At 59.7% G+C, this 55,276-nt stretch carries 57 protein-coding genes and 3 pseudogenes (1 of these 60 cut by a window edge); 27 read left to right on the top strand and 33 right to left on the bottom strand.

Annotation, left to right across the window (positions count from 1 at the left end; translation table 11 throughout):
• A protein-coding gene (locus FHX10_RS07395; protein ID WP_097544213.1) for a LysR family transcriptional regulator crosses the window boundary here: on the bottom strand, positions 1–267 show its start. It extends 633 nt beyond the left edge of the window; 267 of the gene's 900 nt are visible here — the first part of the coding sequence; it begins with the start codon at positions 265–267; the stop codon falls past the left edge of the window.
• Positions 268–387: 120 nt separating this feature from the next.
• Here FHX10_RS07395 and FHX10_RS07390 point away from each other — a divergent pair, with 120 nt between their 5' ends.
• The 7 genes from FHX10_RS07390 (at position 388) to FHX10_RS07360 (ending at position 7,708) form a co-directional block, all read left to right on the top strand.
• Entirely contained in the window at positions 388–1,320 is a 933-nt protein-coding gene (locus FHX10_RS07390) for a ring-cleaving dioxygenase (protein WP_097544212.1), read from the top strand.
• 95 nt (positions 1,321–1,415) lie between these two features.
• Positions 1,416–2,105, top strand: coding sequence for a hydrolase (locus FHX10_RS07385; RefSeq protein WP_097544211.1), 690 nt, complete (start codon positions 1,416–1,418; stop codon positions 2,103–2,105).
• Between the two features lie 71 nt (positions 2,106–2,176).
• A complete protein-coding gene (locus tag FHX10_RS07380) occupies positions 2,177–2,458 on the top strand; it encodes a XapX domain-containing protein (RefSeq protein WP_097544210.1) in 282 nt (93 codons plus the stop codon).
• A complete protein-coding gene (locus FHX10_RS07375) occupies positions 2,458–4,440 on the top strand; it encodes an amidohydrolase (RefSeq protein WP_127430007.1) in 1,983 nt (660 codons plus the stop codon). Before FHX10_RS07380 ends, FHX10_RS07375 begins: the two co-directional genes overlap by 1 nt.
• Before the next feature lie 181 nt (positions 4,441–4,621).
• Positions 4,622–5,065 carry a DoxX family protein gene (locus FHX10_RS07370; protein ID WP_097631640.1) on the top strand — a complete coding sequence of 148 codons (444 nt, stop codon included), beginning with the start codon at positions 4,622–4,624 and terminating at the stop codon, positions 5,063–5,065.
• Positions 5,062–6,660: an MFS transporter gene (locus FHX10_RS07365; RefSeq protein WP_097631633.1), complete on the top strand. Its 1,599-nt coding sequence runs from the start codon at positions 5,062–5,064 to the stop codon at positions 6,658–6,660. Before FHX10_RS07370 ends, FHX10_RS07365 begins: the two co-directional genes overlap by 4 nt.
• Positions 6,661–6,871: 211 nt before the next feature.
• Positions 6,872–7,708 (top strand): alpha/beta fold hydrolase, encoded by an 837-nt coding sequence (locus tag FHX10_RS07360; protein WP_373289066.1) that lies wholly within the window; start codon positions 6,872–6,874, stop codon positions 7,706–7,708.
• Between the two features lie 130 nt (positions 7,709–7,838).
• On the opposite strand, the gene FHX10_RS07355 is transcribed toward FHX10_RS07360, so the two are convergent.
• Positions 7,839–8,744, bottom strand: a complete 906-nt coding sequence (locus tag FHX10_RS07355; protein ID WP_244604755.1) for a helix-turn-helix transcriptional regulator — start codon at positions 8,742–8,744, stop codon at positions 7,839–7,841.
• Positions 8,745–9,036: 292 nt separating this feature from the next.
• Here FHX10_RS07355 and FHX10_RS07350 point away from each other — a divergent pair, with 292 nt between their 5' ends.
• Positions 9,037–9,870, top strand: a complete 834-nt coding sequence (locus FHX10_RS07350) for a helix-turn-helix domain-containing protein (RefSeq protein WP_183905549.1) — start codon at positions 9,037–9,039, stop codon at positions 9,868–9,870.
• An 84-nt stretch (positions 9,871–9,954) separates the two neighbouring features.
• On the opposite strand, the gene FHX10_RS07345 is transcribed toward FHX10_RS07350, so the two are convergent.
• The 4 genes from FHX10_RS07345 to FHX10_RS07330 form a co-directional block, all read right to left on the bottom strand.
• Positions 9,955–10,374: a type II toxin-antitoxin system VapC family toxin gene (locus FHX10_RS07345; RefSeq protein ID WP_183905497.1), complete on the bottom strand. Its 420-nt coding sequence runs from the start codon at positions 10,372–10,374 to the stop codon at positions 9,955–9,957.
• Positions 10,371–10,625 carry a FitA-like ribbon-helix-helix domain-containing protein gene (locus FHX10_RS07340; RefSeq protein ID WP_097544240.1) on the bottom strand — a complete coding sequence of 85 codons (255 nt, stop codon included), beginning with the start codon at positions 10,623–10,625 and terminating at the stop codon, positions 10,371–10,373. Before FHX10_RS07340 ends, FHX10_RS07345 begins: the two co-directional genes overlap by 4 nt.
• A gap of 150 nt (positions 10,626–10,775) precedes the next feature.
• Entirely contained in the window at positions 10,776–11,399 is a 624-nt protein-coding gene (locus tag FHX10_RS07335) for a response regulator transcription factor (protein WP_028757555.1), read from the bottom strand.
• Positions 11,389–13,296 carry a PAS domain S-box protein gene (locus FHX10_RS07330; RefSeq protein WP_184389201.1) on the bottom strand — a complete coding sequence of 636 codons (1,908 nt, stop codon included), beginning with the start codon at positions 13,294–13,296 and terminating at the stop codon, positions 11,389–11,391. The genes FHX10_RS07335 and FHX10_RS07330 overlap by 11 nt, the downstream gene beginning before the upstream one ends.
• 431 nt (positions 13,297–13,727) lie before the next feature.
• Between FHX10_RS07330 and FHX10_RS07325 the strand changes: the two genes are divergently transcribed.
• The 11 genes and pseudogenes from FHX10_RS07325 to FHX10_RS35650 form a co-directional block, all read left to right on the top strand.
• The gene (locus tag FHX10_RS07325) at positions 13,728–14,702 is read left to right on the top strand and encodes an alpha/beta fold hydrolase (RefSeq protein ID WP_184389199.1); all 975 of its coding nucleotides are present in this window, start codon (positions 13,728–13,730) and stop codon (positions 14,700–14,702) included.
• A gap of 99 nt (positions 14,703–14,801) precedes the next feature.
• On the top strand, positions 14,802–15,428 hold the full coding sequence (locus FHX10_RS07320) for a pyridoxamine 5'-phosphate oxidase family protein (RefSeq protein ID WP_184389196.1): 627 nt from the start codon (positions 14,802–14,804) through the stop codon (positions 15,426–15,428).
• On the top strand, positions 15,385–15,660 hold the full coding sequence (locus tag FHX10_RS35655) for a DUF1348 family protein (RefSeq protein ID WP_244653192.1): 276 nt from the start codon (positions 15,385–15,387) through the stop codon (positions 15,658–15,660). The genes FHX10_RS07320 and FHX10_RS35655 overlap by 44 nt, the downstream gene beginning before the upstream one ends.
• Positions 15,632–16,483 carry an alpha/beta fold hydrolase gene (locus tag FHX10_RS07310; protein ID WP_184389193.1) on the top strand — a complete coding sequence of 284 codons (852 nt, stop codon included), beginning with the start codon at positions 15,632–15,634 and terminating at the stop codon, positions 16,481–16,483. Before FHX10_RS35655 ends, FHX10_RS07310 begins: the two co-directional genes overlap by 29 nt.
• Before the next feature lie 85 nt (positions 16,484–16,568).
• Entirely contained in the window at positions 16,569–17,387 is an 819-nt protein-coding gene (locus tag FHX10_RS07305; RefSeq protein ID WP_097544239.1) for an N-acetyltransferase, read from the top strand.
• A 237-nt stretch (positions 17,388–17,624) separates the two neighbouring features.
• Positions 17,625–18,416, top strand: a complete 792-nt coding sequence (locus FHX10_RS07300) for an SDR family NAD(P)-dependent oxidoreductase (RefSeq protein ID WP_097596310.1) — start codon at positions 17,625–17,627, stop codon at positions 18,414–18,416.
• Between the two features lie 365 nt (positions 18,417–18,781).
• Positions 18,782–19,354, top strand: a complete 573-nt coding sequence (locus FHX10_RS34945; protein ID WP_097544201.1) for a hypothetical protein — start codon at positions 18,782–18,784, stop codon at positions 19,352–19,354.
• A gap of 50 nt (positions 19,355–19,404) precedes the next feature.
• Entirely contained in the window at positions 19,405–19,749 is a 345-nt protein-coding gene (locus tag FHX10_RS07290) for a hypothetical protein (protein ID WP_028827743.1), read from the top strand.
• A gap of 10 nt (positions 19,750–19,759) precedes the next feature.
• Complete coding sequence (locus tag FHX10_RS07285; protein WP_028757460.1) at positions 19,760–20,203, top strand: hypothetical protein; 444 nt, start codon at positions 19,760–19,762, stop codon at positions 20,201–20,203.
• A complete protein-coding gene (locus FHX10_RS07280; RefSeq protein WP_164735894.1) occupies positions 20,203–20,349 on the top strand; it encodes a hypothetical protein in 147 nt (48 codons plus the stop codon). Before FHX10_RS07285 ends, FHX10_RS07280 begins: the two co-directional genes overlap by 1 nt.
• 123 nt (positions 20,350–20,472) lie before the next feature.
• A pseudogene (locus FHX10_RS35650) lies at positions 20,473–20,767 on the top strand (hypothetical protein); the annotation flags it as partial.
• Between the two features lie 26 nt (positions 20,768–20,793).
• On the opposite strand, the gene FHX10_RS07275 reads toward FHX10_RS35650, so the two are convergent.
• Entirely contained in the window at positions 20,794–22,551 is a 1,758-nt protein-coding gene (locus tag FHX10_RS07275) for an aconitase X (protein WP_028757459.1), read from the bottom strand.
• 239 nt (positions 22,552–22,790) lie between these two features.
• Positions 22,791–23,399 (bottom strand): class I SAM-dependent DNA methyltransferase, encoded by a 609-nt coding sequence (locus FHX10_RS07270; RefSeq protein WP_097544200.1) that lies wholly within the window; start codon positions 23,397–23,399, stop codon positions 22,791–22,793.
• 366 nt (positions 23,400–23,765) lie between these two features.
• Here FHX10_RS07270 and FHX10_RS07265 point away from each other — a divergent pair, with 366 nt between their 5' ends.
• Positions 23,766–25,010, top strand: coding sequence for an MFS transporter (locus FHX10_RS07265; RefSeq protein WP_244604754.1), 1,245 nt, complete (start codon positions 23,766–23,768; stop codon positions 25,008–25,010).
• A gap of 32 nt (positions 25,011–25,042) precedes the next feature.
• On the opposite strand, the gene FHX10_RS07260 is transcribed toward FHX10_RS07265, so the two are convergent.
• The 6 genes from FHX10_RS07260 to FHX10_RS07235 all read right to left on the bottom strand — a co-directional run bounded on the left by FHX10_RS07260 (position 25,043) and on the right by FHX10_RS07235 (position 31,416).
• Positions 25,043–25,927 carry a ribokinase gene (locus tag FHX10_RS07260; RefSeq protein WP_028757176.1) on the bottom strand — a complete coding sequence of 295 codons (885 nt, stop codon included), beginning with the start codon at positions 25,925–25,927 and terminating at the stop codon, positions 25,043–25,045.
• Entirely contained in the window at positions 25,924–26,796 is an 873-nt protein-coding gene (locus FHX10_RS07255; RefSeq protein WP_028757177.1) for a MurR/RpiR family transcriptional regulator, read from the bottom strand. Before FHX10_RS07255 ends, FHX10_RS07260 begins: the two co-directional genes overlap by 4 nt.
• Complete coding sequence (locus FHX10_RS07250) at positions 26,793–27,767, bottom strand: ABC transporter permease (protein ID WP_028757178.1); 975 nt, start codon at positions 27,765–27,767, stop codon at positions 26,793–26,795. The genes FHX10_RS07255 and FHX10_RS07250 overlap by 4 nt, the downstream gene beginning before the upstream one ends.
• Positions 27,768–27,784: 17 nt before the next feature.
• Positions 27,785–29,296 carry a sugar ABC transporter ATP-binding protein gene (locus FHX10_RS07245; RefSeq protein ID WP_097544238.1) on the bottom strand — a complete coding sequence of 504 codons (1,512 nt, stop codon included), beginning with the start codon at positions 29,294–29,296 and terminating at the stop codon, positions 27,785–27,787.
• A gap of 62 nt (positions 29,297–29,358) precedes the next feature.
• Positions 29,359–30,399 carry a substrate-binding domain-containing protein gene (locus FHX10_RS07240; RefSeq protein WP_028757180.1) on the bottom strand — a complete coding sequence of 347 codons (1,041 nt, stop codon included), beginning with the start codon at positions 30,397–30,399 and terminating at the stop codon, positions 29,359–29,361.
• A gap of 27 nt (positions 30,400–30,426) precedes the next feature.
• Entirely contained in the window at positions 30,427–31,416 is a 990-nt protein-coding gene (locus FHX10_RS07235; RefSeq protein ID WP_049813449.1) for a sugar phosphate isomerase/epimerase family protein, read from the bottom strand.
• Here FHX10_RS07235 and FHX10_RS07230 point away from each other — a divergent pair.
• Positions 31,325–31,678 (top strand): hypothetical protein, encoded by a 354-nt coding sequence (locus FHX10_RS07230; RefSeq protein ID WP_164735874.1) that lies wholly within the window; start codon positions 31,325–31,327, stop codon positions 31,676–31,678. The two genes, FHX10_RS07235 and FHX10_RS07230, sit on opposite strands and share 92 nt — an antisense overlap.
• Here FHX10_RS07230 and FHX10_RS07225 read toward each other — a convergent pair.
• Positions 31,605–31,769: a hypothetical protein gene (locus FHX10_RS07225; protein ID WP_184389191.1), complete on the bottom strand. Its 165-nt coding sequence runs from the start codon at positions 31,767–31,769 to the stop codon at positions 31,605–31,607. The genes FHX10_RS07230 and FHX10_RS07225 overlap by 74 nt on opposite strands.
• A gap of 22 nt (positions 31,770–31,791) precedes the next feature.
• Positions 31,792–32,691, bottom strand: coding sequence for a LysR family transcriptional regulator (locus FHX10_RS07220; protein ID WP_097623372.1), 900 nt, complete (start codon positions 32,689–32,691; stop codon positions 31,792–31,794).
• 98 nt (positions 32,692–32,789) lie between these two features.
• On the opposite strand from FHX10_RS07220, the gene FHX10_RS07215 reads away from it, so the two are divergent.
• Positions 32,790–34,205: an aldehyde dehydrogenase family protein gene (locus FHX10_RS07215; RefSeq protein ID WP_097623371.1), complete on the top strand. Its 1,416-nt coding sequence runs from the start codon at positions 32,790–32,792 to the stop codon at positions 34,203–34,205.
• Between the two features lie 979 nt (positions 34,206–35,184).
• Here the strand turns inward: FHX10_RS07215 and FHX10_RS35545 are convergent.
• Together FHX10_RS35545 and FHX10_RS35540 are read right to left on the bottom strand one after the other, a co-directional pair.
• Positions 35,185–35,730: an NAD(P)/FAD-dependent oxidoreductase gene (locus tag FHX10_RS35545; protein WP_312862837.1), complete on the bottom strand. Its 546-nt coding sequence runs from the start codon at positions 35,728–35,730 to the stop codon at positions 35,185–35,187.
• Complete coding sequence (locus tag FHX10_RS35540; RefSeq protein WP_312862836.1) at positions 35,687–36,118, bottom strand: NAD(P)/FAD-dependent oxidoreductase; 432 nt, start codon at positions 36,116–36,118, stop codon at positions 35,687–35,689. The genes FHX10_RS35545 and FHX10_RS35540 overlap by 44 nt, the downstream gene beginning before the upstream one ends.
• 74 nt (positions 36,119–36,192) lie before the next feature.
• Here FHX10_RS35540 and FHX10_RS07205 point away from each other — a divergent pair, with 74 nt between their 5' ends.
• Positions 36,193–36,330 (top strand): hypothetical protein, encoded by a 138-nt coding sequence (locus FHX10_RS07205; RefSeq protein ID WP_164735893.1) that lies wholly within the window; start codon positions 36,193–36,195, stop codon positions 36,328–36,330.
• 65 nt (positions 36,331–36,395) lie between these two features.
• Here the strand turns inward: FHX10_RS07205 and FHX10_RS07200 are convergent, their stop codons facing one another.
• Positions 36,396–36,980, bottom strand: a complete 585-nt coding sequence (locus FHX10_RS07200; protein WP_097623369.1) for an alpha-ketoglutarate-dependent dioxygenase AlkB — start codon at positions 36,978–36,980, stop codon at positions 36,396–36,398.
• Between the two features lie 284 nt (positions 36,981–37,264).
• Between FHX10_RS07200 and FHX10_RS07195 the strand changes: the two genes are divergently transcribed.
• Positions 37,265–37,564 carry a hypothetical protein gene (locus FHX10_RS07195; RefSeq protein ID WP_097623368.1) on the top strand — a complete coding sequence of 100 codons (300 nt, stop codon included), beginning with the start codon at positions 37,265–37,267 and terminating at the stop codon, positions 37,562–37,564.
• A 312-nt stretch (positions 37,565–37,876) separates the two neighbouring features.
• Here FHX10_RS07195 and FHX10_RS07190 read toward each other — a convergent pair whose 3' ends face one another.
• From FHX10_RS07190 to FHX10_RS07180, 3 genes and pseudogenes are all read right to left on the bottom strand, one after another.
• Entirely contained in the window at positions 37,877–38,761 is an 885-nt protein-coding gene (locus tag FHX10_RS07190; protein ID WP_127430003.1) for a DUF72 domain-containing protein, read from the bottom strand.
• A gap of 444 nt (positions 38,762–39,205) precedes the next feature.
• Positions 39,206–39,319 (bottom strand): annotated as a pseudogene (locus FHX10_RS07185) (TerC family protein); the annotation flags it as partial.
• Between the two features lie 426 nt (positions 39,320–39,745).
• The gene (locus FHX10_RS07180; protein WP_097623367.1) at positions 39,746–40,495 is read right to left on the bottom strand and encodes a sulfite exporter TauE/SafE family protein; all 750 of its coding nucleotides are present in this window, start codon (positions 40,493–40,495) and stop codon (positions 39,746–39,748) included.
• A gap of 247 nt (positions 40,496–40,742) precedes the next feature.
• Between FHX10_RS07180 and FHX10_RS07175 the strand changes: the two genes are divergently transcribed.
• Together FHX10_RS07175 and FHX10_RS35425 are read left to right on the top strand one after the other, a co-directional pair.
• Positions 40,743–42,302: a phospholipase D family protein gene (locus tag FHX10_RS07175; protein ID WP_097623366.1), complete on the top strand. Its 1,560-nt coding sequence runs from the start codon at positions 40,743–40,745 to the stop codon at positions 42,300–42,302.
• Positions 42,303–42,391: 89 nt separating this feature from the next.
• The gene (locus tag FHX10_RS35425; RefSeq protein ID WP_254955937.1) at positions 42,392–42,514 is read left to right on the top strand and encodes a hypothetical protein; all 123 of its coding nucleotides are present in this window, start codon (positions 42,392–42,394) and stop codon (positions 42,512–42,514) included.
• Here the strand turns inward: FHX10_RS35425 and FHX10_RS07170 are convergent.
• The 10 genes from FHX10_RS07170 to FHX10_RS07125 form a co-directional block, all read right to left on the bottom strand.
• Positions 42,507–43,574 (bottom strand): AI-2E family transporter, encoded by a 1,068-nt coding sequence (locus FHX10_RS07170; RefSeq protein WP_097623365.1) that lies wholly within the window; start codon positions 43,572–43,574, stop codon positions 42,507–42,509. The two genes, FHX10_RS35425 and FHX10_RS07170, sit on opposite strands and share 8 nt — an antisense overlap.
• 477 nt (positions 43,575–44,051) lie before the next feature.
• Positions 44,052–44,936 carry an intradiol ring-cleavage dioxygenase gene (locus FHX10_RS07165; RefSeq protein ID WP_097623364.1) on the bottom strand — a complete coding sequence of 295 codons (885 nt, stop codon included), beginning with the start codon at positions 44,934–44,936 and terminating at the stop codon, positions 44,052–44,054.
• 7 nt (positions 44,937–44,943) lie between these two features.
• A complete protein-coding gene (locus tag FHX10_RS07160) occupies positions 44,944–46,698 on the bottom strand; it encodes an FAD-dependent oxidoreductase (protein ID WP_127430002.1) in 1,755 nt (584 codons plus the stop codon).
• Positions 46,691–47,776: a branched-chain amino acid ABC transporter permease gene (locus tag FHX10_RS07155; RefSeq protein WP_097623362.1), complete on the bottom strand. Its 1,086-nt coding sequence runs from the start codon at positions 47,774–47,776 to the stop codon at positions 46,691–46,693. Before FHX10_RS07155 ends, FHX10_RS07160 begins: the two co-directional genes overlap by 8 nt.
• Before the next feature lie 9 nt (positions 47,777–47,785).
• Positions 47,786–48,649, bottom strand: coding sequence for a branched-chain amino acid ABC transporter permease (locus tag FHX10_RS07150; protein ID WP_097623361.1), 864 nt, complete (start codon positions 48,647–48,649; stop codon positions 47,786–47,788).
• Complete coding sequence (locus tag FHX10_RS07145; protein ID WP_097623360.1) at positions 48,636–49,355, bottom strand: ABC transporter ATP-binding protein; 720 nt, start codon at positions 49,353–49,355, stop codon at positions 48,636–48,638. The genes FHX10_RS07150 and FHX10_RS07145 overlap by 14 nt, the downstream gene beginning before the upstream one ends.
• Entirely contained in the window at positions 49,355–50,074 is a 720-nt protein-coding gene (locus tag FHX10_RS07140) for an ABC transporter ATP-binding protein (RefSeq protein WP_097623395.1), read from the bottom strand. The genes FHX10_RS07145 and FHX10_RS07140 overlap by 1 nt, the downstream gene beginning before the upstream one ends.
• 61 nt (positions 50,075–50,135) lie before the next feature.
• Entirely contained in the window at positions 50,136–51,416 is a 1,281-nt protein-coding gene (locus FHX10_RS07135; protein ID WP_028757987.1) for an ABC transporter substrate-binding protein, read from the bottom strand.
• Positions 51,417–51,470: 54 nt separating this feature from the next.
• Positions 51,471–52,529 (bottom strand): maleylacetate reductase, encoded by a 1,059-nt coding sequence (locus FHX10_RS07130; protein ID WP_127430001.1) that lies wholly within the window; start codon positions 52,527–52,529, stop codon positions 51,471–51,473.
• Positions 52,526–53,410, bottom strand: a complete 885-nt coding sequence (locus FHX10_RS07125; RefSeq protein ID WP_127430000.1) for a dioxygenase — start codon at positions 53,408–53,410, stop codon at positions 52,526–52,528. Before FHX10_RS07125 ends, FHX10_RS07130 begins: the two co-directional genes overlap by 4 nt.
• Before the next feature lie 94 nt (positions 53,411–53,504).
• On the opposite strand from FHX10_RS07125, the gene FHX10_RS07120 reads away from it, so the two are divergent.
• Positions 53,505–54,455 (top strand): LysR family transcriptional regulator, encoded by a 951-nt coding sequence (locus FHX10_RS07120; RefSeq protein WP_127429999.1) that lies wholly within the window; start codon positions 53,505–53,507, stop codon positions 54,453–54,455.
• Between the two features lie 55 nt (positions 54,456–54,510).
• Here FHX10_RS07120 and FHX10_RS35420 read toward each other — a convergent pair.
• Positions 54,511–54,770: pseudogene (locus FHX10_RS35420) on the bottom strand (DNA-binding response regulator); the annotation flags it as partial.
• Between the last annotated feature and the right edge of the window lie 506 nt (positions 54,771–55,276).

Here is a 55,276-nt window from a genome sequence, read left to right as displayed (position 1 = left end):
CGCCTTGTGGGAATTCATCACGTCCTTGCGCGCGTTGTCGAGCGCCTGCACCGCCGGCTGTATCTGGGCGGCGAAGATCGCGCCATCGGTCGTCAGCGACACTTGGCGCGTGGTGCGCACGAAGAGTTGCACGCCCAGATCTTCTTCCAGGGCCGCAATCGCCCGGGTGACGGCTGCGGGCGTCATATCGAGCTCGCGCGCGACCTGCGCGAAGCTCCGCTTCTCGGCAGCCAGCAGGAAGGTTCGGAGCAGCTTGTAGTCGTTCATCGATTATTTCACCAATGGCAATTCACTGACAATTATTATTGCAATTTCCACGCCTGATCAACCGACGTAGATTTTCAATCACACCAGACAAACCAACACAGCCGCGGAAGGGCGAGGATCATGATCAAGGATATCAAGGGACTGCATCACATCACGTCGATGGCATCGGATGCCCGTCAGAACAACGCGTTCTTCACGGGCACGCTTGGCCTGCGCCGCGTCAAGAAGACCGTAAATTTCGACGATCCCAACGTCTACCACCTCTATTACGGTGATGAGGCCGGTACCCCCGGCTCCGTCATGACCTACTTCCCGTTTCCCGACGTGATGCGCGGCCGTCCCGGCGTCGGCGAAGTCAGTGACACACAGTTCGCGGTGCCCAAGGGCTCGTTGTCCTTCTGGCAGGATCGCTTATCGGCAAAGGGAACCGGCAGCCTGCAGACCGACACTGCCTTTGGCGCTCCCCGCCTCCTGTTCAAAGGGCCGGACGGCGAAGGGTTTGCCCTTGTCGAAACCGAAACCGATGGCCGAAAGGCCTGGACTGGCGCCGGCATCGACGAAAGCGTCGGCATCCGCGGCTTCACCGGTGCCAGATTCCGCCTGCATGACGCCGCTGCCACGTCCGAACTGCTCGGTTTCATGGGCTACCAGCGCACTGAAACGGATGGTGACGTCACCCGCTTCATCATCCCCGGCGGCAATGGTGCCGACACGATCGACCTCGAAGTCCTTCCGAAAACGCCTTTCGCAAGGCAGGGCGCAGGTTCCGTGCATCACATCGCTTTCGCCGTCGAGAACCGCGCAAAGCAGCTCGAAGTCCGCAAGGCCCTGATGGATACAGGATACCAGGTGACGCCTGTCATCGACCGCGATTACTTCTGGGCGATCTACTTCCGGACACCCGGCGGCGTCCTGTTCGAAATCGCCACCAACGAACCCGGTTTCGACCGCGACGAAGACACGGCACACCTCGGCGAGGCTTTGAAACTGCCGGCTCGCTACGAGCCTTATCGTGACCAGATCGAGGCCGGGCTGACACCGCTCGCCGCCTGACGTCGCTTTCCAACAATAAGGCGGCATAACTTTCAAGACGTGCCGCCTTTCCTGCCCCATTACCTAGCTTCAACCCAGTCAAAGGAAGACACGAGATGTCCAGCAAGCTTCAGGTCCTAACCCCGCAGAACAGTCAGATCATCTTCATCGACCAGCAGCCGCAGATGGCCTTCGGCGTCCAATCGATCGACCGCCAGGTCTTGAAGAACAACGTCGTCGGTCTGGCCAAGGCTGCCAGGATCTTCAACATCCCGACCACCATCACCACCGTCGAGACCGACAGCTTCTCGGGCAACACTTTCCCGGAACTGCTCGCCGTCGTCCCGGACAATGATATCCTTGAGCGCACCTCGATGAATTCCTGGGACGACCAGAACGTCCGCGACGCGCTTGCCAAGAATGCCGCCGATGGCCGCAAGAAGATCGTCGTCGCCGGCCTCTGGACGGAGGTTTGCAACACGACCTTTGCGCTCTCCTGCATGAACGACACAGACTATGAGATCTACATGGTCGCCGATGCGTCCGGCGGCACGTCGCTCGACGCGCACAAATATGCAATGGACCGCATGGTGCAGGCGGGTGTCGTTCCGGTCACCTGGCAGCAGGTCCTGCTTGAATGGCAGCGCGACTGGGCACGCAAGGAAACCTATGACGCGGTCACGTCGCTGGTGAAGGAGCATTCCGGCGCCTACGGCATGGGTATCGACTATGCGGTCACTCACGTTCACGGCGGCGCCGAGCGGGTCCGCCATGGCAAGCGGATCGGCCCGAACCCTGCGAAGTAAAACCGTCATCACCCCGGCAGGCGGTCGCCAGCCGGGGTGAACTGCTTCTCTCCAAGCGAAGGTGATCCGCGATGAAAATCTATCTGCTGTCCCTCGGTGCCGGCCTGTTGGTGGGCGTAATATACAGCCTGCTCAATGTCCGTTCGCCCGCCCCGCCCGTTGTCGCCCTCATCGGCCTGCTCGGCATCCTCGTCGGTGAGCAGCTGGTGCCCTTGGCAAAAAGCATCTGGGCACGCGAGCCCGCCGCCGTCTCCTGGCTTCACCAGGTCAAGCCGCACATGTTCGGGCACCTTCCGAAGGGCGGCACAAACCTGACCCTGCCTCGTGAAGATCCGACGTCGGGGAAAAGCTGATGACCACGCGCCGCACATTCCTGGGCGCAGCGTCGAGCTTTGCCTTTTCAAATCTTTTTTCACCGGCGAACGCCGCCGATCCCATCAAGACGGGAGCTGCTTCCATGCACGCCGATATCGTTCTTCACAACGGACTGATCACGACGCTTGATCGCGCAAATCCGAACGCCACCGCCGTCGCCGTCAAGGACGGCGTGTTTCTGGAGGTGGGAACCGACAGCGAGGTGATGACGCTCGCCGGACCGGATACGAAGATCATCGACCTGAAAGGCAAGCGCATGCTGCCCGGTCTGATCGACAACCACACCCACGTCGTGCGCGGCGGCCTCAACTTCAACATGGAACTCCGCTGGGATGGTGTCCGGTCGCTTGCCGATGCGATGGACATGCTGAAGCGACAGGTGGCGATCACGCCGGCTCCGCAATGGGTTCGCGTGGTCGGTGGTTTTACCGAACACCAGTTTGCGGAGAAGCGCCTGCCGACGATCGACGAGATCAACGCCATCGCGCCCGATACCCCGGTCTTCCTGCTCCATCTCTATGACCGCGCGCTGCTGAACGGCGCAGCGCTCCGCGCCGTCGGCTATGGCAGAGATACACCGAACCCTCCTGGCGGCGAGATCACCCGCGATGCCAACGGCAATCCGACCGGCCTTCTGCTCGCCAAGCCGAATGCTGGCATTCTCTATTCGACCTTGTCGAAGGGGCCGAAGCTTCCGTTCGAATACCAGGTCAACTCCACCCGCCATTTCATGCGCGAACTCAACCGGCTGGGCATTACCGGCGTGATCGACGCCGGCGGCGGTTTCCAGAACTATCCGGACGATTATGCGGTGATCCAGAAGCTTTCGGGTGAGGATCAACTGACGGTGCGTCTGGCCTACAACCTGTTCACGCAGAAGCCGAAGGAAGAGAAGCAGGATTTCCTCAACTGGACGCAGTCGGTCAAATACAAGCAGGGCAATGACTACTTCCGCCACAACGGCGCTGGCGAAATGCTGGTCTTCTCCGCGGCTGACTTCGAGGACTTCCGCCAGCCACGGCCCGAAATGGCGCCGGAAATGGAGGGCGAACTGGAGGACGTCGTTCGGGTGTTGGCCGAAAACCGCTGGCCTTGGCGGCTTCACGCCACCTACGACGAGACCATCTCCCGTTCGCTCGACGTTTTCGAGAAGGTCAACAAGGACATTCCGCTCGAAGGTCTCAACTGGTTCTTCGACCATGCCGAGACGATCTCGGATCGTTCGATCGACCGCATCGCGGCGCTCGGCGGCGGCATCGCCACCCAGCACCGCATGGCCTATCAGGGCGAATATTTCGTGGAGCGCTACGGCCATGGCGTCGCAGAGGCCACGCCACCGATCAGGCGCATGCTCGAGAAGGGTGTCAACGTCTCGGCAGGGACCGATGCGACCCGTGTCGCCTCCTATAATCCATGGGTTTCCCTTGCCTGGATGGTGACCGGAAAGACGGTTGGCGGGATGCAACTTTACCCGCGCGCCAACTGCCTCGATCGCGAGACGGCACTGCGCATGTGGACGGAGAAGGTCACCTGGTTCTCCAACGAGGAAGGCAAGAAGGGGCGGATCGAAAACGGCCAGTTCGCCGACGTCGTCGTCCCGGACAAGGACTTCTTCTCCTGCGCGGAAGACGAGATCTCGTACCTCACCTCACAGTTGACCATGGTCGGCGGCAAGATCGTCTACGCTGCGGGCGAATTCTCGGGGCTGGACGAGAACGATGTCCCGCCCGCCATGCCGGACTGGTCACCCGTTCGCACATTCGGCGGCTATGCGGCATGGGGCGAACCGCAAGGCGCCGGCATGAATTCCTTGCGCCGGACTGCGATCTCGACATGCGGTTGCGCCACTTCCTGCAACGTCCACGGTCACGACCACGCCGGTGCCTGGACATCGAAACTGCCGATCGCCGATCTCAAGGGCTTCTTCGGCGCGCTTGGTTGTGCCTGTTGGGCTGTGTGATTTTTCCAATGTCTTCCATGGGGCAGCATCAGGTCGCTGCCCCGCAGACTGTTGCGAATATCGCAAGAGAATCTCAATTTTTGATGCAATTGTTGGCGCTAATCTTTGCGGCCAATATCGTTCCATCAGATGGAAACAACGCCGCCGCATGGCCGGAGCGGCCAACATTGCAGGAACCGACATGACGAACGACATTCTCTCCACCAAAAGCTGGCGCCCGCGTATTGCCGGGATCGTTGCCGCACCCGTCACCCGAACCTTTGCGCTGCTTGCCCTGTGCGCGGCCTATATCCAGGGGCCGCTGACCAAGCTCTTCGACTTCCAGAGTGCAATCGGCGAGATGGAGCATTTCGGCCTTCATCCGGCTGCCTTCTTCGCGGTCGCCGTGATCGTGTTCGAACTCACGGCCTCCGCGATGATCCTGTCCGGTTTCCTGCGTTGGCTGGCAGCGCTGGCGCTCGCCGGCTTCACGCTCTTTGCCACCCTTATCGCCCTCCGGTTCTGGGAAATGCCCCTGGGAATGGATCGCATCATGGCAACCAACGCCTTCTTCGAACATCTGGGGCTGGCTGGCGCCTTCATCATTGTCGCCGCAAACGATCTGACCAAGGGAGCTTGCAAATGAGCACTCTCAAATCCTCCGGGGGCAGCTTTGCTCCCCTTGCGCAGCCAGTCTTTGCAGTTCTTTGGGCTGCAACCGTCCTCGGAAATACCGGCAGCTTCATGCGTGATGTCGCCAGTTCCTGGCTGATGACCGACCTGTCGGCCTCGCCGGCCGCCGTCGCGCTGGTGCAGGCGGCCGGAACCCTGCCGATCTTCCTTCTGGCAATACCTGCGGGTGTGCTCACCGATATTCTCGATCGCCGCAGGTTCCTGATTGCCGTGCAAATCCTGCTCGCGTCGGTCAGCGTAAGCCTCATGATCCTGGCAAATACCGGCATGCTTTCAGTCAGTGCGCTGATCGGCCTGACCTTCCTTGGTGGTATCGGCGCCGCGTTAATGGGACCGACCTGGCAAGCTATCGTGCCGGAACTGGTGAAGAGAGAGGACGTCAAGAGCGCCGTCGCGCTCAATTCGCTCGGCATCAATATCGCCCGGTCGATTGGGCCCGCTGCCGGCGGCCTGCTCCTTGCCGCCTTCGGCGCCGGCATCACTTATGGCGCGGACGTTGCGAGCTATCTCGTCGTCATCGCGGCGCTCGTCTGGTGGCCGCGGGCAAAGAACACCAATGATGCGCTGGCTGAAGGCTTCTTCGGCGCGTTCCGTGCGGGCCTGCGCTATACCCGCGCCAGCAGACCCTTGCATGTCGTCCTTTTGCGCGCGGCGATCTTCTTTGCCTTTGCCAGTGCCATCTGGGCACTCCTGCCGCTCGTCGCCCGACAATTGCTCGGTGGTGACGCAGGCTTCTACGGCATCCTGCTTGGCGCTGTCGGCGCTGGCGCGATCGGCGGCGCATTGATCATGCCTAAACTGCGCGAACGCTTCAATGCCGATGGCCTGCTTCTCGGTGCCGCTGTTATCACGGCACTCGTCATGGCCGCTTTGTCGCTCTCACCGCCAAAATCGGTTGCCATCATCGTCCTGCTCTTTCTCGGGGGCGCGTGGATCACTGCCCTGACCACCCTGAACGGCGCAGCGCAGGCCGTGCTTCCGAACTGGGTCCGCGGTCGCGGCCTGGCGGTCTATCTCACCGTCTTCAATGGCGCGATGACGGCAGGTAGCCTTGGCTGGGGTGCCGTTGGTGAAGCTGCCGGGGTGCCGGGAGCGCTGCTGATTGGCGCGGTGGGACTGATCGTTGCGGGCTTCGTCATGCATCGCTTGAAGCTGCCGGCCGGCGACGCGGATATGGTGCCCTCCAATCACTGGCCAGAACCCTTGGTCGCCGAGCCTGTGGCCCATGACCGTGGACCTGTTCTGATCCTGATAGAATACCTTGTCGAAAAACATCATCGCGCAGCCTTCCTGCATGCGCTGGATGAGATGTCTCACGAGCGGCGGCGGGACGGCGCCTACGGATGGGGGGTGACGGAGGACTCCGCCGATCCGCAAAAGATTGTCGAATGGTTCATGGTCGAATCCTGGGCCGAGCATCTTCGCCAGCACAAGAGGGTTTCCAATGCCGATGCCGACCTGCAAGCCCACCTCCTCGCCTATCACTCAGGGACGGACAAGCCGGTCGTGCGGCATTTCCTGACAATCAACCGGCCGAGAGCCGCCTAACAACGCGGCAGACCGGCATCCACCGCTGCCCGCAAATCATTGCCTTGAAAGGACAACGGTACGCGAAATGACCGAGAACTTCCCCTCCATCACCCGCCGCAGCGCCTTGCTGTCCGGAGCTGCCGCCGCAGCTACCATGGCACTTCCCACATCTTTCGGGTTTGCCGCCAACATTTCTTCCACCCCCACCCCAGTCGAAGGAGACAATAGAATGGGCTACATCACCACCAAGGACGGCGTCGAAATCTTCTACAAGGATTGGGGTGCGAAGGATGCCCAGCCGATCGTCTTCCACCATGGCTGGCCGCTCTCGTCGGACGATTGGGATGCACAGATGCTATTCTTCCTGGCAAAGGGTTACCGCGTCGTCGCCCATGACCGCCGAGGCCACGGTCGTTCTGCACAGGTTTCCGACGGTCACGACATGGATCACTACGCTGCCGACGCATTCGCCGTGGTTGAAGCGCTTGACCTGAAGAACGCCGTTCATATCGGCCATTCAACCGGCGGCGGCGAAGTTGCTCGCTATGTGGCAAAATACGGCCAGCCGGCCGGCCGCGTCGCCAAGGCCGTCCTGGTTTCAGCCGTTCCGCCCTTGATGCTCAAGACCGAGACAAATCCGGGCGGCCTTCCGATGGAGGTCTTCGACGGCATTCGCAAGGGGGTAGCCGAGAACCGCGCACAGCTGTTCGTCGATTTCCCCACCGGTCCGTTCTACGGCTTCAACCGTCCCGACGCCAAGGTTTATCCCGGGGTCATTCAGAATTGGTGGCGACAGGGCATGATGGGCAGCGCCAAGGCCCATTACGATGGGATCAAGGCCTTCTCCGAGACCGACCAGACCGACGACCTGAAGGCAATCACTGTTCCGACCCTCGTCATGCACGGCGACGACGACCAGGTCGTGCCGATCGACAACGCCGGCAAGCTATCCGTCAAGCTCGTGCAAAACGGCACCCTGAAGGTCTATCAGGGTTATCCGCATGGCATGCTGACAACGCATGCCGACGTCCTGAACGCCGACCTCCTGGCATTTATCCAGGCTTAATCGGACCGTCCGGGTGGGGCCATTTTCGCCGCACCCGGATCCGGCTGCAGAAGCTCGGCCTATAGTGGGTCACCGTGCGTTTCCTTTTCTGATTCTTCGCTCAAGCGCAGTGCTGCTCGATGGCTTTTTGTCAGTGCCGGTTGCGCAAGCGCCACGCGGCGGGAGGCACTCCCTCGGCCTTCGTGAAGCTTGCGACGAATTCATCTTCATTCGGAAACCCGCACTCTTCAGCGATCTGGGCAATCGTTTCACCGGTTCTGCTCAGCCGCGACTGGGCTCTGCTCATTCGATATGACGCAATCCATTCCGAAACGGACTGCCCGGTCGTGCGCAAAAATCCGGAACAGAGCGCATCGACTGAAAACCCGCACGCTTCGGCGATCTTATCCACCGGCGTGCCGCCCGACAGGTTCGCGGCGATGTACGCCTTGATACGCTTTTCCTGAAGCGGAGACAGTTGACCGGTGCCTGAAAGGTGCTGGATGGGAGACCGTCCGTAACGATGCGCAAGATGGGCGCTTAGCGCTAATCCTATATGAGGAAGCAGTGTGTCCCTGACCTCGTCCGGCATGTCGAACATCGGCATCAGCGCACCGCCTATGTTGCGGACCACCTGATCGTCAATCCCGCGGCAGGTTGTAAGGTCATCGATACGCGGCTCGCCGGCTTCCTCGGCGAGCTCGATGAACAGCGCGCTTGGGATATGAAATGCGAGCGCTTCGAAGCGGCCACGAACCGAAATTGCCGCGCCATTCCTCAGACTGATGAGACACATGGAACCTCTGGAATAGGTCTTCAGAGGCGTCCGTGCCCCGTCCGGCAGGATGTCACAATGATCGACGTCGACGAGATAGAGCACGACCAGAAAAGCATCATCGGCCGGCAGTAAGACTGTATGTTCGCTGTTGTCATAGGAGTGCTCGAGATGGACGACAGTAAGCGTTTCTTCGTAAAGAGGCCTGATCGCCAGCGCCCTTGCGGCATTGATCCCAAAACACGCCGCAATTTTCTCACTGACCGTCAACGCTTCACTCATATGTGTCTCGATCATCCTGACTGGGGACTATATAGCCCTACCGACGAGATGCCGCGCTTGATATTTTCCTACACGGGTCTCGACTGTCCATCTTGAATAAAAGGATCCTCGCGGGGCAGATTTTGCAAATTATTATGAGGTAGACATGGTTTAGAAAGCTGCCAAGGCTGGCAGGTCCGGTGTTCGCGTGTTTAAAAAATGAAAGAAGTGCGTCGTGGTCCAAGTTCTCCCCCTCCGCCACCCATCTTCCACTGGAAACTCGACTGACGGGTTCGGGTGCTCGTTGAAGCAGTTGTCGGTCAACCAAAGCCTACCTGGTTCAGACATCGATATCTTTCGGAAGGCGACAGACAACACGAAACTCGATCAGGTCATGACGCCGGCGAGCGACCGAGGTTTCGTGGTCGGGGTTTCCTCGCTCGGTGGCCACACGCGGCGCATCTTCCACGAACATCATGCGACTTTCCACGAATTTGCCGACAACTCGATCTATATTCGCGATCTCTCGAACGCCTACAAGGCGGATCTCCGCGGTCCTTTCGATTTCGTGTTGTTTGAAATTTCGCCGGCGTCCCTCGCCAAAATCGCCGATGATGCTGAAATGCCCGGCGTGACGTCGCTATCAGCTGAAACTGCATCAAAAGATATCGTACTTGCCAATCTCGCTCGGGCGCTGATCCCGGCACTGGAAAAGCCAGACGAGGCGAACGCGCTGTTCGTCGACCAGATGGCGACTGCCATCGGCACCTACCTCGTTCAGCGCTACGGAGGCCGGCCCGCGAAAGCCAGCGACAGGACGGGTAGCCTTTCGCGTGCGCATGAGGATCTGGCAAAAAGCCTGTTTCTCGAAAACCTCGACGGCAACGTGTCGATTTCAGAGGTTGCCCAGGTCTGCAACCTGTCGCGCGGCTATTTCATTCGTGCCTTTCGCGAGACGACTGGCATGACGCCCTATCAATGGGTCCTACGGGAGCGAATAGACCGGGCCCGCAACCTCCTGCGGAACTTGGACACTCCACTCGCCGAAGTGGCCATCGCCTGCGGCTTCGCGGACCAAAGCCATTTCACGCGCGTCTTTGCAGCTATGGTCGGCACCACGCCTGGCAATTGGCGGCGTAACGCCTGATCCAGACCAGCCCTCTTGGAAGATTCGTCGAACCGGAAGCACTTGAAGCGAAGTGAACCAACCATAGGTGGATTCAGACTATCGTTATCGGGCCCAGGGATTAATCACTTTCAACCCGGCAGCCTCGAACGGGCTTGTATCGCGAGTTGCGACCGCGAGGCCGTTCGCTGCTGCTGTAGCTGCAATGTAGCCATCAGACGTGCCGATAGCCCTCCCAGAGACTCGCGCGCGCACCATCAGTTCCGAGTAGAACTGCGAACTCGCCAGATTGAAGGACAGGATGCGCTCGGAAAAATGCGGCAACACTTCGCCCTCAAGTCGATCGCGAAGGATAGTTTGTCGCTTCCCTAGCGGCATGGCCGCAATCCCGAAGCGAAGTTCAGCAATCGTTATTACGGAAAGAAACAGCGTCTCGATGGCTTGGGCATCTAGCCAGGCGACCACTCGCTCATCGGGAGCCGGTTTCCACGGTTCGGATAAGACGTTGGTGTCCAACAAGATCATTCGAAGGGCATCGGTACAGCAGGAGTGTCATCGCGATTATTCTGAAGCGCTTCGACATCCAGATTGGAAAGCTCAGCTTCACGGCCAATAGCTGCCAGTAAGGAACCTAGCTTCACGCGCTCAGAGGGACGGACAGCGGCTTCGATAATGTCACGGATCTCGGCCTCGGTGCTGCGGCCATGATGTGCCGCTCGCACCCGCAGAGCACGATGTGTTTCGTCAGAAAGATTTCGAATGGTGACCGCCGGCACTGATATCACCTCCGTACGAACGATGACTTTGATATCAAAGTACGCAGAACGATGCAAGATTTCAAGGGATTTGAAATGGGCAAGAACGATATCGGTCCACGTCGATAGCGGATTGAAAGGGATCGAAGCCCGCTCCTCCAAGAGCTGCTTTCACACCTCCAGAATGCCCGCGATCCTGACCAGATCTGCAACTGACGATGCATGCATTTTCCGCATCATATGACCGCGGTGAAGCTTCACTGTGGCCTCAGCGAGTTGAACCTCTGCCGCAATTTGTTTGTTCAGTTTCCCGGCGACAACCAGTGTCATAATCTGCCGCTCACGGTCGGTAAGTTTGGAATACCTTTGGCGCAATGCAGCCGTTTGGCTTGCCTCTTCCCGGCGAGCGCTATCGCTTGCCAAGGCGCGGTTCACCGCTTCGAGCAGGTCCTGCTCCCGCACTGGCTTGGTAAGCACATCGATAGCTCCGGCCTTCATGGCGCGGACAGCCATCGCGACGTCCACATGAGCGCTGATCAGCACCACAGACCTTGGGCGCCCGCCTCTTGCGAGCGCCTCTTGGAACTCCAGGCCGCTCTGACCTGGCAAGCGGATATCCAGTACAATGCAGCCTGCACGATCAGGATCATCCACAGCAAGAAACTCGGCCACAGAGCAATGGGTTTCAGCCACAAGTCCGACAGACTCGAACAATCCTCTCAATGCTTCGCGGACACTTTGGTCGTCATCGATGATAATGACTGTCGGCCGGCCTCTTTTGCGATCATCTATCATGGACGCTCACGCCCTCTGCCAGAGGCAAGGTAAACGTGAACTGTCCCCCTCCCCCGTTCTCCGCAGCCGTAGCCCAAATCCGGCCGCCATGGGCTTCGACGATGGAACGGCATATCGACAAGCCCATTCCGATGCCTTCGGCCTTCGTGCTGTAGAATGCTTCGAAAACGCGCTCCAACTGGTGAACAGCTACCCCGCGCCCCGTGTCCGAAACACTCACTTTCACAAGTTCCTCATCTATAGTACATCGGATGACGATGCGTCGTGCCTCGCAAGAAGCTGCCATCGCTTCCGCGCTATTCATGATCAAGTTTAGAACGACTTGCTGCAGTTGTGTCCGGTCTCCTACGACTTCAATAGGCACTTCCGCCATATCAAGAACAACGTCTATCCCGCGCCTTTGAAGTTCGCCAGTCAACAGATTCAGCACCTCACGCACGGCAGGTCGGAGGTCGGTTTGCTCAATTTTCGCAGGCAGCTTTTGTGCCATTGCCCGGATACTGGTGATAATGTCGCCGGCGCGATGCCCGTCCCTGACGATCCTTTCGGCTGCCAGCCGCGCTTGCTCCAGATCGGTGTGACCCGGCTGTAGCCATCGCAGACATGTGCCGGCATTCGTGACGATTGCCATCAGCGGCTGGTTGACTTCATGGGCAATTGAAACGGCAAGTTCACCTGTTGCCGTCATCCGGGTCACATGCGCGAGTTCGCTCTGGCTTTGTCGCAAGGACTCTTCCGCCCGTTTGCGATCCTCAATATCCACGACGACGCCGTACCATCGCACAACATTTCCATCTGAATCCAGAAGTGGGCTTTGTCGAAGGTTGAACCATCGATATTCGCCATCGGCGCGTCTGATGCGGGCATCCACCGGACGACTTTTTTTTGAAGCTACGATATCGTCCCAGGCCATACGCATCGGCTCGACATCATCAGGATGAAACATGCGATAAAAACCGAAGCCGACGATCTCTTCAAAAGGCAGGCCGACATAATCGATCAAGTTTCGATTAAAATATTCAAGCCGGCCATCCGAGGTACACGACCAAGCCATGGCGGGTATCGTGTTGATGATTAGATTGAGCTTGTGTTCACTTTCTCTGAGCGCAGCTTCGCTTTGTCGAAGAGCGTTCTCCGCATATTGCAGGTCTTCGATATCGATATTGACGCCGAACCAACGAACGACGCCGTTGGCGTCGACTAGCTTGCGTCCGGAGAAGTAAAACCAACGGTATTTGCCGTCTGCTCCGCGAATGCGTCCTTTCAAAACAGTGTGGTCGGAATGCTCGAGGTCTCTCTTCCAGATGTCCACCATGCCGGGAATATCGTCTGGATGATAAAGGTCCAGGAAGCCCCAGCCGAGGATTTGGTCGGCAGGACGACCCGCATAGTCCAGCCAGCTTTTATTGACAAAATCGGCGCTGCCATCCGGTCGCGCTGACCATACGAGAACCGGCAGCGAATTGATGATGAGGCTGAGGTTCTCTTCGCTGGCCGCGAGCGCAGTCTTCGTTTCCTTCAATGCGTTTTCGGCCTGTTTGCGGTCCTCGATATCGAGGACCACACCGTACCATCTCAGGACATTTCCTTCTGCATCGAGCCGCGGCTTCTGGCGGAGCGTGCACCAACGATATTGGCCATCTGCGCGCCTCAGTCTGCCCACGACCTCCCTGGCATGCTTCGAGGCCATGATGTCATGCCATTCCGAAGCGAGATGTGACGTGTCGTCAGGATGAAATAGCTTGTAGAACCCCACTCCGGAGATTTCCTCAAGCGGCGCCCCGATGAACTCGAGAAAATGCTGGTTGGCAAAATCGAGCATGCCTTCCGACGTTGCGGACCACACCATGGCGGGGATTAGATCAATAATGGGATCGGTTTCCGGCTCTCGTTCCACCGCACTCTCCGTTCAGAGTTTGAGACGTTCGCGAGCCTAGAAGTTCCGACTCATGTCAGGAAGTAGAGAAGGGTGGCCGATCGTCCGACGGAAATAGTTACGGGATTTCCAGGTGTTGCGTAAGGACAAATCGATATACGAAGGTCTATGGTTGCAATGCCACCGTCTAGTTGCAGGCGACCTAGATCGCAATTGAGAGCGATCAGAAACCCGCTTACTCCTACCCATAGAAGCCCTTGACGAATGGCGACGTCGGCTGATCCGTCGTTGCCCTCACTCAAACATCTACGTGCATTGGAATTCTGCATCACTGCCATTTCCTGACTGATGCAACAGCATTCGGTGACGTGGTTTATCGCGACCCGAACGGCCCAAAGCAGCCCTTACTCGAAACCAACTTTCGTTTCATCTCGACCTATGGGGAGACTATCATGCGTAGTTTGATCATGTGCCTGATGTTGGCGACCGCCAGCATGACCACGGCAACAATGGTAAGCGCACTTCCTGCGCACGCCACGGCGGAGCTTCGCGAAGCTCCGGTTCCCATCCACTACCGAACCGCAAAGATCGAGGGCCTCGATATCTTCTACCGGGAAGCTGGCCCGGCCGACGCTCCGGTCGTGCTGCTACTCCATGGGTTTCCGACGTCCTCCCACATGTTCCGGAATCTGATCCCGCTTCTTGCAGACCGATACCACGTCATCGCGCCGGACTATCCCGGTTATGGCCAAAGCGCGTCTCCCGACCGTGGTAAGTTTGCCTACACGTTTGGCGGCGTCGCCGATATCGTAGACAAGTTACTCGACCATTTGGCGGTCAAAAGCTACGCAATGTACGTCATGGATTATGGTGCACCGGTGGGTTACCGCCTGGCGCTGAAACATCCGGAACGGGTGAGTGCGCTGATCATCCAGAACGGCAACGCCTATGATGAAGGGCTGAAGGAATTCTGGGATCCCATCAAGACCTATTGGTCCGATGGGTCGGAGAAGAGCCGCGGGGCGCTCTCCGGTCTGGTCACGCTCGAAACGACCAAGTTCCAGTATACCGATGGCATGGAAGACGTGTCGCGCATCAGCCCTGACAACTGGGTTCACGACCAGGCTCTTCTGGACCGACCTGGCAATAAGGATATCCAGCTCGACATGTTGTATGATTATCGCACCAACGTTCCGCTTTACCCCGCGTTCCAAAGTTTCTTTCGTGAGCGCAAGCCGCCCACGCTCATCGTCTGGGGCAAGAATGATTACATCTTTCCTGAGGCCGGCGCTCATCCTTATCTCAAGGATCTTCCGGATGCCGAACTTCATATCCTGAACTCAGGTCACTTCCTGCTCGAAGAAAAGTTGGACGTCGCTGCTCCGCTAATCAACGATTTCCTGGATCGCCGCGTCGCAAAGGAGTGACGATCAGGCATGGTTGCCGGCGGTGTGGCGAAGGTTTCCGTCAAGTCGAGGTCGCACCGCTGAAAAGCCGTTACCAAATTCCCGATTTTGGAGATCCCCATGCCATACCATTTTTTGGAAGTTGCAGTCACTCCGAATGTGCGGCTGGCACAAGCTGAAATGGGTGCCGACCAGATCTGGTTAGGCGACCACCATCGGGAATCCGACAGCTTCACCAACAGCGAACTGGCTTTCATCTCTGCACGGGACAGCTTCTACATTGCCTCTGTGTCGGAAACCGGTTGGCCCTATGTTCAGCATCGCGGTGGTCCAAAGGGCTTTCTGAAAATCGTCGACAGGAAAACACTGGCGTTCGCCGACTACAGGGGCAACCGCCAATATATCAGTACCGGAAACTTTGCCGCAAATGACCGGGCCTGTCTCTTTGTGGTGGATTACCCGCGACGAGCCCGCCTCAAGATCTACATGCATGTCGAGAAGCTGACACTCGATGCCGACCCGGCGCTGGCCGACCTGGTTTTCGACGCCGGCTACCGAGCAAAAGCAGAGCGGATTTTTCGACTGCGGCTGGAAGCCTTCGATTGGAACTGCCCTCAACATATCACACCGCGTTACACCGAAGAGGAGGTCGCGAAAGCGGTGGCAGCGTTGCGTGAACGCTTAGCCGAACTGGAGTCGGAGAATGCAGAATTGCATACGCGGCTCGAGGCCTTGCGAGGAAGATAATGAACGCCACAAGACCCAGTTGCAGGAGTTTTCACGAGCTTCTGCAACAGAAACGGCGTGCGGAGGACGGCTGGAACAACAGCAATCCCGAAAGGTCGCGCTGGCCTATGGCCACGACAGCCGGTGGCGCAACCGGTCCGAGCTTATAAACGGCGAGAGCACTCCCGGTCTCAGCGATTCGGTTTCTATGGGGAAAGAACGACATGACGCATACCACCCATCACCGCGTTGATATCGACGGTCGTGATGTATTTTATCGGCAGGCCGGAGAACCAGCCAAACCGGCCCTGTTACTGCTGCACGGGTTTCCGTCATCGAGCCACATGTTTCGCGATCTTATTCCACTGCTTGCGGACCGATTTCACCTTATCGCGCCCGACATACCGGGGTTCGGCCAGTCGGAGGCGCCCGCGCGCGAAAATTTCGCCTACACGTTCGACAATCTTGCCCACATCATCCAGAGGTTCATTGAGGTGCTGGGCATCGAACGATTTGCCCTCTACGCTTTCGATATCGGAGCACCCATCGGCTTCCGCGTCGCGATGAAGTTTCCCGAGCGGGTGACGGCAATCATTTCCCAAAATGGCAATGCCTACGAAGAGGGGTTGAGCGACGTCTGGAATCCGATCAGGCGATACTGGTCCGATCCCACGACCGCCAACCGCGATGCCCTGCGCGAGATCATGAAACCTCTCGCCATCCGCTGGCAGTACGAACACGGTGTTTCGGATTTATCGAACGTGTCTCCCGATGGCTATTCGCTCGATGCCTTCTACATGGCGCGTCCGGATAGTGAAGAAATCCAATTCGACCTTGCGCTCGACTACGCGAGCAACGTGGTCCTGTATCCGATGTTTCAAGCATATTTCCGCCGGCATCAACCCAGGTTCCTGGCAATCTGGGGCGACAAGGATCCCTTCTTCCTGCCCGCAGGTGCGGAGGCCTTTAGACGCGATCTCCCGAACGCTGAGATCCAGCTCCTCAATACCGGCCACTTCGCGTTGGAGACGCATTCCCGAGAAATTGCCACCGCGATAGCGGACTTCCTGACTTAACCCCGCTCGCAACCGCCGGCTTACACCGCTGCTGACGTCGCTGCGGTGAAGTCTGTTTGGCCGTTTGATCGTTAAGGACACGAGCATGGATCGCCCGTCAGCATCGCACCAAATGGTGCCGGAAGAAGAAATCATCGAAGTGAAAGCATTTATCGACCTCTTCATGATCGCGCCGCAGACGTTCGTCGACCAGGCTGAGTTTCGCTGCATGCCATTGGCTGGAGGTTGCGCAATATCGCTGCCAAGCGCGCCCGCCATCGGTCTCAATCGGGTGCTCGGCATCGTGGCACCTGAAGATCTCGACATGGCCTGTGAATGGATGAGCAAAAGGGCGGGCCGACGCTACTTACAAATGAACGCTGCCACCGCTCCTCAACGGACACACGACTGGATAAGGAAACGAGGCCTTGTTGCCCAAGGTCACGGATGGGCAAAACTACGGCGAACAGCGCCTTCCACGCCACTCATCCATTCTGGAGAGGTCGCGACCCGGCAGGTCAATGTCACCGAAGCCGAGATCTTCGGTTCGATGATGTGCGCCGGATTTCACTTTCCGGCAAACCTGACCCCGCTTTGGTCAGCGATCGTCGGGAAGGACGGTTGGAGCTGTTTTTTCGCGGAATTGGACGGCAGGCCGATTGCGACCGGCGCGATGTATGCGGCAGACGGCTGTGCTTGGCTTGGCGGTGGCTCGACCGTTCCCGAGTTTTGCAATCGCGGGGCACAGAGGGCCCTGATTGCCGCGCGTCTAAACCAAGGCGCCAGCCAGGGCGTTCAGACATTCGTCGTCGAAACCGCCCAACCGTCGGCCGATGAGCCGAATATCTCTCACGCCAATCTCATTGTGGCCGGATTCGAGCAGATTTATACGAGAATGAATTACCGGTTTCCGGACGGTTCATAAGGGACGGCGGACACCTTAGGTCTGCCAATCGAGCTGTTGCCTTCTTTCCAAGTGTCGCGCTTGCCGGATCACTGCTCGAACTCTGAGAGAATGTCATCTGCTTCTGGATCAGCTTGCAAACCCGCTTCCAGGGCACCGCCACGGGTCCCACCCGAAAGGATCATCGACGTCGCGGGCTGTTGCGAGACCGACCGCCAGATCATACCTTCACTGATCCAACCTCAGAAGGAGCCGCAGATGCAGATCGACCTCACAGGCAAAACCGCGCTGATTACTGGATCTACCGAAGGCATCGGCTACGCGATCGCCCGCCAGCTTGCGAGGGCTGGTGCGAACGTGGTGGTCAACGGACGGTCTGAAGAAAAGACCGCTAAGGCGGCCGAACGCCTGAAAGGCGAAGGTGCCAGGGGAAGCGTGAGCGCCGTACCAGCCGATGTCGCAACCGCTGAAGGGTGTGACGCTCTCGTCGCCAAGGTTCATCATGTCGATATCCTGATCAACAATGCGGGCATCTTCCAGCCGCTCGACTTCTTCGATGCGGACGACGAGGTCTGGGATCGCCATTGGCAGGTAAACGTCATGTCGGCCGTCAGGCTTTCACGTGCCTATCTTCCGGGCATGCAGAAGCTCGACTGGGGCCGCGTCATCTTCATCGCGTCGGAATCCGGCTTTAACATACCGGTGGAGATGATTCATTACGGCGTCAGCAAGACCGCGGACATCGCGGTTGCCCGTGGGCTTGCCAAGCGCATGGCTGGTACGGGCGTTACTGTGAACTCGGTTCTTCCCGGACCGACACTGTCCGAAGGCGTCGAGGCGATGCTTGCCGAAGAGCGTGCGAAGACGGGCAAGCCGATCGAGGAGGTCGCGGCGGACTTCGTCAAGAAGCATCGTGGCGGTTCGATTATCCAACGAGCTGCAAGCGTCGAGGAAATTGCCAACCTGGTAACCTATCTGGCGTCGCCTTTGGCATCCGCGACGACAGGAGCTTCCATGCGCGTGGACGGAGGGCTGATCGACACGCTCTGAGCTGATCCCTCACCTGACCTGCCGTTGTTCATAGGGCGGAGCCTTCCGATCGCCTTCTTATTGCGGCCGCCGGCACGCGTGTGCGGTATGAAGTAGGCATGAATCAGACAGGCTGCTTTGCGACACCAATTCGCTAAAGAGCAGACCTTCAGCCGGCCTTGAAACTGCATGCTGCACCTTGCGAGCCCGATCAACCGCTGCCAAACAAGGGCAAATTCACAATGCGTTACAGTGGGTTAGACCTTGGTCTGATCCACCCCGGACTGAGGTCGTAGCCTTGGAACAGCCGGCACTCCCCTTCGTTTGCCAGACAGCCGCCGGTCAAACTGACCCAAGGCAAAACACAAACATTCGGAGGAAATCACATGATCAAGCTCACCCACATTGCGTTCGCTGCAGCCTTGCTGGCAAGCACGACGGCGACGGCATTCGCGCAGTCATCCAGCACCGTCGGCACGGGCGGATCGTCGGCGGGCGGCGGAACTTCGAGCAGCACCGTTGGTACTGGTGGAAGTTCCGCCGGCGGTGGCGACTGCCCTGCCGGAACTAAAAACTGCGGTTCCGGTTCCGCCTCGACCATCGGCACAGGTGGATCGTCGGCAGGCGGCGGCAAGTCCAGCAGCACCGTGGGCACCGGTGGTTCTGCTGCAGGCTCCGGTTCCGGCTCGGGTTCGGCATCGACACTCGGCACAGGCGGTTCCTCTGCGGGCGGCGGCACGTCGAGCAGTTCTGTCGGGACCGGTGGGTCGGCCGCAGGGTCAGGTGACGCCAATTCGGCCTCTTCAGTCGGCACGGGAGCATCGTCGACTGACGGCGATAAAACCGGCAGCACCGTCGGCACCGGCGCAAGCCAAGCCGGTTCATCCCATGAGAACAATGGGAAGAAGGGCTGCGCTCCGGGCCAGATGAAGAAGAATGGCTCCAGTCATTCATGCTGAGGCATCCGGCCGGCGCCACAAGGCGTCGGCCCTTTCACCGGAGAAAGCAAATGATCAACACAGTCAAAGGCATCATCTATGGAGCCGCGATCTTGGTAGCCGGTCAGGCTGCCTCGGAAGATATCAAACTGGACGACGGGACAACCTGCACGGTGGTCGAAGGCCGGACCTCATCGGGCAATATGTCTACGACCGTCACCGCCGGAAACGGCAAGGTGTCTTCTTCGAGTGCGACCGGCGCCGGCTCGTCGACTGCGGCATCCTCGTCGTCAGCTAGCTCGGCAGGCGCGGGCAGCGTCGACAGCTACTCGACGGCAAGTGTCACGCGGCCCGACGGAACCGTCATCACCAAGCGCTCGGACGGCACCTGCTCTGTCACGAAACCCAATAAATAGGAGACCAGACATGAAGATCATGAGTTTGATCGGCGCGGCCAGTATCGCAGTTTTGTCCACCACGGCCGGCGTCTCGGCACAGGACTGCAACGCGGCTGGAACTGTCGGAACGGGCGGAAGTGCGGCGGCTGGCGCAACGTCTGCGAGTTCCGTCGGGACGGCGGGCGTGTGTCAGACCGACGAAGGGACGACCTCCTCCGTCGGCTCAGGCGGGAGCGCTGCAACCACTAACGGCAAGGCCATGAGCAAGACCCATGTCAACGACAACGGCGACAAGCTCAGGTCTCAGACGAAGGCCCAGGCCGTGGACAAAGGCACCTTTAGCAAGTCGCGGACGAAGACGAGCACGGATGGCGACAGTCTCCAGAGCACGACCCGCACGATGTCGCACGAGCCCGGCCAGAAGCCCGTCAAGAACACGACCGAACAGAAAATCATCCTGCCGCAGCAGTAATGGTGGCCGAGATTGCGCCGTCCGGCGCATTCATCGAGGTCGATGACAACAACTTGGGAAAGGAAAATCAGATGAACAACCTGATCTGGCTCGTAGGCGCCGTTGTGATCGTACTGGCTATATTGAGCTTCTTCGGCTTCCGCTGAGCTCCAGCCTGAACCAGCCGCGTCTCAAGACCGAAATCGTAACTGGCTGATCGCGGTGAATGGTGGATGTGTATTTCAACCTTCACCGCCTAGGTTGCTCGGGCACGAGACCGCCAGTCAACAATACGCTTCGGGGAGTGCAAGTCGACAAACAGGTTCGAGCTCGATCGGGAATTCGCCTTGAGAGACGAGCAATCTGTTCGTGGCTGTTCGGGGCGAAATATGCGATGGTTATTTAGAAATGTCAGGCGACGATCGGCCGGCTTGCACCGGAGTTCATCGCCATTCCTCTGCATCGGTACGCAGGATCGGAAAGGCGGATGTCAGCCGGCGCGGGGATCCATCTGCTTCATCGAGATTCTAGACGAGCGCACGCTGGCGATACCCCGACCGCCCAGGCAGCAACCGTCTCGTTACGCAAGTCTGCGCACCTGGTGCTGGCAGCTAGGCCTGCCTCAGCCAGTTGGGCGCCGCCTTGCTGTATACCCCACTACATGCAGCCGCAACGCATGCGGCAATGCCGCCGAAGTAAAAGCGCCGACCGGTTATCCCCGGCCCGTAATGGGCATATTTGCCCGAGTTCGTCAGTATGGTTTTCGCAAAGGTGGGAATAATCGGATCAGTGATCATGCACCAGCATGTGTCCGTCACGAACTCCACCCCGAAGCGTTCAAGGGCCGCTATCAGCCCGGCTTCGTTGGCCTTATCGTACGTTGCGCGTCCGCAGGTAACCACCATCGCCACATCCACATGCTTCTTTCGACCGCTGCACAGAGACGCGAGCCTCTCGATTTCGCTGATCGAGAAATGCGGATTGCCGAGCGAGACGAGATCGACGCGCTCATCGTCGGCGCTGTTGAGTTCCTCCCAACTCGGCGCGAGTTCCTCGAGCCGAAGATCGATCGAAGGGATGCTGATGGCTGAGGGGACAACGGCATCCAGCGTCTTTGCCTCGGGCGTCACCCCCACGATGTGAAACATCGGTGCACTGGAAACGGTCGCAAACGCGGCGCCGAAGGCCTTGAGATCGTCATTGGTTGGACCGGCCTGATCAAGACCGGAGACGACAGGGATAAGGTTCGATGCCAGCGCACCAATGTGATAACCGAGCAGCGGATAGAAGCTATCGTCGATGTTTTCGATATTAGCGACACTGACAAGCAGCCCGGCTTTGCGATTGCTGTCGATATGTGGGCCTGCCAGAGGCGCGCGGCCGGTTAGTGCGATGCAAATGTCGAGAAAGTCCGGATATTTCATTGTCCGCGCACCAAGAACGCTGTTGGCGTAGATGACGGCATTCGATTCTGCCCAGGCCACCTGCTCGCCGATCTTGGGAGCCGTCTCGAGCAGATAAGGCGCGCAGGTGAAGGTCGGCCGCGCACCCATTTCGACATAGACGTCACCCAACTGACTGGCCGGCTCGCCCAGGACGGGATCAATACCTTGCGAGCGCCAGCGTCGATGATCGACCGAAATCGAGTTGAGCGTTGTCGGCACCACAACGCGCCCGCCCAGATCCCGCAGTTTTTCGGCAAACGAAAGCGAGCCCGGTCCGGTGTAGATGCAGCCGTCGACGTGGACTTGTGAGACATCCATCAATTGTGTGGCGCCCTGCAGTTTCGCCATTCGCAGGATGATGCGGATCGCCGATTGTGCAGCCTTGCCGTGAGCACCAGCCAGATAAGCTCTATCCCGCTCCGACAATGCGACTTCACCGAAAAGAGGGGCAGAGTCTTTGCTATGCGACGGAATGGCGTCCATTGCCAGCCCGTCGGTGGAACAGGCAACAACGTTTCCGTCGATCTCGACAAATGCCGAACTCACCACCTTGCGAAAATTCTCGGGCGCGAGCGTTACAACGGGAATAGATTGACCGAATACCTCCTCGGCGATCACGACACCGAGCGTGAGGATATCCTCCTCTCGCTCGAACAACATCGCTTTGGGACCATTGCCATTGAGCAGCAGTTCCAACATCACGCCGCTGCCAGAGCAGGACCCCCTGCCCCCCGGGATCGCGAGGATATGGTCTTTGAGACCGCGGCCGCTCAAGGGGTGATGCCGATCGATCACCTCGCCGGTCCAGGGATCGACCCCGCCCCAGAAACTCAGTTCCAGATCGCTTGCAACAACATTGCCCGAAGCCTTGCCGTGCACGTAAGCCGACCCTGCGAAAATCAGTCCGTCAACAAGGTTGACCATCCGTGAGCCTTTCAAGGTGGTGGCTGTGCAAGCAGTTTTGAGTCGTTCGAATCTGGGGCTAGCTTGATCGCGCCGGCGGCAATCGAGACGGGCGCCCCGCTCTCTACCGGATTAAGGCGGCCTTCGCAAAACGCAGAATATGCCTGAGTATGCTCCGGGTGGCCATCTGTTGCCGGCCCGCCCAGCTGTTCCAGTTGGTGCAGAAAGTGACAGGGCGATCTTGGGATTTCCGCGACGCTTTACGCATAGCGCTGACGCGCCAGCCAGACCGTGCGCCCGCCACAATCTGGGTCTTCCGCAACTTGGGCAACAACGTCAAAGCCATTCCGGTCGAGCAGCATGCGGTATTCGTCGGGATCGAGGCTGGCATGATAGAGAGGTTCCCCCTCCAGCGTGCCGATAACTTCGCCGAAGGCGGGACCACTCGTGAACAGCAATGGTGCTTCCGGTTCAGCATGGTCGCGGAAGATGGAGAAGATCATGCGCTGATCGGAAGGAGCAAGGTGAAACAGGCTGTCCCAAGCGATCAGCCCGCCATATCTCCGATCCAGTTTCAGGGAGCGCATATCCCCCACTTGCGCTGTCTCGCCGGGAAGATTGGTCCGGAATATGGAGATCATTTCTGGCGAACTGTCCACGCCTGTAATCAGATGACCTCCGCCAGCAAGGTACCGAGCGATTGGGTCACCTGAGCCACAACCAATATCGAGCACCGCCGCCATTCGTGGCAGCATCTCTGCAAACCGGTCGATCCATGCACGCTCCAACAGTGCCGTGCCGCGCGCCGCTGTCCACGCATCAGCATGGCGACGATAGAGGTCGATAATGCGGCCGGCTGCGTCGCTCACGGTCTTCGTGTCGATTTCCTATCTCCAGTGCAACAATGTGTTCCCGACAGGCGATGCTCTATCACATGCGCCGGTTCGGCGACAGCTATTGGCAGCTCGACCGCGCCGTCCTCCGATGGAACGAGACATTCGACAGCCTCCTCTCCTGGATCCAGGGCGCACGCCTGCCGCGGTCAGTTGCGAGTTTCTATATCCTTCGCCGGATCGAGCAGTCGACCGGGCGAGTGATCACGAAGAATGTCTGGCAAACCGCGTGCTCCGTCGCATCCGCTCAGAAACAAGTTCTGATCTCCGGCCATGTGAGGTATTCATCACAGATCTAAAAGCGCTCGTCTGCTTCGAAGCGTCAATCCCCGGAGTTGCATCATGAAAATTGCGCCGCAACAGCGGATCTATGTCTGCTTCTTTCTCTTCGCCGTGTCGCTGGGGGCGCTGCTGTCGAGGATGCCGGATTTGCAGGATGCGCTTGGCGTCGATAAGTCTGAGCTCGGGTTGACGTTGATAGGGGCTGCGATCGGCGCCTTGATTTCGTTGACTTTGTCTTCGCCCTTGATCGCCCGGCTCGGCGCGCGGACGACGGCGTTCATTACAGTTCTCGGCACATCTGCGCTGCTGTCGCTCGTGCCATGGATCGGCGCTGCGCCGGCCGTGTTCTGTTTGCTTTTCGTCGAAGGGCTGCTCGCCGGGGCGCTGGAGATCAATCTCAATGTCGAGATCGACCGCATCGAAGCGCAGCTGGGACGCGGCGTGATGAACAGAGCCCATGGCTTCTGGAGCCTCGGCTTCTTCGTCACGGCGCTTGTCTCTTCGGTCGTCCGCCAAGCCGGTATTTCGATGCAGCTACATCTCGCCGTGACCTTTGTCGCGGTCCTCGTCATCGGCATCTGGGCGATCGCCGGCATGCGCAATGCGCCAGCGCGGATTACGGAGGACGAGGGCAAGGCGCCGCCGGTAGCGCTTCCTACCTGGGGACTAATGCCGCTCTGTGTCATCGGCATCGCCGCCTTCCTCGTCGAAGGTGCCGGGATCGACTGGTCGGCGATCTATATGCGCGACGTGTTTTCAGTCGAGCCCTTCATCGGCGGACTGGGATTGACACTCTTTACCTTTTGCATGGCGCTGGCGCGCCTGTTCGTTGATCCGCTGGTCGATCGGTTTGGTGCGCGCGCCGTCGCCACGATGCTGCTTGTTCTTTCGGCGATTGGCATCTGCGCCGTCGGGGGCGCACCGCATTCCTATGTCGCACTGGCGGGCTTCGCCTTGATGGGCGCCGGCTGCAGCGCGGTCTACCCCCTCGCCGTCTCGGCGGCCGCCCAGCGTACCGATCGCGCGGCATATCTCAACGTCGCCGCTCTCGGCCAGATGACCTTCGTCGTCTTCTTCCTGGCGCCGCCTCTGCTCGGTTTAATTGCCGAATATGCAGGCATCAGGACATCCTATCTCGCCTGCCTTCCGCTGATCATCTACGCGCTCTTTTCGGTCAAGGCGCTTGGCGCGCGCCGGACTGCCGATGGCGGTAGCGTTGTCGTGCGGATGGAGCGAAAGCGCGCAGATCAGCCCGCGGAACAAGTGGATCGATGCCAATCGACATCCGGCATGTCCCCGAAATGACCGACGCGAAGCCAATGTTCGCCGAGACGATTTCAGTTTGCCCGTGGCGTGCTCACCAGAACCGCCGCCGCATGGTTCGCGGCCTCGATTGCGGCACGAATTCCACTTCCACGCGCGAGTTCTGAGGCGAGAACGCCGGTGAATTCGTCGCCGGCACCATGGGTGCTCACCAGTTCCACCTTGATCGCCTCGATCGAGAACGCATCACCTTCCCGGGTCGCGCAGGCGACACCATCGCCGCCCGCCGTCACGACCACGACGGGGAATTTCGCCGCGAGCAGTTTCGCGGCATTCGCGGCACCCTCGAGTGTGTCGACAACTGGAAGCTCGGCCAACTGCTCGGCCTCGATGGCGTTGACCACCAGGACATCGACCAGTTGCTGCAAATCGGCGGAGAGAGGTCGCGCGGGCGCGGCGTTGAGAACCACTGTTCCGCCCGCGACCTTCATGGCCTTGGCCGCCGAGACGTTGGCGTGATCAGGCACCTCATTCTGCAGGACCAGCAGCGCTCCGTCGACGAACGCCTTCGAAGCTGCATCCACATCCACTTGTCCCAACATCAGATTGCTACCGGAAACGATGACCGCGCCGTAGTCGCCTTCACTGTCGAAGATTGCGACGCTCATGCCGCTACCGACCCCGGTCACTTTCTTGACGAAGCGATGATCGACCTTGCTGCGGGCCAGGTTGTCGGTGAGGGCATGGCCGAAATCGTCGTCCGCGACCGCACCAATCATCGACGTCGGTATCCCTGTCTTCGCTGCCGAGACTGCCTGATTGCCACCCTTGCCGCCGCATTTCGGGTGCCAGTGATCCCCCGTCACGGTTTCACCCTTCCGAGGACGTGCCGGGCCGTGCACCATGATGTCATAGTGCAGGCTGCCGAAGACGACGACGGAGGGTGATGCGGAACTCATGGAAGCCTGTCCTTGCGTTTGGATGCGACGGCGGACATCGTCTTCTCGAGATTTTTCTCCGCCGTCTGATAGTTTCGCTGCGCGACGGCCATGAAGAGCGCGTCGAGGATGTTGAGCTGGGCAATCCGGGCTGCGGCGTTCTCGCCCATCAGAGGCGATCCTTGCGCGGTGGAACACAGAACGATGTCGGCGATCTGCGCAAGCGGCGATCCACCGTAATTCGTGACGGCGATCGTTCGCGCCCCCGACTTCCGCGCGAGCTGGATGGCGTCGATGACAGCGGTCGTGTTCCCGGAATGGGAGAAACCGATCGCGATGTCGTCGGCTCCGAGCAGCGACGCCGACATCAGCATCATGTGCGAATCGTCCTGGACATTGGCCCGCACGCCGATCCTCAGGAACTTGTGAGCCACGTCCCTGGCAATCTGTGCCGAACCACCAACCCCGTAGAAATCACGTTGCCCCGCCTTGGCGAGTATATCGGCGGCGCGGTCGAAACCGTCGACGTCCAGGATCGCGAGAGTCTCCTCCAGCGCGTTTATCGACGTCCGGAAGACCTTCTGAATGATCTCCCTCGAACTGTCATCGGCTGACAATTCCTGATGCATTTCAGCGGTAGGAAGCCTGTTGTAATTCGACACTGCAGTGCGGAAATCGCGATAGCCGCTGAAGCCGAGCTTCTTGGTGATCTTGACCACCATGGCCTCGGACACTCCCGCTTCCGCCGCCAGATCCTTGAGAGCGGTGTCCTCGGAAAAATCCCTCAATCCGAACACCGTCTCCACGACACGCGCCTCCAAAGGGGTGAGCTGCGGCATCATCATGCGGATGCGCGGGCCTACCGCCTTGGGATCATTTGCAGAATTCATCCTCTACCCCTTGTGACGCGATCGATCATCATCGCGACCAGGATAATAAGACCAGTGGCCAGAAGTTGGTAGAAGGCCTGGACATTCATCAGCGTCAATCCATTGCGCATTGCGCCGAGGATGATCGCACCGAGGATCGTGCCGATGACGCTGCCCTTGCCGCCCATCAGAGAGGCCCCACCAATTGCGGCGGCCGCGATCGCGTCGAGTTCCCAGAGATTGCCGAGGATCGGTTCGGCGGCACCCAAGCGGCCGACCAGGATCATCGAGGCCAGGGCAGCGAGGACGCCCGAAATCACATAGGCGGTGATCTTAGTGATGGCGATCGGTACGCCGGCGACATAGGCCGCTTCTTCATTGCCGCCGACAGCGAGCAGGTATTCGCCAAGCGGTGTCTTCTTGAGCAGCACCCAGGCGAGCAGGGCGACGACGGCGACCATGATAACCGGAATGGGAAGGCCGAGCAGGGAGCCGTTGAACAGCGAACGGAAGCCCGCGGGCACACCGAGAACCGGGTTGCCGCCCGTGTAAATCAGCGCAATGGCGCGATAGGTGCTGAGAGTGCCGAGCGTGACGATGAAGGGCTGAAGGCCCGCATAGGCCACGAGTACGCCGTTGATGAGACCGCAGATAGCGCCGATCGCGAGGCCGGCCAGGATGGCGAGCGGAACGGGAACGCCGGCGACAAGCATCGTGGCCGTAATCACGGCAGAGATCGCGGCCGTCGGGCCGACCGAGAGGTCGATGCCACCGGAGATGATGACGAGCGTCATGCCGAGTGCCAGGCAGGCGTTGATACTCGACTGCTGAAGGATGTTGAGCAGGTTTCTCTGCGAAAGAAAGTCGGGTGCCAGCAATCCGAAGATGACGACGATGGCGATCAATCCAATGAGGGTGCCCGCATCGCGTACCGAGAACGATCCGAACAGTTTGGAAGTGGGCGCCCCGGCATTCTGGGTCGTGTCAGACATGGATATGTTCCTGTAGGTCATGCCGCACCACGGCGGTTGTCGGCCTTCCCAACGGCGTGGGAAACGATGGTTTCTTCGGAGAGGTCTTCGTGGCCGAGTTCAGCCACAACAGCGCCGTCGCGCATGACGAGCACGCGGTCGGAGACCCGCATCACCTCGGGAAGCTCGGAGGAGACGACGATAATCGAATGTCCCTCGTGAGCGAGATCTTCGATCAGGTGATAGATTTCGGATTTCGCGCCGACATCGATGCCGCGCGTCGGCTCGTCGAACAGCAGGATGCGCGATCCGGCCGCCAGCCAGCGTGCGATGATCGCCTTCTGCTGGTTACCGCCGGAAAACAGTCTGATCTGCCGGTCGAGCTGGAAGGGTCGCAGGTTGACGCGCTTGAGCAGGTCTTCCGCCGTCCGCTTGAGTTTCCGATGGTTGATGATCCCGGCTTTCGAGAAGCGGTTCATCGAGGGCAGCGCCATGTTCATGCTGACGGACCGGCCTGGAATGATGCCTTCGCGTTTGCGCTCCTCGGGTAGCAGCCCGATGCCGGCAGCGATCGCCGCACGCGGATTGGACAGCGTCAACGCCTTTCCATCGACGTTGACCGTGCCGGAGATAAGCTTGTCCGCGCCGGAAAGTGCGCGCAGGAGTTCGGTGCGGCCCGAGCCGACGAGCCCTGCGACGCCGAGGACTTCACCCTTGTGAAGGTCGAACGAGACGTCGCGGATACGGTGCGTCGAAAGATTGCGGACCTCGACACTCACGGTATCTGTGGTGTGGGAATGATGCTCTTCAGTCAGCAGCTCGCGGCCAACCATCATCGCGATGACGTCGTCGGGTGAGGTCGTTTTCAGATCGATGCCGACGCCCACGACCTTGCCGTCGCGCATCACCGTAGCGCGCTGGCAGACCCGGAAGACCTCGTCCATCTTGTGGGATACGTAAATGATCGAGACGCCGCTCGCTGCCAACCGCTCGATAATCTCGGCGAGCCTCTCGAATTCGCTCGGCGTCAGGCTCGACGTGGGTTCATCCATGGCGATGATCTTCGCCTTGTCGAGAAGCGCTCTGGCGATCTCGACGACCTGCCGCTGGGCGACCTTCAACGTCGAGATGGGAACCGCCGGATCGATGGACGGATCGATCATCGCAAGCGCCTCGGCCGCGCGCCGTTCCTGCTCACGGCGATTGACGATCATGCCGCCGAAACGGGTCAGGGAATGGCCGAGGAACATGTTCTGGGCAACGCTGAGATGCGGCACTTGCTGAAGTTCCTGGTGGATCATGGCGATCCCTGCCTGGCGAGCGCTGTCGGGCTTGCGGAAGTGGTGCACCGTGCCGTCGACTTTGACTTCGCCTTCCGTTGCACGGAAGACACCGGACAGAATGCGCAGCAGGGTGGACTTGCCTGCGCCATTCTCGCCGAGCAGCGCGTGGATTTCACCCGGGGCGACGCTGAACGAAACGTCGGACAATGCCTTGACGCCCGGGAAAACCTTGGAGATGCCTTCGAAAGCCAGTCTGGGAGGTGCCATGACAGTCCAACCTTTGAGGTGCGGACGGCCGGCTGGGCCGGCCATCCTGCCTTGGGAGGCGTTTACTTTCCTGCGGCCTTCATCAGCACCGAGCGAACGTCGCCGCCCTGGTAGTCCTTGATGTTGTCCTTGGTGATCAGGGCCTGCGGGGTTGCGACCACGCGCGGCAGCTTCTGACCGGAGACGAGCCGCAACGCGACTTCCATCGCCACCTCGCCCGTCAGGACCGGGAAGCTGTCTACGGTGCCCGTGAGTTCGCCGGCTTCGATCGACTTGTAGGCATCGGAAATGCCGTCGGTACCGAAGACGACGACCTTGTCCTGCAGGCCGGCGGCCTTCACCGCCTCGACAACACCAAGCGCCATGCCGTCATTGTTGCAGTAGAAGCCGACGAGATCAGGATGCTGCTGGAGAATGTTGGTTGCGGCGTCATAGGACATCTGGCGATCCCAGTTGCCCGGAACGCTGGCGATCACCGTGAACTTGCCGCCCTGTTCGATCGTGCTCTTAAAGCCATCGGTGCGCTGCACGGCAGCATAGACACCGGCCTGGCCCTCGATGATCGCGACCTTGCCGCCATTGGCGCGGTTTTCCATGAACCACTTGGCGACCCGAACGCCGTTGTCACGCTGGACGTTGCCGACATAGTGCTCGGCCTGCGGGATCACCGCATCGTTGACGTTGACGACCGGTACGTTGGCGGCTTTCGCCTGTTCGATGACCGGCTGCAGGTTGGCATCGGTCTGCGGCGAGACCAGCAACACCTTATAGCCCTGAGTGACCATGCCCTCGGCGATCGTCAACTGGCCGAGCTGGTCGCCCTCGCTTTGCGCCGCCTGATAGGCGACGGTCACGCCGACCTTGTCGGCGAACTTCTGATAGCCTTCGCCGAGCGAGCGCCAATATTCATTGGTGAGCGTCTTGGAGACGCCGCCGACCTTGAGGCCTTCGGGCAGCTTCGGCAGCGCACCGAGTTTAGCGTCGAGATCGGACCAGTCCATGCGGTCCGCTTCTGAATCCGAATTGAGCGGCTTCAGTTCCTGCGCTGACGCGATGCCAGCGCAAAGGGTTGCGGCGAGAGCCGCAGCAAGAATTGTCTTCATGTTTTCCTCCCGGAAAGTTGGGGTGGTTCAGTGCTCCGCGCCGAACATCAGCTCCTGAACGATGGCCTGCGTGGATACGGCGTCCTGTCGGTCAATCGCGCTCGCGAGGCGATTGTCCTGCTCGAGGCGGTCGACGACCTTCAACATCCGTTGGACGGTCTGGATGTTGACCTCGCATTCGTGAACCGGATCGAGGCCGGTCATATCGGGGAACGTGTCGAAATAGATCGCGCCGTGGTAACCATCCCGGCGTATCTGGCGGAGTAGCTCGATCGTTTGCAGCGTGTGCACCGCGCCGACCATCAGACCGTCATCGCGCTTGGCGTAGCCGTCGTTGAGATGGACGCCGAGCACGCGGCTGTGACGGGCAATCAGTGCTGCCGCAAAGGCGGGCTGCTCGTCGGCATAGAGGACATGGGCGAAGTCGAGCGTGACGCCAAGATTGGCAGCGCCGACCTCCTTGATAGCGAGCAAAGTCGTGGCCGCATCCGGCATCAGGCTGTAGGACCGCGGCTCGTTCGGCTTGTACTCAATCGAGATCAGGCAATCCGGATCATGGGCGCAAACTTCACGGATTCCATCGACTTCGTGTTGCCACATCTTCGCGTAGTTCGCCTGAAAGGCATAATCGAAGCCATCTTGCCCAAGCCAGATGGTCATCAGATTGGAACCGGCTTCGCGCGCTGCATCGATGCCCTTCTTCGTCAGGTCGATCGCTTCACGGCGGACCGTTTCGTCGGGATGGGTGAAAGCACCAAGTTTGAAGGCGGGGTTGCTGTAGTAGCGCATAGCGAAGCCGTTGATCGAAAGGCCGATATCGCCAAGTTTTCGAGCCAGTTCTGCCGGATCTTCGTTCATGTGATCCGGATAATTGAGATCGAGGTCGGTAAGGCCCTTCACCTGGGCGGCGCGCTCGGCCATCTGCATGACGGAGGGCTTCGACGACTGGCCGGGCCATGCGATATGGGAAGCGGAGGCGAACGAATTTAGCCGGGTGGCAAAGCGTGTCGGGTTCAAAGGATCATTCCAAATCTGTGAAGTTGTGCACTACTTCACAGATTATTTATTATTTGTAAAGTTCAAAAATGCCATGGGTGCAAAAAATTGGTGCAGGCCATTGCTGGTACCGACGCCTCATCGGCAACCAAGCGGACTGGCGCAACGGTGCAAGGCAAACAAAATCGCCAGCGGATTCAATCCGATGATCAGGCAGGCTGCTCGTCTGAGCCACGGCCGCGACGAAAAGCCTGCCGCATGTACGGTCGCCCGGCGCAGTTGAAGTGATCGACTATCAGAACCAGCATTTCGAGCTGCTTACGCATGACATCGATCTCGCTGTCGACCTTGTCGGCGGTGACGAGCCGATTCACGACAGGCCAGACACCGTCGTTATCAGTTGTCGCTAGTCGCGCGCTGGCGGATTAGCTCGATGAGGACACGCAGTTTGGCTGGCATGTGTCGGCGTTGGGAGAAATAGAGGCTGAGCCCCGGATAATGGGGAGACCAGTCTTCCAAAACGGGTATGAGATTACCTGAAGCAATATGTGGCGCAAGCGCGTGTTCACCCAGATAGGCGAGCCCGAAGCCGGCAAGAGCTGCCTCCAAGATAAGGTCAGACCCATCGAATGTAAGGTGACCAGTGACATCAATCACTCGTGTTTCGCCGTGTTTCTCAAACTCCCAGCGATAGAGTCTCCCGCTCGTCATGCGCATTTGGATACAGACGTGCCCGGCCAGATCGCCCGGGACGATTGGTTTTGGACGACCATCGAAATAGCGCGGGGATCCGACGACGAAAGACCGCATTTCCGGAATGATCGGAACGGCGACCATGTCCGGTGAGATCGCCTCGGTGAGACGAATGCCCGCATCGAAACCTTTGCCAATGACGTCGACAAGTGCATTCTCGGTCACGACCTCGATATCGACGTCCGGATATCGGCAGCTATATTCAAGAATAATCGGCTGCAGCAGAATGCGCGCCGCACCCGGCGCCATGTTCAGCCGGAGTCTCCCGGTGGGCCGGTCCGAGTGTTCGCCGACATTCTCGATCGCTTTCTCGAGCGTCTGCAGGGCCGGTTCGATTTCAGACAGGAATTGCTCTCCGGCCGCGGACAAGGCGACACTCCGCGTAGTGCGGTTAAAGAGCCTGACGGCGAGGCGCTCCTCAAGCGCGGCGATCGCATGGCTTAAAGCCGATGACGACATCCCCAGCTCGCGCGCGGCAGCCCGGAATCCACGATGACGCGCGACGCCGGCAAACGCTTCAAGCTCGATCAGGCTTGCCCTCATTGCACGATCCAGCTCATCAACTCATCCGATTTTGTCCTACTACTCGCAACACTTATCGCATGGCACTTTTACCGGGAAGTCATCAAAGGAAAAGAAACATGCATATCATCGATCGGATCTATATCGACGGCGCGTTCGTCAAGCCCACTGGCGACCAATGGGCGCCGCTTTTCAATCCGGCAACCGAGGAGCAGATCGGAACTGTGCGGCTTGCAGACGCAGTCGATGCAAACCGCGCGGTTGCCGCCGCCAAACGCGCCTTCCCGGCCTTCTCACATACAACCAAGGAAGAGCGGATCGACATGCTGAACCGGCTGTATGCCGCCGTGTCAGCCCGTACCGACGATCTCACTTGCGCCATGCGCGAAGAATACGGCGCGCCATCGTGTTTCATCGACTTTTCCGCTCCACGAGCAGGTACCGTCTTTCTGGACATGGCGAGAACGCTCAAGGATTATGAATTCCGACGCCGCGCCGGGAGCGCCGACGTGGAGATGCGGCCCTCGGGGGTTGCGGTGGCGATCACGCCCTGGAACAGCAATTACAGTTTTATCTGCGGCAAGCTCTCCGCCGCAATTGCAGCGGGCGCAACCATGGTGATCAAGCCATCCGAAATGAGCGCCCTCCAGACGCAGGTGATCACTGAATGCCTGCATGCTGCCGGTCTTTCCAATGGCATCTTCAATATCGTTACCGGGTATGGAAACGTCGTCGGCGCGGCGCTAACGACCCACCCCGACGTGTCGAAGATAACCTTCACTGGTTCCACGGCCACTGGCCGCAGCATCGTTCAGGCCGCAGCGCCCACCATGAAAAGGGTCACGATGGAACTCGGCGGCAAGAGCCCCAGCATCATTCTGGATGATGCCGATCTTGATATCGCCATCCCGCAGGTGCTGGCGGCGGGATTCCGCAACAGCGGGCAGGCCTGCATTGCCGGCACCCGCATCCTCGCTCCTCAAAGCAGGTTTGGCGAAATCGAGGAGCGTCTCAGCCACGCGGTCAGGCGCTTCAGGGCTGGAAATCCCGCCGACGAACAGGTCCAGGTAGGCCCGATGGTGAGCCAGAAGCAGTGGGATCGCGTACAAAGCTATATCCGTTTGGGACAGGAGGAAGGCGCCAGACTGCTGGCAGGCGGCGAAGGACGTCCGGAAGGGCTGCACCGCGGCTGGTTCGTACAGCCAACGATCTTTACCGGCGTTCGCAACGATATGCGCATCGCTCGCGAGGAGATCTTTGGGCCGGTCCTCTCGCTGATCTCTTACCACGACGAAGCAGACGCCATCTCCATTGCGAACGACACCGAGTACGGCCTGCAGGCGCACGTTTTTTCCTCCGATATCGAGCGGGCGAAACGCATCGCAAACCAGATCGAAGCAGGGCGCGTGTTCATCAACGACGCGCCGCATGATCCGCTGGCACCCTTCGGCGGCTTTAAACAGTCGGGCTTCGGGCGAGAATTCGGTGTTTTCGGGCTCGAGGCTTTTCTCGAACCCCGGGCCGTACTGTCATGACGAAAGTGAGCCACAACGACGGTGCTGCGCGGGATGATAGTCAGTTAGCGCCGGATTCCGGCATGGTCGGCCAGCTCTCCCAGGCGCTGTTTGCCCTCCAGCGCGGCGAACGTCATCATTCGGTCCGGACGCTACGAGTAATCGCTGAGGTGGCGTAGGGTGCTGCCACAGGCTCCACCCTACGCCGGCCGCCTCTTCGCTCTTTGGAAAATCTATCTGCTTACTGAGCGCAAGCCTGACCTTGTGGGGTCGCGTCGCTCAAGCCACCCTGAGTCTGGACGGAGCCCGAAGCGGTTGAGCTAGCAGGATCACTTCCGCCGCTGCAACCGCCCGGCGTGGTCGCCCCCATTGATCCGTTGGTCGTGCTGCCGGTGGGGGTTGGATCGGAGGTCATTGGCTGCATTGTCTGGACATTGGCACCCCCATCGGTACCGACGGCATTGGGTTCCATCATGGTCCCAGCTCCCATGCCGGACTGAGCAAAAGCGCCCGTGGCCATTCCAGCCGCTAGCAGAGACGCGACGATGAGCTTGATATTCATTTTTCATTTCCTTCGTCGGTTACGTTGCGGCCCTCCAACATCCAGATCACTGTTCTGTTCCCCGATTTTCTAAAAATCTAAGGAATCGATCGCGTACCAAGGGGACGCGTGCTCCAAAGCGAAAGAAGATCAGTGCGCTTCACCCATGGCCACCGGCCCCTGCGACGTGCAACCGGTGCTGGGATATAGGCATGGTCCAAACTGGCGAACGAGTCTTTACCACACTTGGATCAGCGCCTTTACCGCCGCCATGCTGATGCCCAACCCGCGAGCGAGCCCAGGTTCGCCGCCGGGGAAGCGCCATTGGATGGTCGGACTCTGAGCTGCCCTTTCCCGAACCGGCGCAGCCGATCCGCCACGCGATTGGCGGTAGCGCAAACTTCCTCGCAACGTCACTTTTTACCTGCTGTCAATGCGCCGGAGTCATGTTTCCGAAGGTTAACAACGCACCAGGGGTGCTTGCTCACCAAGGTCGTTGCGGATGGCCGTAGCAGCAACCCCGGCCTGCCCCATGGCGTTGCTGATCTGGTCAAGACCGGCGACGACGTCTCCTGCCGCGTAAAATCCTCGCACTGTGGTCCTCTGGTGACTATCGACGGTAACGCACCCTTCTTCCGATAGCCTGGCACCAACTTGTGATGCCAGTTCCGAACATATGTCGGATCCGAGAGCCGCATATAAGGAAGCGAAGGAATAGGTTTCCGTGGGCGTCGTGATGCGCATCATATCATTGTCCAGATCGCTCGAGGCTATGGGGCCGACCTCCATTCTTATTCCGAGGTGGGCCAAGGACGACGTCTCGGCTTCGGACAGATCATGTACGCCCTCGGGCGATATCAGAGTGAGATCCTTCGTATAACTTCGAAGGAAAACGGCCTCCTTGAACCCCTTGGTTCCAGTTCCGAGAACACCAACGGGCTTGTCTGTCACCTCATAACCGTCACAGACGGGGCAGTAGCAGAAGGCCGCGAGCCACGGCTTCATCATGAGTTGCCTGTGGCATCGCAGGCGGTCGGTTGACGACTCCTGTTGCCAGGAGTACGGCCCGAGAGCGGATGCTGCCGTTCTCGAATTCTGCCACGAACAGGTTGTCGACTTTATGCAGCGCTGTGATCTTGCGGCATCGAATGGCTGCCCCATAGAGCTGAGCCTGGGCATTCATTCTCGCCAGCAGCTCAGTGCCGCTGACGCCGCACGGGAATCCGGCGTGGTTGTGTGACATAGGGATGATGGAAGCCCGGCTGGAATTATCGTGGAAGACCGTCACCGAAAGATGGTAGCGCGCCAGATAAATCGCCGCGGTGAGGCCAGCCGGACCGCCCCCGATGACCAAGCAGTCTTTTAGTGCGTCTCCAAATGCGGTGGTCATCATCCCATTCTCATCCTATTGGCCCCGACCGGGATTACTCGAATGTTGGACGTCATTGCCGACCTCGGGAAACGACGATGGCTCCATTCTCCGCTCACACCATTCGCGATGCCGTTGACATCCACGCGATGCTGTCGAGAACAACCCTGATCAGCGCCATCACGTTAGTTTCACATCGAACCCGGATGGATTTCCGGCCCTTTTTTATCGGCTGAAGCGATCAAGGTTCCCGGGAACAAATGGGCTGACAACAGGTTGGGCGACAATGAGCGACGCCCCCTCAGGTTACTGGGCTCAGTTCACGGAATGTTATCGAATAGCGCAGCTCTGCGACTGGCGGGATGGAATGCTCCCACACGGTTCTGGCTTCGCCCGCCATCACATAGGCCGATCGCGGTTCGAGCGTGATCGAGCTACGCTGCCACTTGCTGCCCTGCCGCCGTCTTAGCCGGAAAGTGCATGCAGATAGCAGCGAGACTCCGACGACCCGACCGAAGACGAATTTATCCCTGTGCCAGCCGATCGGAGCTCCGGGACTATATTCGGTTACCAAAGTCTGTTCCAACCGATCGGGGTCGAGGCCAGCAAATGCAGATACGATTTTGCGAAGCGGCAAAAGAAATAGCGGAATATCTTCGCTCTTTCGGACACGCTGTGTATCAAACTCGTATTTCCAGCCGTAGGAGACCGTCCTGCGTTTGCCTTCGAATCCGTGGAAATCGAAAGCCTTGAACGGCAGTTGTAGCATCTTTTCCAGGATGGACTGCTGCAGATCGTCGGGGACCACATCCGGCGAATAGCGAAATCCGTCCGGCAGGGACGGTTGGACTGCACCAAAGAGGTCATGCTGTTTCATCGTGCTCATGTAAAGTTCTCGTATTTGCCTCCGCAGTGACCTTACGAATTTTGGCGTCGCGATGTCGTTGACAGTGGTTCACACAACGATCCCTTCCGACGGCGGAATCCAGCATGCTCCGGACTCTAGGAACGCCGGCCGGCGCAGTGTGTTCCTCGTAGTGGAGAGGCGTGGTCCGCCTGCGCCCTCCGAAGGATGTCCACGGTTCATTTAAAGCGCGCGATCGACGGATGGCACATCGCAATTGGGTTGACCGGTCCGGAACAATCCGGGCCGCTCAGAGTTGGCGCGCCATGCCCTACGTGATCGAACTTCTTCTTCCAGTCCCGCGCGAGCGCCCTAGCTTGGTGAGCGTTGGCACTGTCCGTGATGAACTCGCCGCAAAATTTGGCGGCGTTACCTTATATGTGAATTCACCCGCGGAAGGCTTGTGGGAAGACGATGGAGAGGTTGAGCATGACGTCATCGTTGTTGCCGAAGTCATGACTGAAAGTCTCGACCGAACTTGGTGGGCGGCATACCGAAAACAGCTTGAGGCTCGTTTCGATCAGGAGGAAATCGTGATCCGAGCCACGCAAGTCCAGCGTCTTTGAACCCATGTCCCGCGGTGAGGCCCATGATCTTGCACGCATTTGACGATTTGAGATCAGCCCAACCGATCTGGCGGCTGCTCGGCGGTTTATTTTCCGTCTCACAGCATTTCCTCGGTTTCATACAAGCCATCGCTTGAACGCTCGTCTGGGCAACGCCCGCTGGCGCTCCCTTGTTGCCGCCATCTAACCAAAGCGAAATCGGTGTCCCCGCCTGATTTCGTTGAGGCGGCAGCATGAAGGCGATGATGGTATTTACGCGACTGCTATGAAATCATCACTTGCTAAAACAAGCAGCGATCTTGAGACGGGCCATCAGGCCGGTGCGTCGATCAGCTCTAAAAGCCGCTTGGCGTTCTTGATCGAATAGCCATCGCGATCGTTGTTGAAATAGGCCCACACGGTCTTAGCGCCAGACAGCTTGATGCGCTCCGCCCACACCGTCAATTCGGCATCGCTGTAGTCATGGCGGTACCATTGTTTGATCCCATGGAACCGGATGTAGATGTCGTCGGCTGTCCGAACAAGCTCATCCGGCAACCGGGGACCGCTGCATGAACAGAAGATCGCGCCTGCAGCTTGAAACGCACTATAAACGTCCTCATTCCACCAGCTCTTGTGACGGAATTCGACGACGTTCCTGCGACGGGGATCCAGCTGCGACAAGATCATTTGCAACATGTCTGTGGAGTAGCGGACGCTCGGTGGAAGCTGAAACAGAAAACATCCCATCTGCATTCCAAGAACGTCTGCGACGTATCCGAAATCTTCAATGAGGGCGTGGGTATCTTCGAAGCGTTTGATATGCGTGATGAGCTCGCACACCTTGATCGTATAGACGAAGCTCGGCTCGGCCTGACGTTTCCATGTCTTGACAGTTGCCACCGTCGGCCAGGAATAAAATGGGGCATTGAGCTCGACGGTCTTGAAATTGTGCTGGTAGATCGAAAACAATTGATTGGAGGGAGCGTCGGTCGGGTAAAAATGGCCCTTCCAGTGCCAGTAATACCACCCGGAACAGCCAATATGGACCCGCCTGGCGACATTGCCATCGGAGCTGATCACAATCAGCGGATCGCTCGCCAGACGGGCTATATGCATTTTAGCGGCGCGCGCAATATTGGCCTCGCGCTGCGTTTGGCGGCGCTCGGCGCGCCGTGCCCGCCGACTTTCAATCTCTTCAGCAATGCGCTCTACCATTTGGTATCCGTGTGAAGGTCTTTCGGCCTCGGCTGCACCGCCAACCGTCCTGCGATATGTCTTCAAGCGCAGCAGAAGCGACATATCCCTGATGTTCAATTGCGATATCGCCGAGCAAAATAATGGCTAAAGCTCACCTTCATTGGTGAAGACTGCCAGCCGCCGCATCTCGGCCGTCTCGGTGATATCGTCATCCTTCCAGGCAACTTTCAACGGCGTAATCTCGTACCTTCATCGAACTCTTCCGTTTTTTCTGACGGCTAGCAGCGGTTTCCACCCCCGTAACTCCGACAAAGGGCGTGAGTTCCGGCCTACGCAGGTCTGTTCAGCGATTTTCCGTGATGGGCTGGACGCGGCTGCAGAAAATGGCTACCCAGTTCGCCGCGCCGTCGGCGTTGTCCTGCACCACAGGAACTTGCCATTGTGTCTAGCATGCCGCGTTCGCGCAGCGCTGGCGAACAGGAAGCGCAGGAGGGTGGCCGCGAGAATGCCGACTACGATCGCCTTGCACCTCTGCGAGGCCTCGAGGCCGGCCGCGGCGAGACCAATGACCACGGCGTAGAGCCGAACCCAGACGACATTCTTCGTCCCCCCGTGCAATCGACAGGACACGAGCACATCGGCCGCTCGTTAACATCTACCGAAAGAGCGATAAAGCAATCGGGAAGACGCTGTTTAAGGAAGGGGTTGCCAGGGCGTGGAGCCCGGAGCGGCGGATTGATTGATATGGCTAATGATCTTTTGCGCAGGCAATTTGAGGCCGAACATGACCCGCATAGGGGTATCACTCGACCTACGCCGGTCACGCGCGATAGTCGACGTAGCATTGAAGTAGCCGGACGCGCGGGTGCGCTGCTGATGAAAACAAAGGCTGCCCGTTCCCGGCGCCGCGCTGGTCAGACTCAGGCGATCAGGGATGCGCTCTGCGCTTACGCTGCAGCTGGTTGTGGTGGAGAGTCCGCAATTTAGAAAGCACGCCTCCGTTCAAAGGTAAGCTCGCGAAAAGAACACCGTTGTCGTCAAAACGGCGACCGCGACGGTTAGAACCCTGACGGCCGGCGATGGCAGCCTACGGCCGATATGCGCTCCGATCCACCCGCCGATAATGGCCCCGACCGTCATGAAAATGCACTCCTGCCATACAATTGCTCCGGCGAGTACGAAGGTGACTACGGCGACCGCATTTGCGCCAGTTACCATCAGCATTCTTGTCGGATTGAGGCTCTTGATGTCCCCGCCCCCGAGCGCGCTCCATGCCGCAAGCATCATAAGGCCCACTGCGCCGCCAAAATAGCCGCCATAGAGACCGAGAAAGAACTGAACCGCTGCGAAGGCCAGAATACTCGGGCGTGCCTGCGTCCGGAGCTTGGCGGTGAGCCTCGGACCGACTGCCAGCATCACTGTCGCCATCAGCAAAAGCCATGGCAGTATTCCATCGAAGATCCTGGATGGGGTCAGAAGTAACAAAATGCTTCCGGCCACTCCACCGACCATTGTCACCATAGCAATTGGAACGACATTGACGCCGCACACACTCGTAACGCCGTCACGATAAACCCACGAGCTTGCCATACCGCCGGGAAACAAGGCTAAGGTGCTTGTCGCATTTGCGGCTACCGACGGCACTCCGACCGATATCAGCGCAGGCAGGGAGACGAACGACCCGCCGCCCGCCAACGCATTCATGCTGCCTGCTAACAAGCCAGCCAGGAAAAGAAGAGTAATATCGTACATGTTCAGCTCGCCTTAGCACCTAAGCTTGAGTTCGCGACACGCTTGTCGAAAACCGGCGCCCGGGCGGGTTGAGGGGCACCGACGCTTTACAGCGCTCCCGGTGACGGGGCAACCCTGGCCATCATGTCAAATCGCCCATGTTTCGCATCTCCTATGGCGACATCTTGCTCGCTACTCGCGTGACCCTATTTTACCCGGGCGGATCGAGTCAGCATAGCGCTTCCTGGCCGCGGCTCAGGGGTATCGTGTGAGTTGGTTCGGCATTGCCATCATCGCGACCGTAGCGCTGGTAGCCCTATGGGCTCTGGCAGCAGCATCAAGCTATGCCGGGTTTCTGAAGCGGGTCCAGAAAATCGATTCCCACGTCCTCAAGATTGCCGCTGCCGACACCGAGCTTGATCGATACGGCGCTGGGCTGTGCCACAAGCGGGAGGCGGCAAGCGGCCTCGTCCTGATCACCTCCAACCTGGACGCGTTCGCAGCCAGGCTTCTAGCGGCCCGTTCCGCCGGGCGCAGCCTCGATCTCATGTACTATATGTGGAATGCGGACCTGACCGGAATGCTGATCATGCGGGAGGTCGTCGCGGCGGCCGACCGTGGCGTACGTGTGAGGATCCTTCTCGACGATCTCGGCGTCTCCATGTCAGACAAGATCTTCCATGCGATCGACTGTCATCCGAACATCGAGCTGCGGCTCTTCAATCCCACAAAGGCACGTGAGCATATCCTACGTCGCGGCCTCGAGATGGCTTTGCGGTTCCGAAGCGTCAACCGTCGCATGCACAACAAGGCATGGATTGCCGATGGCCGGATCGCGATGGTCGGGGGGCGCAATATCGGCGATCCGTATTTCGATGCCGGGGAGAACGCTAACTTCAGGGACTTCGATCTCTTGATGGTCGGTGAAGCCGTTGCGAAGACGGAGCGGCTGTTCGACGGCTACTGGAACAGTTCGGTTGCCGTGCCCGTGCGTGCACTTCTGTCACGCAGAGCTAACAAGCTGGAGAAGCTTCGCCGCAATATGGAACGCCTTCATTTCGAACAGCGCGCCCAGCCATATCTTGATCCAGTTCGCGATGAAACATCGCTGACGCATATCGTTGCCGAAGACCGCTACATCTGGGTCCACAAACTCGACGTTCTGGCAGACCCCCCCGAAAAGGCGGCCGGGAAGCTGCGCAGCGGGCAAAACACGCTGATGGGAACGCTGCTCCCGGTCATCACGGGCACGGCCGAGTTCATCCATATCACCTCGCCGTACTTCGTTCCCGGCGAACGCGGCGTCGAGGCGCTGACGAAGCTACGCGACAAAGGAGTAAAGGTTTCCGTTCTGACGAACTCGCTTGCAGCCACCGATGTTGCCGCAGTTCACGCGGGATATTCGCGCTACCGCCCCGCCCTGCTGAAAGCCGGCATTGCGCTCTTTGAGTTGAAATCGATTGCAGACATGGGAACCTTCTCTTTGCGCGGTTCCAAGCAGGCCAGCCTTCACACGAAGGCCTTTGCCAGGGATGGCAAGTACGGCTTCATCGGATCTCTCAATCTCGATCCGAGGTCCGTATCCTTAAACACCGAAATGGGTGTCCTGTTCGAGTCACAGGAACTTGTCGAGCGAATGGACGCGATCTTTGCCGTAGAAACCGATGCGGATTTGAGCTATCCCCTAACGCTCGAAAAGGGATCCGTGCGGTGGCTTAAGGTCGTCGACGGGAAAAATACTCTCCTCCGAGACGAGCCGGATGCCGGGATTGCCCGGCGCGCGACCGCTTGGCTGATCAAGTGGTTGCCGCTCGAATCTCAGCTATAACCGTGACGACTGGTCTCGTCATGAGAGGCCAAGCTGAGCTGTGAGAAGCTGCTCGGCACGAGACAACCCGATCGTAGGGGAACGTGGTCTTGGCCGTAAGCGAAGCATTCATCTGGATCGAAGCCGGCAAGACCGATCGGGTCGTCAACAATCCGGCGCATGATTACCCGCGTGCGCTTTGGCCATTCGCCATCCCGACCCGCGCTATTTAGTATCCCCGGCGTCTGGTTTGTGTGCGTCCTGTTGGTCGGCGAAGATCGACCATGAAGCGATAAACAAGGCGGCAATCAGGGGTCCAATGACAAAACCATTGATACCGAAAAGCGAAATGCCGCCGACCGTTGAAATCAGCACCACATAATCGGGCAGCCGCGTCCCCTGGCCCACCAGTGGAGGACGCAGCAGGTTGTCGATTAGCCCTATGACAAATACGCCGACGAGAACCAGGATCGATGCTTTCAACCAGGCACCCGTGAGGGCTAGCCAGATGGCGGCTGGAACCCATACGAGAGCTGCTCCTATTGCGGGCAGCATCGACATGAACGTCATCGTGACGCCCCACAAAAGGGCCGCCTCGACTCCCAGGGCCCAGAATGCCACGCCACCGATCGTTCCTTGGATCACAGCAATGATGATATTCCCCTTGACGGTTGCCCGAACAACAGCGGAAAACTTGTCGCGAAACTGTCGGGTATAGTCGTCATTCAGAGGGATTGCATGTCGGATCGACCGGCCGAGGTCAGCCCCATCCCTGAAGAGGAAGAAAAGCAGATAAAGCATGATCCCGAAGCTTATGAAGAAATGCAGCGTGTTCTGTCCAAAACTCAGAAGGCTCCCGGCGACCGACCGGCTTGCCTGTACTGCGCCTGATGAGATGTTGGCGCGAAGTTCCGCGAAGCCGCCGAGCTTCAATGAGTTCAGCCAGTTGTCGACGAAGCCAGGCAACGCATTCTGAATCCGGACCAAGTAGTCATTGAGGTCGATTTCGTTGCTGCTTATCCGTTGGTAAAGACTGGTGCCTTCCTGGATAAGGGAAACGAGAATTATCAACGCTGGCACGATGACGAGGCCGATGCATAGCAGCACCGTCAGCAGGGCAGCGATGCTGCGTCGACCCCCTAGCATCTGCGCCAGTCGCATGTGTACTGGAAAGAAGATGATCGCAAGGATCACTGCCCAGAAGACCGCCGCGTAATAGGGGATAAGCAGCCAGATGAACGCGATCGTCACCACCGCTAGCATGACATAAAAACTCGTACGTTGGATAGACATGTCTGCCTTGTTCGCTGGCCAGTCTCCACCGCCGTTGTAGCGGGATTATTGTTTGGCGAAAATTTCTCGTCGCAACCATAGCCGCGTCACCGCATAAGGCCAACGCGAATCCCACCCTGAGACCAACGTGGACCACCTGACTACCGCCATAGCCGCACCCGAGCCCGGAGGGAGCGGCACGCGGGCCACCGTCCGCCAGAGCGCTAGAAGTACGCGTCTCCAAGCCGTCACCAGGACCCGGTAAAGGCAGCCCTGGCCCGAGGGCTTATCGCGGAATGCCGCGATCGACTCCTGAGGCGTAAGCACATTTTTGAAACGCCTTCGACAGTCTCGGGAGCAAGCTGCGCCTTTTCGCCCATATGATGGACTGCCGCGCGCAGCCCCCTACGGATTGATGCTTTGACCCGCGCATATCCATTCGAAGATCCTGACGCATTCGTAAGGTCAACGACGAATACCCGCCAGCTGAAGAGCATGCTACTCCTCGGGCCGAGCCAGCACGAAATCGTGCTCTATCTGCCAGAACTTGCCTGAGAAACCGAGTTCGCTAGCGAGTACCGGATCCTCAACGTGCTGGAATTGGGCAAGCAAGCTCTCCTTCACACCGAAGACGGCGTCAGATTGGATGTACGGGTCGTCCGGATCGAAGATGTGTGTCGTGAGCGTCTCGAAGCCGAGGGCCTTGATGATGTAGTGCAGGTGGGCGGGCCGGTAGGGATGGCGACCGAGCGCGCCGAGCAGCTTGCCAACGGGTCCATCATCCGGGATCGGGTAATATTTTGGCTTCACCGCTCGAAACCAATAGCGGCCGTCGGCGCCGGTCCGGAACACGCCGCGAAGGTTGAAGTCTGGTTGGATCCCCTGCTGCTGCACGTCGTAGAAGCCCTCGTCATTGGCCTGCCAGACATCGATAACCGCATCGCCGATGGGTTGTCCCGCCGTATCAAGGATCCGCCCGCCGATCACCATGTCCTCGCCCTTGGCATCGAGGCAGATATTGGCGCCCATCGCCAGTTCCGGCGCACCCTCGACATGGAAAGGTCCGAGCACCGTGCTTTCGGATGCGCCCGACGGCTTGCGGTTGTTGATCGCATCGACCAGCATCGAGACGCCGAGAACATCCGACAGCAGGATGAACTCCTGCCGCCACTCGTTGCACATCTGGCCGGTGCGCGTCAGAAACAGGATCGCCTGCATCCATTCGTCCTGGTTCGGCTCGATCTCCTTCACTGCCTCGTGCAGCTTGCGGGTGACCACCCCCATGATCTGCTTCAGCCGCTGGTCCTTGGCGTTCTTGTTCCGGCCGGTGACGACCTCGACGGAGTTTTCTTCGGTGAAGAAGCCTTTCTCATGCGCGTCCATCACGATCTCACTTTCCAAGAATTGCTGTCAGCACGCGGCGCAGTTCAGTCGCGGGATCGTCGGCCATCGCCTCGCGCCGCCAGGCGACGTGGTGGTCCGGGCGGACCAGCAGGATGCCGCTGTCGCGAATTTCGCGGATATTGGCCCAGTCGCCGGTAAAATCCTGCCACGGCTGGCGGGGGCCGATGACATGAGCAACGATCTCAGTGCCGAATTCCTTGCCGAGACTGCGGGCCGCCTCGACCCAGCCCTGCCCGCCGATCCCTGTCAGCACGGCAAATTTGCCGTGACCGGTGAGGTCAAGCGTCGAAACCTTCTCGCCAGTGGCGGAGAAGACCCAGGCATGCGGCAGCCGCGCACCGGGCCAGCTCGTCTGCTGGCAATGCAGTTCCGGATCCTTGGTAAAAGCCGGCTCCACCTGCCCATCTGAAATCGCAGCACCCGAGCGGTAGCGGTGGTTCATCTCGACGCCGTGGCAATCGAATTCGTAGACCTTGTCGGCGATCGCCTTGCGGATCGCGGCGCGCTGCTCTTCGGCAGCCGTCGTGTTGTTGCAGCGCGCGTCCATGTTCTGCTGCATCTTCACCGGGTCGATGGAATCGAGCAGTCCGAGCGCCTTGAAGATCGGCCCGAACTCCTCAATCGACTTGTTGGCGCGGGTGACGATCTGCTTGGCAACAGGCGCGCGCTCGGCTTGATAACTGTCGAGAAGTACCGGGCCTGCGGCTCCCTTCAGGACGAAGGCAAGCTTCCAGGCGAGATTGAAAGCGTCCTGGATCGAGGTGTTGGAGCCGAGACCGTTCGAGGGCGGATGGCGGTGAGTGGCGTCGCCCATGCAGAAGACGCGGCCATTTGACATCGTCGTGGCGTACATATTGTTGACGGTCCAGGTCGAGACCGACTTGATGGTCATTTCGAGATCGGGATCGCCGACGAGGTCGCGTACCACTTTCTTCGCATGCGCTTCATCCACCTCAGGCGGCGGCTGGTTGATGTCGTAACCCCAGACGATCAGCCATTCGTTCCATGGTCTCACCATCCGCACCAGCCCCATGCCGATGCCGCCGACATCCGCACCCGGCTGCAGCACCCAGTAAAGCACCGATGGACGGTGGGCGACCAGGCGCGACAGATCGGCTTTGAACAGAATGTTCATCGAGCCGGCAACGCCCATCTTGCCTTCGAAGGTGAGGCCGGCATGTTCCGCAACCTTGGAATTGCCGCCGTCGGCGCCGACCAGATATTTCGAGCGGACGGTAAGTTCCTTGCCGGTCAATCGGTCGAGACAGATGGTCGTGACCCCGTCTTCATCCTGTACATGGCTCAGATATTCCGTCGACATGCGCGACTGGCTGCCGCGCGAACAGGCCGTCTTGAAGAGCAGCGGCTCCATGAAGGTCTGCGGCAGGTCGTTCATATGGGTCGGCGACGACAGTTGATGCTCGGCGCGTGACAGCGGATGTTTGCCCCAGCTCTTCAACCGGCCGATCTCTTCGCCGGTGAGCGAGGTGCAGAAGACGTTCTCACCCATCAGGTCCTGCTCGGCCGCGAACATATAGGCCTCATCCTCCACGTCGCGGCCGAGATCGCGCAGCACTTCCATTGTGCGTTGGTTGGTGATGTGGGCGCGCGGCGTGCTGGCGAGCCAGCGGTAACGGTTGATCACCAGGTTCTCGACCCCGTAGGACGAAAGCAGCGCCGCGGTGGCGGAGCCGGCCGGGCCGGTGCCGATGATGAGTACGTCGGTGGTAATGTCAGCCATGAGGCCCTCCCTTATGCGTGAGACTGAGCGGCCCGCCCTTCAAGACGCGGCGGACCGGGAAAAGCTGGATGCCGGTGCGGTCGGAGAACAGCCCCCAGAGGCCGCGCGGCGCGAAAAGCATGATGGCGATGCCAAGAAGACCCAGCATCAGCAGGTACCAGGAGCCGTAATCGGCGAGGAGGTTCTGCAGCAGAAAGAAGATGATGACGCCGAGGATCGGTCCCTCGATCGTGCCGATGCCGCCGATCACCACGATAAAGATGACATAGGCCGTCCAGTCAGTGACCGAGAAGGCGGCATCCGGCGAGATCCGCGCTTTCTGCACATAGATCAGCGCCCCGGCGATGCCGGTGATGAAGGCGGTGGCGAGATAGACCAGCGTCTTCATCAGCCGCGCATCGACGCCGACGGCGCCGGCCGCTTGCTCGTTGTCACGGACGGCAGCAAGCCCAAGGCCCTGCTTGCTGCGCAGCAGCCCATAGATGAAGCCGATGGTCGCGACGACGAGGATCAGCGCCAGCCAGTAGGTCAGCGCGTCACCTGCCTCGGAGGCCTTCATGCCGAAGAGATCGCGCATTGCGCCGACGCCCATCATGTCGCGGGTCGCATCCCGGGGCAGCGAGGTGCCGGTGCCGCCGCCGAGCGCCTTCCACTGGGCGAGCAGCAGCCGCACAACCTCGGCCACGACCCAGGTGCCGATGGCGAAATAGGGGCCGTAGAGCCGGAAGGTGAAGAAGGCTGTCGGAATAGCGAGAGCGACAGAAAGCAGCCCGGCAATCAGGATGGCAACGACCGGGTCGATGCCGAACAGGATGACGCAGCCGAACATGGTATAGGCGCCAAAGCCGACGAAGACCTGCTGGCCGACCGAGATCAGCCCGGCATAACCGGCAAGCAGGTTCCAGTTCTGCGCCAGCACCAGCATGGTGAGGATGAAGAACAGGTCCTGGATGACGCCGCGCGAGACAATGAAGGGTGCGGCGAAGGCAAGCAGCAAGAGAGCAATCACTGCTGCGGCGGATAATGTCGATGCCCGGGTGCGTGTCTCGACGATGAAGGATGGAATGGCCATGGTCATCGATGCACCTCAATCGACCGCGCGCGGGAAAAGACCGCGCGGCTTGAACAGGAGAACGGCAAGGAATGCCAGATGGCCGGCAAGGATCTGCCATTCCGGATTGATTGCTGCACCCACCGTCTGGGCAACGCCTAAGATGATGCCGCCGGCAAGCGTGCCCCAGAGCGAGCCGAGCCCGCCGATGATCACCGCCTCGAAGGCGTAGATCAGCCGCGATGGCCCTGACGTCGGATCGAAATTGGCGCGCGTCCCGAGATAGAGGGCGGCGATCGTCACCACGACCATGGCAAGCCCCGTCGCCAGCGCGAAGATGCGGTGTGGCCGGATGCCCATCAACCCCGCGGTCACCGGATCGTCCGAGGTCGCCCGGAAGGCGCGGCCGACGGATGTACGATAGATCAGCTGGTTGAGACAGACGATGACGGCGACGGCCGAAAAGAAGGTCATCAGCGGCATGATGCCGGCAGTGGCCGGGCCGAGATTGACGGAGGCGCTCTCGAGACTGCCGGCAAAGACGCGGCGGCTATCGGCGGAGAAGCCTTCGAGCAGGCCATTCTGGATGACGATCGACAGGCCGAAGGTGACGAGCAGCGGCGGCAGAATGTCCTTGCCGAGCGTGCGGTTGAGCAGGAAATATTGCAGGCCCCAACCGATGGCGAACATCAAGGGCATCGCGATCACCGCGGCAACGAACGGGTCGAGCCCGAGTGTCGTCACCAGCACCAGGATCAGGAAGGCGGCAAGCACGATCAGGTCGCCATGGGCGAGGTTGACCAGCCGCATGATGCCGAAGACGAGGCTGAGCCCCGCCGCAAACAGCGCATAGAGCCCGCCGAGCAGCACGCCCTGGAGAATGGTATCAAGCCAGTTCATGGTGATCCGTCCCGAAATAGGCCTTGTGGATGTCGTCGCGGCTAACATCGGCGGCGCGGCCGGAGAGCGTCACCCGCCCTTCCATCATGCAGTAGACGCGGTCGGCCACCTTCAGCGCCTGGGCGATGTCCTGCTCGACGATGACGATCGAAGCGCCGGTCTCGCGGATTCGCGGAAAAGCGGCGTAGATATCGCGAACCACGACAGGCGCGAGTCCAAGGCTGATCTCGTCGAAGAGCAGCACCGCTGGATTGGACATCAGCCCGCGGCCGATCGCCACCATCTGCTGCTGCCCACCGGAAAGTGCTGTGGCCGCATTGTTGCGCCGCTCCTTGAGGATCGGGAACAGCGAAAAAACGCTTTCGAGCGTCCACGGCCCGTCGACCTTGCGGCCATAGTTGCCGATCAGTAGGTTCTCCTCGACGCTCAGCGACGGAAAGAGTTTTCGCCCCTCCGGCACCATAGAGATGCCGCGCGCCAGGATGTCGGGCGCCGGCAGCGCGCCGATCGGTTCGTCGCGATAAAGGATCGATGCCGGCGCATTGGTGAGCACGCCTGAAATCGAGCGCATCAGCGTCGTCTTGCCGGCACCGTTGGCGCCGATGATGGCGATGGTCTCGCCGGCGCCGACCGCAATATCGACACCGAACAGCGCCTGGAAATCACCGTAGGAGGCAGTCAAGCCTCTGGTTTCAAGCAGCGCCATCAGATCTCGATCCCCAGATAGATTTCACGCACATCGCGCGAGGCCATAATGTCCTCCGGCTTGCCGATCCCGATGACCGTGCCGAAATGCAGCACCAGCAGCCGCTCGACGACGGAATTCAGCGCATGCAGCACATGCTCGATCCAGATGACGGCAACGCCGCGCGCGTGAATGGCGCGGATGGTGGCAACCAGCGATCGGCATTCGCCCTCGGTCAATCCGCCGGCGATTTCATCGAGCAGCAGCAGCTTCGGTTCCGTCGCCAGCGCTCGCGCCAGTTCCAGCCGCTTGCGCTGCAGCAGCGACAGGCTTCCGGCCAGCACATTCGCCTTGTCGATCAGCCCTGTATCCACCAGGATTTCGGCGCAGCGGTCCGACACCTCGGCCTCGCGGCGCCGCGAGCCGAAAGCGCCGGCGACGAGGAGATTTTCGAAGACCGTCAGCTTCTCGAACGGCTGCGGGATCTGGAAGGTGCGGCCCATGCCCGACAGGCAGCGCGCCATCGGCGGTGTGCGCGTCACATCGCTACCGAGAAAGCGGATGCTGCCGCTATCGGCGGCGATATTGCCGGTGATCAGATTGAAGAGGGTCGACTTGCCGGCCCCATTCGGCCCGATAATGCCCAGCGCCTCGCCTTCGCCAACGGCAAAGGAAATCTGCTCGGCGACGGTCAGGGCGCCGAATTTCTTCGAAACACCATCGAGTTCGAGAATTGCCAAACCCATTCCTCCCAGAACAGGCGGGGCCTCAGGCCCCGCGCCAAAAATCAGGCGCCAAAAATCAGGCGATCGCTTCCATCTTGCCGCCGGCCGGAATGCTCGGCGCCGTCTTATTGTCGGTGATGACGAGATCGTAGCCGCCGCCGTCCTTCAACCGCCACTGGCCGCCGACGAGCGGCGTCTTGGCAATGTTCTTGGCGGCAAATGGCGGCAGGCCTTTGCCGTCCCAGGCGATCGGACCGACCAGCGTATCGAGCTTGGTGGCGGCAATCGCCTCTGCGACGGCATCACCATCCTTGGGGTCCCCGGCCCGCTTCATCGCATCCACCGCCAGCTCGAACAGCGCATGGGCAAAACCGATCGGCTGTGTCCAGGGCCTGTTGGTCGCCTTGGTGAAGGCCGCTGCCACCTCAGCCGCACTTTCCCCAGTCAAGGACGACTTGAACGGATGGCTTGGCGTCCACCAGACTTCCGACGACAGATTATGCCCGGCATTGCCGAGCGCCTCCACGGTCTGCGGGAAGAGCAGCGCCTTGCCGATCGAGGCGATCTTCGGGGCGAAACCCTGCTGCTTGGCCTGGTTCCAGAAGGTGGTGAAGTCAGGCGGGATCACCACGCCGGTGATGATTTCGCACTGGCCGGATTTGAAGGCGTTGATCTGCGCTGAGAAATCATCCGTCATGTTCTGGTAGCGGCCGGGGTCAATCAGGCCGTAGCCCATTCTCTCCAACACCGGCGGGAAGCCGACGACCTTGTCGCCCCAGGCATTGCCGTCGCCGTCATTGGGGAACAGGCCGCCAACCTTTTTATTGGTCTCGATCTGCGCCCACATATTGGTGAAGACGGAGATGACGTCCTCCAGACCCCAGAAGAAATGATAGGCATAGTTGAACGGTTTCCAGGACGTGGGGTCACCGGGATTGCCCTGCTGGCCGATGAACCAGGGCTGCCAGGGCGCGACCGTCGAAATGCAGGGCATTTCCTCGGCCTCGCAGGTGGTCGCCACCGGATTGGTGGTCTCCGGCGTCGAGGCGACGAGGATCAGGTTCACCTCGTCGGTGACGATCAGTTCCTTGGCGACTTCGGCTGCCCGGTTCGGATTGGACTGGCTGTCCTTGACGACGATCTCATAGTTGAGACCCATCGACTTGGTGGTTGCCAGGAAGCTGTCGATGACAAATTTGTCGGCCTCGCCGAAGGCGGCAAGCGGCCCGGTCTGCGGGCTGACATAGCCGAGCTTGATCGCAGCATCCTGTGCGATTGCGGGGGCGGTAAGCCCGGATGTAGCCGCCAGTGCCCCGGTGGCGGCCGTGGTCTTCAGAAAATCTCGCCTCGTAAACATGTTTCCTCCTCCCATTTTTCTCTCCTCCCAGAGAGCGTGGTGTCTGTCGTCAGCTCATGCCGGCCGCTTGCCCTCCCAAGCATCCTGCAGCAGGGCGCGCATGGATTCGCGGTCGATCGGTCTTGGATTCCAATAGGGATTTTCGGTGGCAATATCAGCGGCGCGGTCGAGATCGGCTTCGCTCAGACCCAGATCCTTCAGCGCCAGCGGCGAGCCGATTTGCCTGGCGAAATCCCAAAGCCCGCCGCCGACCGAACCGCCGAAGATATCAGCGACCGGCGCCAGAAGCTCAGGCACGGCGGCGGCATTGTAGGCGGCGGTGTGCGGCAGCATGATCGCATGCGTATCGGCATGCGGCGTATCGAAGGTGCCACCCAACGTGTGGCAGATCTTGTGGTGCAGCGCCATGCCGACCGTGCCGAGCACCGTGCCGCAGAGCCAGGCGCCGTAGAGCGCATCGGCGCGGGCCTCGGGAGCCCAAGGTCTGGCGATGATGTCAGCCAGGCTGGTCTTGAAGGCCCGCAGCCCCTCGGCCGCCATCAGCGTCGAAATCGGGTTGCGATCCCGAGCATAGAGCGCCTCGACCGCGTGGGCCATGGCATTCAGCCCAGAGGTGACGCTCATGCCGACCGGCAGGCCAAACGTCAGTGCCGGGTCGTAGATCACCACCTCAGGCAGGATGCTCGCATGGCGCACGGTTGTCTTTCGCCCACCCTCCGTCTGGCCGAGGATCGGCGTCACCTCAGATCCGGCATAGGTCGTGGGAATGACGATCTGCGGCAGATCGGTGCGATAGGCGATGGCCTTGCCAAGCCCGGTGGTCGAGCCGCCGCCGAGCGAGACGATGCAATCGGCCTTCGTCTCGCGAACCACCTCCATCGCCTTTTCGGTGACATCAACAGGCGTGTGCATGACAGCGCCGGTAAAGACGCCGACGGCGCGCGAGCCCAGCCGCTCCGCCAGGGCCTCCGCATCCGACTTCTGATTCGGCGTCGAGAGGACGAGCGCCCCGGTGCATCCGAGCTTTTCCACCCATTCACAGGCGGCAGCGCTCTTGCCTTGGCCGAAGACGATATGGGCGGGGCTGCCGCTATAGATGAAGTCGCGGCTCATGTGTCGGCTCCCTGTCTGGCGCGGACCATGACGAAGGCGAGGTCGAGCCGCCACGTCGTTGCGCCCTTGCCTTGCCGCTCGCCCTGGCGCTCAAAGCTTCGCACCAGATCCGGCTTGACGCTGAAGATCGCGTCTTCGGCCAGATGCGGATCGCTGCTGTCATAGATATGCGTGGTGATCGTCTCGAAGCCCGGCGCTTTGATGATGAAATGAAGATGCGCGGGGCGGCGCAGCGGATAGCCCGCCTGTCGCAGGAGCTTTCCCACCGGACCATCGTCCGGCACGCCATAGCCGCAGGGCTTGATGGTGCGATAATGGAAATGTCCATCCGTATCCGTGCGGAAGCTGCCGCGCAGATTGAACTCCGGCTGCAGGTCCGGCTGCTGGTTTTCGTAAAAGCCTTGAGCATTGGCCTGCCAGGTGATGATCTCGGCATTTGCGATGGGATCGCCATCGAGATCCTGCACGCGGCCAGACACATCGACCGTCTCGCCGACGCCATCGAGCGAGATATTGCTGCCGAGCGCCAGTTGCGGAACGTCCGCGCGGAAGAAGGGTCCGCGCACGGTGTTGGGGGTGGCCGCCTTCGGACGGCGCGAATTGATCTCCTCGACCAGTGCTGAAACACCGAGCAGATCCGACAGCAGCACCCACTCCTGGCGCCGCTCGTCGCTGGCATGGCCGACATCGGTCAGAAATTCGATCGCCTTGCGCCAGTCCGCCTGGGTCGGCCGCAATTCCCGGATGAGGGCATGAAGATGCGTCACCGCAGCCGCCAGAATCTGCGGCAGACTGTCGTCCTTCGAATGCGGAAGTCGTTGCGCGAACATGTCATGCGAGGTGGCCTCGCTGAAATGCAGCGCCGTCGGTCCCGGCGTCATGCGTCTCCTCCAGGGCATTGGCTGGTAGAGATAAATTAGCGCGAGATCAGGTTGCCCATGATGATTTTATTCCAGTTTAATATATCATATCGTTATGAAAATAGATGAACGACATCTTGTCCAACTGGCTGCGGTCGTCAAAACCGGCGGCGTCACCGAGGGCGCGGCCCTGCTCGGCCTTTCCCAGCCGGCGGTGTCGCGCACGCTTTCCATGCTGGAAGCGCGGATCGGCGAACCGCTTTTCATCAAGGGCCGCCGTCCGCTGCAGCCGACGCCGCTCGGCCGAGCCTTAGCCGACCACGGTCAGACCATGCTCTCGGCATCGCGCAAGGCGTCCGATGTCGTCGAGAGTTTTCGGGTCGGCAAGAGCGGCGTCGTGCGCGTCGGCGGCACGCCCTTCTTCATGGATGCGCTAATCGCCGGCATGATCGCCGAGTTCCAGAACCAGCATTCCGACGTGCGTATCGATCAGACCTACGGCTATTTCCCGGACCTGCGCGCAGCACTTCACGCCGACCAGATCGATCTGGCCATCTGTCCGATCGATATTCTCGACGAAGGGTCCGGCCTGGAATTCCAGCACATCCTGCCTGGCCGCAACGTCGTTGCCTGTCGGGTCACCCATCCGCTGCTCATGAAGCGACGTCCACAGCCTGCGCATCTGCTCGATTTTCCCTGGGTCGCGCCGCCGCCGGGTAGCCCGCTTCTCGCCGACTTGCGCAGCATGCTCCTGTCTTTCGGCGCAACCGAAGTCAAGATCCGCTATTCGGGCGGCTCCCTCATGAGCGTCATCCACTATATGAGGGCGGCTGATGCGCTGACCATTATGCCGCACAGCGTCGTCTTCGCATTGCGCAACGACAAATCCATCACCGCCCTGCCCGTCCCCATCCCCCATCCGGAACGCGCGCTCGGTTTGCTGAAGCGCTCGGACGCACCCCGCACGCCCGCCGTCGATCACTTCGCCCGTCACATCCGCACGGGCTTCGATAACCTCAAGCACCTGATAAAGCGGCATGAGCAGTCAGTGGTCTGGGGCTCATGAACAATATGCAAGCATGCTACAGGCGCGGCCGCAGGCAGGGCACTTCGGCAGGCTGTCGGCCCGGTCTCTCAAGAAAGACCACCAAAAGGTCAAATTCGGCCCCGGTCAACTCGATTTCCGGGCCAAGGAACTTGCAAACCCGCCGGGTACTTGTGTCAGCGACAAACTCTGCGAAGTTGAAGACCTTGTCGGTGTCAGCGTCCTCAGCGTTAGCGGCTCGTCGCAGGACTGCCCTGATCCTCGCTACAAGTTCTCGCGGATTGAACGGCTTGCCGGGTAATCGTCTGCTCCGAATTCCAGAGCACAGATCCTATCTCTGCTAGTGCGGTCCCGGACGTCTGGTGCGAGAGAGATCAAATTGGAAGGGGTTGGCTTGCAAGGATGGTGAGCGTCCCGCTTGTCCAGCAATATCAGTCGCCAGCTCGCCGCGCCAGATTTTCGCTGGTATCAGCGACATTGGCCCGTTGCATCGGCCTTCCAAATTGAGGTTACAGGGATAGCGAGCAATGCGCTTCGGCTGGTCGGTGGCGCCGACCAAAAGAGCAATGGCAAGCACTGTTGCCAAAATCGGGACGTAGGGCCGGTACATTTTATCGGTCACTTTGGTTTGGCCTGACGTTGGGTCAGAAACGGATACCGCTTGCAATCTGGCCAAGAGAATAGCCGCGCGAATGCTAAGTGACGCAAAGCTCGAGTAAAGTTCGGTAAATTTGGATCTCTTACGTGTGAACCGCACCGGGTTTGCCGGAGGCCGTTTGGTTTAAGTTATGCAGCCATGGCTGGTTCGTCCAGCATGGCGTAGTACTGCTCCTCGGCTTCGG

It is taken from the genome of Rhizobium sp. BK591 (genome assembly GCF_014195045.1).
Classification (GTDB): domain Bacteria; phylum Pseudomonadota; class Alphaproteobacteria; order Rhizobiales; family Rhizobiaceae; genus Rhizobium; species Rhizobium anhuiense.
This window is presented reverse-complemented; position numbering and strand designations above follow the sequence as displayed.

What these genes read in the sequence shown, in the direction of transcription:
- FHX10_RS07390 (WP_097544212.1), top strand. Translation starts at nt 388, where the DNA reads ATGATCAAGGATATCAAGGGACTGCATCACATCACGTCGATGGCATCG.
- FHX10_RS07385 (WP_097544211.1), top strand. Translation starts at nt 1,416, where the DNA reads ATGTCCAGCAAGCTTCAGGTCCTAACCCCGCAGAACAGTCAGATCATC.
- FHX10_RS07380 (WP_097544210.1), top strand. Translation starts at nt 2,177, where the DNA reads ATGAAAATCTATCTGCTGTCCCTCGGTGCCGGCCTGTTGGTGGGCGTA.
- FHX10_RS07375 (WP_127430007.1), top strand. Translation starts at nt 2,458, where the DNA reads ATGACCACGCGCCGCACATTCCTGGGCGCAGCGTCGAGCTTTGCCTTT.
- FHX10_RS07370 (WP_097631640.1), top strand. Translation starts at nt 4,622, where the DNA reads ATGACGAACGACATTCTCTCCACCAAAAGCTGGCGCCCGCGTATTGCC.
- FHX10_RS07365 (WP_097631633.1), top strand. Translation starts at nt 5,062, where the DNA reads ATGAGCACTCTCAAATCCTCCGGGGGCAGCTTTGCTCCCCTTGCGCAG.
- FHX10_RS07360 (WP_373289066.1), top strand. Translation starts at nt 6,872, where the DNA reads ATGGGCTACATCACCACCAAGGACGGCGTCGAAATCTTCTACAAGGAT.
- FHX10_RS07355 (WP_244604755.1), bottom strand. Translation starts at nt 8,744, where the DNA reads ATGAGTGAAGCGTTGACGGTCAGTGAGAAAATTGCGGCGTGTTTTGGG.
- FHX10_RS07345 (WP_183905497.1), bottom strand. Translation starts at nt 10,374, where the DNA reads ATGATCTTGTTGGACACCAACGTCTTATCCGAACCGTGGAAACCGGCT.
- FHX10_RS07335 (WP_028757555.1), bottom strand. Translation starts at nt 11,399, where the DNA reads ATGATAGATGATCGCAAAAGAGGCCGGCCGACAGTCATTATCATCGAT.
- FHX10_RS07325 (WP_184389199.1), top strand. Translation starts at nt 13,728, where the DNA reads ATGCGTAGTTTGATCATGTGCCTGATGTTGGCGACCGCCAGCATGACC.
- FHX10_RS07320 (WP_184389196.1), top strand. Translation starts at nt 14,802, where the DNA reads ATGCCATACCATTTTTTGGAAGTTGCAGTCACTCCGAATGTGCGGCTG.
- FHX10_RS35655 (WP_244653192.1), top strand. Translation starts at nt 15,385, where the DNA reads ATGCAGAATTGCATACGCGGCTCGAGGCCTTGCGAGGAAGATAATGAA.
- FHX10_RS07310 (WP_184389193.1), top strand. Translation starts at nt 15,632, where the DNA reads ATGACGCATACCACCCATCACCGCGTTGATATCGACGGTCGTGATGTA.
- FHX10_RS07305 (WP_097544239.1), top strand. Translation starts at nt 16,569, where the DNA reads ATGGATCGCCCGTCAGCATCGCACCAAATGGTGCCGGAAGAAGAAATC.
- FHX10_RS07300 (WP_097596310.1), top strand. Translation starts at nt 17,625, where the DNA reads ATGCAGATCGACCTCACAGGCAAAACCGCGCTGATTACTGGATCTACC.
- FHX10_RS34945 (WP_097544201.1), top strand. Translation starts at nt 18,782, where the DNA reads ATGATCAAGCTCACCCACATTGCGTTCGCTGCAGCCTTGCTGGCAAGC.
- FHX10_RS07290 (WP_028827743.1), top strand. Translation starts at nt 19,405, where the DNA reads ATGATCAACACAGTCAAAGGCATCATCTATGGAGCCGCGATCTTGGTA.
- FHX10_RS07285 (WP_028757460.1), top strand. Translation starts at nt 19,760, where the DNA reads ATGAAGATCATGAGTTTGATCGGCGCGGCCAGTATCGCAGTTTTGTCC.
- FHX10_RS07280 (WP_164735894.1), top strand. Translation starts at nt 20,203, where the DNA reads ATGGTGGCCGAGATTGCGCCGTCCGGCGCATTCATCGAGGTCGATGAC.
- FHX10_RS07275 (WP_028757459.1), bottom strand. Translation starts at nt 22,551, where the DNA reads ATGGTCAACCTTGTTGACGGACTGATTTTCGCAGGGTCGGCTTACGTG.
- FHX10_RS07265 (WP_244604754.1), top strand. Translation starts at nt 23,766, where the DNA reads ATGAAAATTGCGCCGCAACAGCGGATCTATGTCTGCTTCTTTCTCTTC.
- FHX10_RS07260 (WP_028757176.1), bottom strand. Translation starts at nt 25,927, where the DNA reads ATGAGTTCCGCATCACCCTCCGTCGTCGTCTTCGGCAGCCTGCACTAT.
- FHX10_RS07255 (WP_028757177.1), bottom strand. Translation starts at nt 26,796, where the DNA reads ATGAATTCTGCAAATGATCCCAAGGCGGTAGGCCCGCGCATCCGCATG.
- FHX10_RS07250 (WP_028757178.1), bottom strand. Translation starts at nt 27,767, where the DNA reads ATGTCTGACACGACCCAGAATGCCGGGGCGCCCACTTCCAAACTGTTC.
- FHX10_RS07245 (WP_097544238.1), bottom strand. Translation starts at nt 29,296, where the DNA reads ATGGCACCTCCCAGACTGGCTTTCGAAGGCATCTCCAAGGTTTTCCCG.
- FHX10_RS07240 (WP_028757180.1), bottom strand. Translation starts at nt 30,399, where the DNA reads ATGAAGACAATTCTTGCTGCGGCTCTCGCCGCAACCCTTTGCGCTGGC.
- FHX10_RS07230 (WP_164735874.1), top strand. Translation starts at nt 31,325, where the DNA reads ATGACGGAGGGCTTCGACGACTGGCCGGGCCATGCGATATGGGAAGCG.
- FHX10_RS07220 (WP_097623372.1), bottom strand. Translation starts at nt 32,691, where the DNA reads ATGAGGGCAAGCCTGATCGAGCTTGAAGCGTTTGCCGGCGTCGCGCGT.
- FHX10_RS07215 (WP_097623371.1), top strand. Translation starts at nt 32,790, where the DNA reads ATGCATATCATCGATCGGATCTATATCGACGGCGCGTTCGTCAAGCCC.
- FHX10_RS35545 (WP_312862837.1), bottom strand. Translation starts at nt 35,730, where the DNA reads ATGAAGCCGTGGCTCGCGGCCTTCTGCTACTGCCCCGTCTGTGACGGT.
- FHX10_RS35540 (WP_312862836.1), bottom strand. Translation starts at nt 36,118, where the DNA reads ATGATGACCACCGCATTTGGAGACGCACTAAAAGACTGCTTGGTCATC.
- FHX10_RS07205 (WP_164735893.1), top strand. Translation starts at nt 36,193, where the DNA reads ATGGCTCCATTCTCCGCTCACACCATTCGCGATGCCGTTGACATCCAC.
- FHX10_RS07200 (WP_097623369.1), bottom strand. Translation starts at nt 36,980, where the DNA reads ATGAGCACGATGAAACAGCATGACCTCTTTGGTGCAGTCCAACCGTCC.
- FHX10_RS07195 (WP_097623368.1), top strand. Translation starts at nt 37,265, where the DNA reads ATGCCCTACGTGATCGAACTTCTTCTTCCAGTCCCGCGCGAGCGCCCT.
- FHX10_RS07190 (WP_127430003.1), bottom strand. Translation starts at nt 38,761, where the DNA reads ATGGTAGAGCGCATTGCTGAAGAGATTGAAAGTCGGCGGGCACGGCGC.
- FHX10_RS07180 (WP_097623367.1), bottom strand. Translation starts at nt 40,495, where the DNA reads ATGTACGATATTACTCTTCTTTTCCTGGCTGGCTTGTTAGCAGGCAGC.
- FHX10_RS07170 (WP_097623365.1), bottom strand. Translation starts at nt 43,574, where the DNA reads ATGTCTATCCAACGTACGAGTTTTTATGTCATGCTAGCGGTGGTGACG.
- FHX10_RS07165 (WP_097623364.1), bottom strand. Translation starts at nt 44,936, where the DNA reads ATGGACGCGCATGAGAAAGGCTTCTTCACCGAAGAAAACTCCGTCGAG.
- FHX10_RS07160 (WP_127430002.1), bottom strand. Translation starts at nt 46,698, where the DNA reads ATGGCTGACATTACCACCGACGTACTCATCATCGGCACCGGCCCGGCC.
- FHX10_RS07155 (WP_097623362.1), bottom strand. Translation starts at nt 47,776, where the DNA reads ATGACCATGGCCATTCCATCCTTCATCGTCGAGACACGCACCCGGGCA.
- FHX10_RS07150 (WP_097623361.1), bottom strand. Translation starts at nt 48,649, where the DNA reads ATGAACTGGCTTGATACCATTCTCCAGGGCGTGCTGCTCGGCGGGCTC.
- FHX10_RS07145 (WP_097623360.1), bottom strand. Translation starts at nt 49,355, where the DNA reads ATGGCGCTGCTTGAAACCAGAGGCTTGACTGCCTCCTACGGTGATTTC.
- FHX10_RS07135 (WP_028757987.1), bottom strand. Translation starts at nt 51,416, where the DNA reads ATGTTTACGAGGCGAGATTTTCTGAAGACCACGGCCGCCACCGGGGCA.
- FHX10_RS07130 (WP_127430001.1), bottom strand. Translation starts at nt 52,529, where the DNA reads ATGAGCCGCGACTTCATCTATAGCGGCAGCCCCGCCCATATCGTCTTC.
- FHX10_RS07125 (WP_127430000.1), bottom strand. Translation starts at nt 53,410, where the DNA reads ATGACGCCGGGACCGACGGCGCTGCATTTCAGCGAGGCCACCTCGCAT.
- FHX10_RS07120 (WP_127429999.1), top strand. Translation starts at nt 53,505, where the DNA reads ATGAAAATAGATGAACGACATCTTGTCCAACTGGCTGCGGTCGTCAAA.